Origin of the sequence: Arcobacter sp. AHV-9/2010 (assembly GCF_004116575.1) — a bacterium.
In the GTDB taxonomy this organism is placed as follows: domain Bacteria; phylum Campylobacterota; class Campylobacteria; order Campylobacterales; family Arcobacteraceae; genus Aliarcobacter; species Aliarcobacter skirrowii.
This window is the reverse complement of sequence record NZ_PDKH01000001.1, coordinates 518,146-575,816: the sequence shown is the minus strand read 5'-3', so window position 1 is coordinate 575,816 and position 57,671 is coordinate 518,146. Positions and strand designations below refer to the sequence as shown.

At 28.5% G+C, this 57,671-nt stretch carries 64 protein-coding genes (2 of these 64 only partly in view); 38 read left to right on the top strand and 26 right to left on the bottom strand.

The genetic code is table 11. The features are described from left to right. Positions 1-650: the 5' portion of an MlaE family ABC transporter permease gene (locus CRU94_RS03090; RefSeq protein ID WP_129105343.1), read on the bottom strand. It extends 460 nt beyond the left edge of the window; only the first 650 of its 1,110 coding nucleotides appear in the window; the start codon lies at positions 648-650; its stop codon lies beyond the left edge, outside the window. A 148-nt stretch (positions 651-798) separates the two neighbouring features. Between CRU94_RS03090 and luxS the strand changes: the two genes are divergently transcribed. Continuing rightward, positions 799-1,314: an S-ribosylhomocysteine lyase gene (gene luxS, locus CRU94_RS03085; RefSeq protein ID WP_129105342.1), complete on the top strand. Its 516-nt coding sequence runs from the start codon at positions 799-801 to the stop codon at positions 1,312-1,314. Between the two features lies 1 nt (position 1,315). Next, positions 1,316-2,062 carry a tRNA (5-methylaminomethyl-2-thiouridine)(34)-methyltransferase MnmD gene (locus CRU94_RS03080; RefSeq protein ID WP_129105341.1) on the top strand — a complete coding sequence of 249 codons (747 nt, stop codon included), beginning with the start codon at positions 1,316-1,318 and terminating at the stop codon, positions 2,060-2,062. Here CRU94_RS03080 and CRU94_RS03075 read toward each other — a convergent pair. Continuing rightward, positions 2,057-2,551, bottom strand: coding sequence for a hypothetical protein (locus CRU94_RS03075; protein ID WP_066160281.1), 495 nt, complete (start codon positions 2,549-2,551; stop codon positions 2,057-2,059). The genes CRU94_RS03080 and CRU94_RS03075 overlap by 6 nt on opposite strands. Positions 2,552-2,672: 121 nt before the next feature. On the opposite strand from CRU94_RS03075, the gene CRU94_RS03070 reads away from it, so the two are divergent. Then, positions 2,673-3,083 carry a DoxX family protein gene (locus tag CRU94_RS03070; RefSeq protein ID WP_129105340.1) on the top strand — a complete coding sequence of 137 codons (411 nt, stop codon included), beginning with the start codon at positions 2,673-2,675 and terminating at the stop codon, positions 3,081-3,083. Positions 3,084-3,114: 31 nt separating this feature from the next. Here the strand turns inward: CRU94_RS03070 and metH are convergent, their stop codons facing one another. Continuing rightward, positions 3,115-6,588, bottom strand: coding sequence for a methionine synthase (metH, locus tag CRU94_RS03065; protein ID WP_129105339.1), 3,474 nt, complete (start codon positions 6,586-6,588; stop codon positions 3,115-3,117). A 10-nt stretch (positions 6,589-6,598) separates the two neighbouring features. After that, complete coding sequence (locus CRU94_RS03060; RefSeq protein WP_129105338.1) at positions 6,599-7,177, bottom strand: hypothetical protein; 579 nt, start codon at positions 7,175-7,177, stop codon at positions 6,599-6,601. A gap of 129 nt (positions 7,178-7,306) precedes the next feature. On the opposite strand from CRU94_RS03060, the gene CRU94_RS03055 reads away from it, so the two are divergent. The 11 genes from CRU94_RS03055 to CRU94_RS03005 all read left to right on the top strand — a co-directional run bounded on the left by CRU94_RS03055 (position 7,307) and on the right by CRU94_RS03005 (position 14,881). Further along, a complete protein-coding gene (locus CRU94_RS03055; protein WP_129105337.1) occupies positions 7,307-8,227 on the top strand; it encodes a branched-chain amino acid transaminase in 921 nt (306 codons plus the stop codon). 42 nt (positions 8,228-8,269) lie between these two features. Further along, positions 8,270-9,340, top strand: a complete 1,071-nt coding sequence (locus CRU94_RS03050) for a prohibitin family protein (protein ID WP_129105336.1) — start codon at positions 8,270-8,272, stop codon at positions 9,338-9,340. Between the two features lie 18 nt (positions 9,341-9,358). Then, entirely contained in the window at positions 9,359-9,634 is a 276-nt protein-coding gene (locus CRU94_RS03045; protein WP_129105335.1) for a hypothetical protein, read from the top strand. Further along, entirely contained in the window at positions 9,634-10,314 is a 681-nt protein-coding gene (hisIE, locus tag CRU94_RS03040; protein WP_129105334.1) for a bifunctional phosphoribosyl-AMP cyclohydrolase/phosphoribosyl-ATP diphosphatase HisIE, read from the top strand. The genes CRU94_RS03045 and hisIE overlap by 1 nt, the downstream gene beginning before the upstream one ends. An 88-nt stretch (positions 10,315-10,402) precedes the next feature. Next, positions 10,403-10,660 (top strand): hypothetical protein, encoded by a 258-nt coding sequence (locus CRU94_RS03035; RefSeq protein WP_066160303.1) that lies wholly within the window; start codon positions 10,403-10,405, stop codon positions 10,658-10,660. A 25-nt stretch (positions 10,661-10,685) separates the two neighbouring features. Continuing rightward, complete coding sequence (locus CRU94_RS03030; protein ID WP_129105333.1) at positions 10,686-11,030, top strand: MerR family transcriptional regulator; 345 nt, start codon at positions 10,686-10,688, stop codon at positions 11,028-11,030. A gap of 179 nt (positions 11,031-11,209) precedes the next feature. Beyond that, positions 11,210-11,701 carry a diaminobutyrate acetyltransferase gene (ectA, locus tag CRU94_RS03025; protein ID WP_129105332.1) on the top strand — a complete coding sequence of 164 codons (492 nt, stop codon included), beginning with the start codon at positions 11,210-11,212 and terminating at the stop codon, positions 11,699-11,701. Beyond that, positions 11,698-12,978 (top strand): diaminobutyrate--2-oxoglutarate transaminase, encoded by a 1,281-nt coding sequence (gene ectB / locus CRU94_RS03020; protein WP_129105331.1) that lies wholly within the window; start codon positions 11,698-11,700, stop codon positions 12,976-12,978. Before ectA ends, ectB begins: the two co-directional genes overlap by 4 nt. Further along, positions 12,978-13,373: an ectoine synthase gene (locus CRU94_RS03015; protein ID WP_066160313.1), complete on the top strand. Its 396-nt coding sequence runs from the start codon at positions 12,978-12,980 to the stop codon at positions 13,371-13,373. The genes ectB and CRU94_RS03015 overlap by 1 nt, the downstream gene beginning before the upstream one ends. Before the next feature lie 19 nt (positions 13,374-13,392). Continuing rightward, complete coding sequence (locus tag CRU94_RS03010) at positions 13,393-14,280, top strand: phytanoyl-CoA dioxygenase family protein (RefSeq protein ID WP_258237370.1); 888 nt, start codon at positions 13,393-13,395, stop codon at positions 14,278-14,280. A 43-nt stretch (positions 14,281-14,323) separates the two neighbouring features. Continuing rightward, positions 14,324-14,881, top strand: a complete 558-nt coding sequence (locus CRU94_RS03005) for a hypothetical protein (protein WP_129105330.1) — start codon at positions 14,324-14,326, stop codon at positions 14,879-14,881. Positions 14,882-14,925: 44 nt separating this feature from the next. On the opposite strand, the gene CRU94_RS03000 is transcribed toward CRU94_RS03005, so the two are convergent. Next, entirely contained in the window at positions 14,926-16,092 is a 1,167-nt protein-coding gene (locus tag CRU94_RS03000; RefSeq protein WP_129105329.1) for an Mrp/NBP35 family ATP-binding protein, read from the bottom strand. A 140-nt stretch (positions 16,093-16,232) separates the two neighbouring features. Between CRU94_RS03000 and CRU94_RS02995 the strand changes: the two genes are divergently transcribed. The 5 genes from CRU94_RS02995 to CRU94_RS02975 all read left to right on the top strand — a co-directional run bounded on the left by CRU94_RS02995 (position 16,233) and on the right by CRU94_RS02975 (position 20,037). Next, positions 16,233-17,054: an HDOD domain-containing protein gene (locus CRU94_RS02995; protein ID WP_129105328.1), complete on the top strand. Its 822-nt coding sequence runs from the start codon at positions 16,233-16,235 to the stop codon at positions 17,052-17,054. A gap of 62 nt (positions 17,055-17,116) precedes the next feature. After that, on the top strand, positions 17,117-18,241 hold the full coding sequence (locus CRU94_RS02990; protein ID WP_129105327.1) for a bifunctional 2-C-methyl-D-erythritol 4-phosphate cytidylyltransferase/2-C-methyl-D-erythritol 2,4-cyclodiphosphate synthase: 1,125 nt from the start codon (positions 17,117-17,119) through the stop codon (positions 18,239-18,241). Further along, on the top strand, positions 18,238-19,128 hold the full coding sequence (locus CRU94_RS02985) for a response regulator transcription factor (RefSeq protein ID WP_129105326.1): 891 nt from the start codon (positions 18,238-18,240) through the stop codon (positions 19,126-19,128). The genes CRU94_RS02990 and CRU94_RS02985 overlap by 4 nt, the downstream gene beginning before the upstream one ends. Further along, the gene (locus CRU94_RS02980) at positions 19,128-19,604 is read left to right on the top strand and encodes a phosphatidylglycerophosphatase A family protein (protein WP_129105473.1); all 477 of its coding nucleotides are present in this window, start codon (positions 19,128-19,130) and stop codon (positions 19,602-19,604) included. Before CRU94_RS02985 ends, CRU94_RS02980 begins: the two co-directional genes overlap by 1 nt. Positions 19,605-19,692: 88 nt before the next feature. Next, positions 19,693-20,037, top strand: coding sequence for a hypothetical protein (locus CRU94_RS02975; RefSeq protein ID WP_129105325.1), 345 nt, complete (start codon positions 19,693-19,695; stop codon positions 20,035-20,037). Between the two features lie 55 nt (positions 20,038-20,092). On the opposite strand, the gene CRU94_RS02970 is transcribed toward CRU94_RS02975, so the two are convergent. The 5 genes from CRU94_RS02970 to CRU94_RS02950 are packed head-to-tail and all read right to left on the bottom strand — an operon-like array spanning position 20,093 to position 24,952. Further along, on the bottom strand, positions 20,093-21,187 hold the full coding sequence (locus CRU94_RS02970; RefSeq protein WP_129105324.1) for a carbamoyl phosphate synthase small subunit: 1,095 nt from the start codon (positions 21,185-21,187) through the stop codon (positions 20,093-20,095). Then, complete coding sequence (locus CRU94_RS02965) at positions 21,187-21,738, bottom strand: DUF507 family protein (protein WP_129105323.1); 552 nt, start codon at positions 21,736-21,738, stop codon at positions 21,187-21,189. Before CRU94_RS02965 ends, CRU94_RS02970 begins: the two co-directional genes overlap by 1 nt. A 2-nt stretch (positions 21,739-21,740) precedes the next feature. Further along, a complete protein-coding gene (locus tag CRU94_RS02960) occupies positions 21,741-22,991 on the bottom strand; it encodes an adenylosuccinate synthase (protein ID WP_129105322.1) in 1,251 nt (416 codons plus the stop codon). A gap of 2 nt (positions 22,992-22,993) precedes the next feature. Beyond that, the gene (locus CRU94_RS02955; protein WP_129105321.1) at positions 22,994-23,839 is read right to left on the bottom strand and encodes an ATP phosphoribosyltransferase regulatory subunit; all 846 of its coding nucleotides are present in this window, start codon (positions 23,837-23,839) and stop codon (positions 22,994-22,996) included. A 6-nt stretch (positions 23,840-23,845) separates the two neighbouring features. Continuing rightward, the gene (locus tag CRU94_RS02950; RefSeq protein ID WP_129105320.1) at positions 23,846-24,952 is read right to left on the bottom strand and encodes a pyridoxal-phosphate-dependent aminotransferase family protein; all 1,107 of its coding nucleotides are present in this window, start codon (positions 24,950-24,952) and stop codon (positions 23,846-23,848) included. Positions 24,953-25,126: 174 nt separating this feature from the next. On the opposite strand from CRU94_RS02950, the gene CRU94_RS02945 reads away from it, so the two are divergent. The 4 genes from CRU94_RS02945 (at position 25,127) to CRU94_RS02930 (ending at position 27,967) form a co-directional block, all read left to right on the top strand. After that, positions 25,127-25,582, top strand: a complete 456-nt coding sequence (locus CRU94_RS02945) for a MarR family winged helix-turn-helix transcriptional regulator (RefSeq protein ID WP_258237369.1) — start codon at positions 25,127-25,129, stop codon at positions 25,580-25,582. Between the two features lie 2 nt (positions 25,583-25,584). Next, positions 25,585-26,136 carry a YceI family protein gene (locus CRU94_RS02940; RefSeq protein WP_129105319.1) on the top strand — a complete coding sequence of 184 codons (552 nt, stop codon included), beginning with the start codon at positions 25,585-25,587 and terminating at the stop codon, positions 26,134-26,136. 63 nt (positions 26,137-26,199) lie between these two features. Beyond that, complete coding sequence (locus CRU94_RS02935) at positions 26,200-26,898, top strand: pirin family protein (RefSeq protein ID WP_129105318.1); 699 nt, start codon at positions 26,200-26,202, stop codon at positions 26,896-26,898. Between the two features lie 40 nt (positions 26,899-26,938). Continuing rightward, the gene (locus tag CRU94_RS02930; protein WP_129105317.1) at positions 26,939-27,967 is read left to right on the top strand and encodes a glyceraldehyde 3-phosphate dehydrogenase NAD-binding domain-containing protein; all 1,029 of its coding nucleotides are present in this window, start codon (positions 26,939-26,941) and stop codon (positions 27,965-27,967) included. Between the two features lie 33 nt (positions 27,968-28,000). Here CRU94_RS02930 and purM read toward each other — a convergent pair whose 3' ends face one another. Then, positions 28,001-28,996, bottom strand: a complete 996-nt coding sequence (gene purM, locus CRU94_RS02925; protein ID WP_129105316.1) for a phosphoribosylformylglycinamidine cyclo-ligase — start codon at positions 28,994-28,996, stop codon at positions 28,001-28,003. Between the two features lie 81 nt (positions 28,997-29,077). Between purM and coaE the strand changes: the two genes are divergently transcribed. The 4 genes from coaE to recJ all read left to right on the top strand — a co-directional run bounded on the left by coaE (position 29,078) and on the right by recJ (position 34,489). Further along, a complete protein-coding gene (gene coaE, locus CRU94_RS02920; RefSeq protein WP_129105315.1) occupies positions 29,078-29,659 on the top strand; it encodes a dephospho-CoA kinase in 582 nt (193 codons plus the stop codon). Positions 29,660-29,810: 151 nt separating this feature from the next. Continuing rightward, entirely contained in the window at positions 29,811-31,193 is a 1,383-nt protein-coding gene (gene ccoG / locus CRU94_RS02915) for a cytochrome c oxidase accessory protein CcoG (RefSeq protein ID WP_129105314.1), read from the top strand. A 114-nt stretch (positions 31,194-31,307) separates the two neighbouring features. Beyond that, entirely contained in the window at positions 31,308-32,924 is a 1,617-nt protein-coding gene (locus tag CRU94_RS02910) for a CTP synthase (protein WP_129105313.1), read from the top strand. Then, positions 32,924-34,489, top strand: coding sequence for a single-stranded-DNA-specific exonuclease RecJ (gene recJ, locus CRU94_RS02905; protein WP_129105312.1), 1,566 nt, complete (start codon positions 32,924-32,926; stop codon positions 34,487-34,489). The genes CRU94_RS02910 and recJ overlap by 1 nt, the downstream gene beginning before the upstream one ends. On the opposite strand, the gene CRU94_RS02900 is transcribed toward recJ, so the two are convergent. Further along, on the bottom strand, positions 34,484-35,065 hold the full coding sequence (locus CRU94_RS02900) for a FlgO family outer membrane protein (RefSeq protein ID WP_258237368.1): 582 nt from the start codon (positions 35,063-35,065) through the stop codon (positions 34,484-34,486). The two genes, recJ and CRU94_RS02900, sit on opposite strands and share 6 nt — an antisense overlap. A gap of 37 nt (positions 35,066-35,102) precedes the next feature. Next, the gene (locus CRU94_RS02895) at positions 35,103-35,744 is read right to left on the bottom strand and encodes a FlgO family outer membrane protein (RefSeq protein ID WP_129105311.1); all 642 of its coding nucleotides are present in this window, start codon (positions 35,742-35,744) and stop codon (positions 35,103-35,105) included. 120 nt (positions 35,745-35,864) lie between these two features. Here CRU94_RS02895 and CRU94_RS02890 point away from each other — a divergent pair, with 120 nt between their 5' ends. The 4 genes from CRU94_RS02890 (at position 35,865) to CRU94_RS02875 (ending at position 41,111) form a co-directional block, all read left to right on the top strand. Next, the gene (locus tag CRU94_RS02890; protein ID WP_129105310.1) at positions 35,865-36,407 is read left to right on the top strand and encodes a DJ-1 family glyoxalase III; all 543 of its coding nucleotides are present in this window, start codon (positions 35,865-35,867) and stop codon (positions 36,405-36,407) included. A 99-nt stretch (positions 36,408-36,506) separates the two neighbouring features. Beyond that, positions 36,507-40,070 carry a DNA polymerase III subunit alpha gene (gene dnaE / locus CRU94_RS02885; protein WP_129105309.1) on the top strand — a complete coding sequence of 1,188 codons (3,564 nt, stop codon included), beginning with the start codon at positions 36,507-36,509 and terminating at the stop codon, positions 40,068-40,070. Then, positions 40,045-40,830: a 5'/3'-nucleotidase SurE gene (surE, locus tag CRU94_RS02880; RefSeq protein ID WP_129105308.1), complete on the top strand. Its 786-nt coding sequence runs from the start codon at positions 40,045-40,047 to the stop codon at positions 40,828-40,830. Before dnaE ends, surE begins: the two co-directional genes overlap by 26 nt. 17 nt (positions 40,831-40,847) lie before the next feature. Then, positions 40,848-41,111, top strand: a complete 264-nt coding sequence (locus CRU94_RS02875) for a hypothetical protein (protein ID WP_129105307.1) — start codon at positions 40,848-40,850, stop codon at positions 41,109-41,111. 83 nt (positions 41,112-41,194) lie between these two features. Here the strand turns inward: CRU94_RS02875 and CRU94_RS02870 are convergent, their stop codons facing one another. Further along, entirely contained in the window at positions 41,195-41,719 is a 525-nt protein-coding gene (locus CRU94_RS02870; RefSeq protein ID WP_129105306.1) for a lipocalin family protein, read from the bottom strand. A gap of 149 nt (positions 41,720-41,868) precedes the next feature. Here CRU94_RS02870 and CRU94_RS02865 point away from each other — a divergent pair, with 149 nt between their 5' ends. Continuing rightward, a complete protein-coding gene (locus CRU94_RS02865; protein ID WP_258237367.1) occupies positions 41,869-41,994 on the top strand; it encodes a hypothetical protein in 126 nt (41 codons plus the stop codon). A 103-nt stretch (positions 41,995-42,097) separates the two neighbouring features. On the opposite strand, the gene CRU94_RS02860 is transcribed toward CRU94_RS02865, so the two are convergent. The 10 genes from CRU94_RS02860 to moaC all read right to left on the bottom strand — a co-directional run bounded on the left by CRU94_RS02860 (position 42,098) and on the right by moaC (position 51,308). After that, positions 42,098-43,483 (bottom strand): ABC1 kinase family protein, encoded by a 1,386-nt coding sequence (locus CRU94_RS02860; RefSeq protein WP_258237379.1) that lies wholly within the window; start codon positions 43,481-43,483, stop codon positions 42,098-42,100. Positions 43,484-43,653: 170 nt separating this feature from the next. Next, positions 43,654-43,917, bottom strand: coding sequence for a hypothetical protein (locus CRU94_RS02855; protein WP_129105305.1), 264 nt, complete (start codon positions 43,915-43,917; stop codon positions 43,654-43,656). A gap of 9 nt (positions 43,918-43,926) precedes the next feature. After that, on the bottom strand, positions 43,927-44,997 hold the full coding sequence (locus CRU94_RS02850) for an EAL domain-containing protein (protein ID WP_129105304.1): 1,071 nt from the start codon (positions 44,995-44,997) through the stop codon (positions 43,927-43,929). A 66-nt stretch (positions 44,998-45,063) separates the two neighbouring features. Then, the gene (locus tag CRU94_RS02845; protein WP_129105303.1) at positions 45,064-45,774 is read right to left on the bottom strand and encodes a LytR/AlgR family response regulator transcription factor; all 711 of its coding nucleotides are present in this window, start codon (positions 45,772-45,774) and stop codon (positions 45,064-45,066) included. Further along, entirely contained in the window at positions 45,771-46,769 is a 999-nt protein-coding gene (locus CRU94_RS02840) for a sensor histidine kinase (RefSeq protein WP_129105302.1), read from the bottom strand. Before CRU94_RS02840 ends, CRU94_RS02845 begins: the two co-directional genes overlap by 4 nt. Before the next feature lie 31 nt (positions 46,770-46,800). Next, positions 46,801-48,213 (bottom strand): phytoene desaturase family protein, encoded by a 1,413-nt coding sequence (locus CRU94_RS02835; protein WP_129105301.1) that lies wholly within the window; start codon positions 48,211-48,213, stop codon positions 46,801-46,803. Next, complete coding sequence (locus CRU94_RS02830; protein ID WP_129105300.1) at positions 48,200-49,552, bottom strand: cryptochrome/photolyase family protein; 1,353 nt, start codon at positions 49,550-49,552, stop codon at positions 48,200-48,202. The genes CRU94_RS02835 and CRU94_RS02830 overlap by 14 nt, the downstream gene beginning before the upstream one ends. Beyond that, positions 49,549-50,502, bottom strand: a complete 954-nt coding sequence (locus CRU94_RS02825) for a YbgA family protein (protein ID WP_129105299.1) — start codon at positions 50,500-50,502, stop codon at positions 49,549-49,551. Before CRU94_RS02825 ends, CRU94_RS02830 begins: the two co-directional genes overlap by 4 nt. Before the next feature lie 75 nt (positions 50,503-50,577). Beyond that, positions 50,578-50,841, bottom strand: a complete 264-nt coding sequence (locus tag CRU94_RS02820; RefSeq protein WP_129105298.1) for an HP0495 family protein — start codon at positions 50,839-50,841, stop codon at positions 50,578-50,580. Next, positions 50,838-51,308, bottom strand: coding sequence for a cyclic pyranopterin monophosphate synthase MoaC (moaC, locus tag CRU94_RS02815; protein ID WP_129105297.1), 471 nt, complete (start codon positions 51,306-51,308; stop codon positions 50,838-50,840). Before moaC ends, CRU94_RS02820 begins: the two co-directional genes overlap by 4 nt. 114 nt (positions 51,309-51,422) lie before the next feature. On the opposite strand from moaC, the gene rpsU reads away from it, so the two are divergent. Beyond that, complete coding sequence (rpsU, locus tag CRU94_RS02810) at positions 51,423-51,635, top strand: 30S ribosomal protein S21 (RefSeq protein WP_004511155.1); 213 nt, start codon at positions 51,423-51,425, stop codon at positions 51,633-51,635. Positions 51,636-51,742: 107 nt separating this feature from the next. On the opposite strand, the gene prfA is transcribed toward rpsU, so the two are convergent. Together prfA and rpsT are read right to left on the bottom strand one after the other, a co-directional pair. After that, a complete protein-coding gene (prfA, locus tag CRU94_RS02805; RefSeq protein ID WP_129105296.1) occupies positions 51,743-52,810 on the bottom strand; it encodes a peptide chain release factor 1 in 1,068 nt (355 codons plus the stop codon). Positions 52,811-52,813: 3 nt separating this feature from the next. Then, on the bottom strand, positions 52,814-53,074 hold the full coding sequence (gene rpsT / locus CRU94_RS02800) for a 30S ribosomal protein S20 (protein WP_129105295.1): 261 nt from the start codon (positions 53,072-53,074) through the stop codon (positions 52,814-52,816). Positions 53,075-53,156: 82 nt separating this feature from the next. Between rpsT and glmM the strand changes: the two genes are divergently transcribed. The 5 genes from glmM to CRU94_RS02775 all read left to right on the top strand — a co-directional run. Next, on the top strand, positions 53,157-54,491 hold the full coding sequence (glmM, locus tag CRU94_RS02795) for a phosphoglucosamine mutase (protein WP_129105294.1): 1,335 nt from the start codon (positions 53,157-53,159) through the stop codon (positions 54,489-54,491). Between the two features lies 1 nt (position 54,492). Continuing rightward, positions 54,493-54,963: a signal peptidase II gene (gene lspA / locus CRU94_RS02790; RefSeq protein ID WP_129105293.1), complete on the top strand. Its 471-nt coding sequence runs from the start codon at positions 54,493-54,495 to the stop codon at positions 54,961-54,963. 61 nt (positions 54,964-55,024) lie between these two features. Further along, positions 55,025-56,305 (top strand): 3-isopropylmalate dehydratase large subunit, encoded by a 1,281-nt coding sequence (gene leuC / locus CRU94_RS02785; RefSeq protein WP_129105292.1) that lies wholly within the window; start codon positions 55,025-55,027, stop codon positions 56,303-56,305. A 1-nt stretch (position 56,306) separates the two neighbouring features. Then, positions 56,307-56,900, top strand: a complete 594-nt coding sequence (gene mobA / locus CRU94_RS02780; protein ID WP_129105291.1) for a molybdenum cofactor guanylyltransferase MobA — start codon at positions 56,307-56,309, stop codon at positions 56,898-56,900. 85 nt (positions 56,901-56,985) lie between these two features. Next, positions 56,986-57,671, top strand: the beginning of a protein-coding gene (locus CRU94_RS02775; protein ID WP_129105290.1) for an NAD(P)/FAD-dependent oxidoreductase. 784 nt of this gene lie beyond the right edge of the window; only the first 686 of its 1,470 coding nucleotides appear in the window; the start codon lies at positions 56,986-56,988; the stop codon falls past the right edge of the window.

Below are 57,671 nucleotides of genomic sequence, written 5' to 3'. Positions count from 1 at the left end.
GCTATTACAATTGCAGTTATAAGAGGGGCTATTTCTCTTAACATTGTAATTGCTACCATCTCAACTATAAATATATTTGCTCCAAATTTTTCAAGCTGAACAGCTCCTTGATAAGCTATTACAACTCCAACCAAAAATGAGCTTACAACAACTATCAACAAAGCATCTACAGCAGATGTTTCAATATATTTTAAAGTAGCTTTAAATCTAATCTTTTTTGGATTTAAAATAGAGTAGATAAAGAAGTAGAAAACTTCTCCAATAAATATCAAAAATAGTTTAAAAGAGCTATATATCTCATAGCTTTTTTTACCAATATTTTCTATAGTATTGTCTTTTTTCTCTTTTTGTAAACCATCATTTTGATAATGTTTTTTATAGAATTTATATTTTGTCTCATATTTTTCAAAGTTTGAAAAAGAGATATTCTCTTCTTTGAAGTTTTTTAAAAAAGATATTAAATATATTATGCAAATACTATCAATATCTATTAAATTTTTAAAATCTATTTGAATATTTGAGTTTTTTGAGATATTTAAAGTCTCTAACTCTTTGATAATTTCATTTAAATTATCTTTACTCCAAGAGTTAAGTAGCTTAATATAAAAAGAGTTGTTTTGATTATTTTCTATTTTAAAATAGTTACTCATAAAACAATCCTTTTATTTTTTTAGTTTAAGATTCTATCTAAATTTGATTTTATATCAAATCTAAATTATGATTTAATAGCACTTTACATTTCTTTGGCTATAATTTTTTCCAAATTTTAAAAGAAATATATATTAAAAAGGATATAAAATGCCACTATTAGATAGTTTTAGAGTTGATCACACAATTATGCCAGCCCCTGCTGTGAGAGTTGCAAAAGTGATGCAAACACCAAAAGGAGATGCTATTACAGTTTTTGATTTAAGATTTTGTAAACCAAATGAAAAGATGCTAAGTGAAAAAGGTATTCATACTTTAGAACACCTTTTTGCTGGATTTATTAGAAACCACTTAAACTCTCCTACAGTTGAAATCATAGATGTTTCACCAATGGGTTGCAGAACTGGATTTTATATGAGTTTAATAGGAACTCCAAAAGAAGAAGAGGTAGCAACTGCTTGGAAAAAATCTATGGAAGATGTGCTTAAAGTTGAGAAACAAAGTGATATTCCAGAACTAAATATATATCAATGTGGAACTTGTGCTATGCACTCACTTCCTGAAGCAAAAGAGATTGCAAAAGATATTCTAGCTTCAAATATTGGAGTTATGTCAAATGAGAAACTATTTTTAAGCGAAGAGAAATTAGAGAGTTTAGGAAACTAATTTGCTAGAAGATAAACTGGTTACCACAAATGATGGTAGCCATACACTTTTCTCTTTAAAATATAATCAACACTTTCATAACACAGAAGATGGTGGATTTAGTGAAGCTTTGCATAAACATATAATTCCAGCATTTTCGCACTCTTATAATAAAAAAGAGTTAAATATTTTAGATATCTGTTTTGGTTTGGGTTACAATAGTTTTGCAACTATCTTTTATATTTTAGAAAACGAACTTGATATTAAAATAAATATCTACTCTCCTGAGCTTGATTTTGATTTAATACAATCTTTACAAAACTTCTCATATCCAAAAGAGTTTGAAAAGTTTAAAAATATTATAGATGAACTATCACTTAATCAAAAATATGAAGATGAGAAGATAAAAATAGAGATTTTTATAGGCGATGCAAGAGCGTATATAAAAACTTTTCAAAAAGGTTTTTTTGACATAGTTTATCAAGATGCTTTTTCAAGTGAGGTAAATAAAGAGCTTTGGACAAAAGAGTATTTTGAAGATATTTACAAAATTTCAAAAGAAGACTCTATTTTAACAACTTATGCAATCTCTACAAATATAAGATTATCTATGTATGAAGCTGGATTTTATATCTATGAAGCAAGACCAACAAAAAGAAAAATAACTCTTGCTTTTAAAAACAAAGAAGAGAAGATTGGAAAATATATTGATATGGAGTTGAAAAAAATTAGAAATAAAGATGCAAAATCTTTGAAAGATAGCTTATAAAGTAGCCAATCTTTCAAGAATATATTTTTGTAAATCTCTTTTTGAAACCTCTTCTCTCATAGCTTGTTCAAAAATCTTATTTACTTTTAGTTGATACTCGCTATATGAGAAAAATGGAAAATGAACACTCCATGCCTTTTTTAGACTCTGTTTTGTCATACTATTTTTAAGAAATGCCAAAAAGTAGTTAAATCCCATAAATATAAGTGCTGTTATAATCATTGCACCAATAATAGAGATATGTGGATCTATTTTTGCTAAGGGTTTATGAGTAAGAAGTGATATGGGAACTAACACTGCTAAAACCAAAGCAATATATACAAAATAGGCTCTTGTAAGTCTTAATCTAAAACCTAATCTTGTGCTATCTACTTCCATTCCATTGCTTTGTTGAGTTGAAGCTACTAACAAATCTTTTAAAAGTACAGGTTGTTTTGATTTTGAGTAAACAAAATTTAAAATCATACTTAAAATGTTTTTTTCTCTCATATTTTTTCCTAAAATTAATTTGATATTTTATCTTAGTTTATTGAAATGAAGCTTTATTAACTAACCTTAACATTATATTTTTATTGCTACAATCACAAAATTTTTTATATAAGGATATTTTATGAAATGTATCGAAAATAAACTATCGGTATTAAATGCTGATATAGGAAAATTAATCTTAAGAGTAACAATTGGTGGACTTATGCTATTTCATGGTTGGGCAAAAGTTGTAAATGGTATTGGTGGAATTAAAGCTATGGTTGCAAAAGCAGGTTTTCCTGAGTTTTTTGCTTATGGTGTTTATTTAGGTGAAATTTTATTTCCACTTATGATTGTTTTAGGAATTTTTGTAAGAACATCAGCTCTGTTTGTTGCTATTACTATGGTTATTGCAATATTTTTAGCTCATAGCAATGAAATTTTTGCTTTAGGAAGAACTGGTGCTCCAGTAATTGAATTAGCATTAATCTATCTTTTAGGGTCAATTGCAATTATGTTTATTGGGTCTGGAAAAATTAGTATTAAATCATAAATTGGTATAAACTGGGAATTTCCCAGTTTAATCAAACATTATAGTAGTTTGCCTCTTTGTTGTGAACAACTATTGCACAAGTAGTTTGCTCAGGGTGCATTTGGAATGTTTCACTAAGCTCTATTCCAAACTCTTCGGGATTTAACAGATCAAAAATATCTCTATTTTGTGATAACTCAGGACAAGCTGCATAACCTGGAGAGTATCTACAACCAACATATTGCTTCATTTGAACATCACTTAATTTATGCCCCTCTTTTGGAACAATATCCCAATCAAGTCTTATTTGTTTATGTAAAACTTCAGCCAATGCTTCAGCTAGTTCAACTCCAAGACCGTGAATTTGATAATATTTTGTAAACTCTCCACGATCATAAAACTCTCTTTCATAATCACTTATTTTAAGTCCTGCACTTGCAAGTGTAAATCCTACAACATCTAATCTATCATTTGCAAAAAAGTCAGCTATACATCTAAAAGGTTTTCTTTTTTGTCTTGGAAACTCCATCACTTTTATAGCTTCACTTAAAGGTGGAACATTTTTTGCCTCTTCAAGATTGTTGTAAATATATCTTTTATCAAAAATATATAGTTTATTGTCATGAGAAATACATGGATAATACTCATAAATAGCAATTGGTTCAAATATATTTTTTGAGATTAACTCATCTTTTAAAGAGTAATAAAGTGGTTCAACAACATCTTTTTCATACTTCATAAATGCTTCAGGTGTCTGTTTTCCTCTTTTATATCCCCATCTTTGTCTAAATAAAACTCTGTGATTTATCCAAGAGAATATCAGCTCTTTATCTAGCTCATCTCCAGTTTTTGCAACTTTGTTCCAATATGGAGGAACTACAAAATCCCTTTTTGGCATAGATATCTCTTCATAAGGAGGAATTATAACCTCCTCTTTTTCAACTCTATCGCTTGTATCAATTTTTTCAATTAAATCAGCAGCTAGTTTTGTATCAAGCTCTCCACCTTTTTCAATTCTTTGCATAGATACAACACCATCAAAAGCATCACGGCAATAAAAAATAGCTCCATCATAAATTGGTCTGCAATAATCATCAACAAAGTTTTTTGTTAAAGCAGCACCACCTAGCATAACTGGAATTTTAAGTCCTAGTTTTTGCATCTCTTCAAGATTCTCTTTCATTACAGCTGTACTTTTTACAAGTAATCCACTCATTCCAATAGCATCTGCGTTGTGCTCTTTTGCAGCTTCTAAAAATTGATTTAAATCAGCTTTTATCCCAATATTTACTACTTTAAATCCATTGTTACTTAAAATAATATCAACTAAATTCTTACCAACATCGTGAACATCGCCTTTAACTGTACCAATTACAACTGTAGTTTCAGTACTTTTCTCTTGTTTTGGAAGATATGGATTTAAAGCATCAACAGTGGCTTTCATAGTTTCAGCACTTTGAAGTACAAATGGAAGTTGCATTTGACCACTTCCAAATAGCTCTCCAATTATTTTCATTCCATCAATTAGCCACTCATTTACAATTAGTTCAGGAGCTATAGTATCTTTTAGCTCTAAAACTAAAGGAATCATTCTCTCTTTGTCACCATCTAGTAAGAGTTTTTTAACCTTTTCAATAGGTTCCATTTTTTGATACTCTTCATCACTTTGTTCATCTTGCGATTCAACATTTGAGAAGTGCTCTATAAATTTAAATAGTGGATCACCATCTTCTTGGTTGTTAAATATCAAATCATCACAAGCTTTTTTATCTTCAGGGCTTATTTTATTTAGTGGAATTATATGTTTAACATTTACAATAGCAGTCGTAAGTCCTGCTTTTACACAGTGATCAAGATATATTGAGTTTAGATAAATTCTTGCATTTTGAGATAAACCAAATGAGATATTTGAAAGTCCCAAAGTTGTTCCGACTTCGCTATGAAGAGCTTGAAACTCTCTTATAGCCTCCATAGTCTCAATTCCAGCAGTTCTATACTCATCATCACCTGAACCAATAGTAAATGTAAGCATATCAAAAACTAAATCAGCTGGGTCAAACCCGTGTCTATTTACACATAAATTGTAAATTCGTTCTGCAACTTCTAGTTTTCTCTGTTTTGTTTTTGCCATTCCAATCTCATCAATCACAAGGCAAACAAGTGCTGCTCCAAATCTTTTTGCTAATTTACAAACTTCATCAAACTTCTCTTCACCATCTTCAAGATTAACTGAGTTTATAATACATCTTCCACCAATTTGCTTTAAAGCAGCTTCTAGTGCTTTTATTTGAGTAGAGTCAGGCATTAGTGGAAGTGAAATTTTTTGAGAGTATAAAGATACAACTTTATCCATATCACCTGTTTCATCTCGACCTGCAAAACCAACACTCACATCAATTACATGAGCTCCTGCACGAACTTGTTGTTGAGCAACACTTAAAGTTCCTTCATAATCGTTTGCTTTTAAAAGTTCTCTAAAAGCTTTACTTCCAGTTGCATTACTTCTCTCACCAATTAAAAGTGGTGCTGGTTCTTGTTTTAGAGGAACAACATTAAATAAAGATGCCAGTGAAGCTTTTAAAAATCCATTTGGTTTTTTTGGAACAATACCTTTAACTGCATCACTCAAAGCTTTTATATGAGTAGGTGTAGTTCCACAACAACCACCCAAAAATGCAACTCCATTAATATTTAAAAACTCTTTTTGTAAAGCTGTAAACTCATCTGGACCCATTGGATAGAAAGTTTTTCCACCTTTGTTTTGAGGAAGTCCTGCATTTGCATGAACAGAGATTGGAAATTTTGATACTTCACTTAAAGCTTTTACATGTTTTTGAACTTGAATTGGTCCAGTTCCACAGTTAAAACCTAAAGATAAGATATTAAATGGTTTTAAAATCGCTGCAATTGTTAAAGCATCTGTTCCAATTAGCATTGTTCCATTTAACTCAATTGTAACTGAAACCATAATAGGAATTTGTGGTGCAACATCATTTAAAGCATGAAGTGCTGCTTTTATTTGAAGTGGATCTTGACAAGTTTCAAGTAAAAAAACATCAGTTCCACCATCAACTAAACCTCTAGCCATAGTCTTATAACCTTCATACATATTATCATAAGTAATATGTCCTAAAGATGGTAGCTTTGTTCCAGGTCCAATAGATGCTAAAACAAATTTTGGATCCTCTTTTGTGCTATATTTTTCACAAATCTTTTTAGCACCACTAGCTGCTAGTTTTGATAACTCATAACTTAAATGACCTATTTCATACTCATCTAAAACCCAAGGCATACTTCCAAATGTATTTGTGCTAATAAAATTTGCACCAGCAGTTGCGTAGTTTTCATAAATTGTCTCCAAAATATGAGGAGCAGTTAGATTTAAAAGCTCATTACACCCTTCTAAATCTTTGTTTTCATATTGCCAAAATTTACTCTCTATATCAACTGCTTGAAGCTGTGTTCCCATAGCTCCATCAATTATTAAAACTCTATTTTCTATTAAATCTTCTATTAATTTTTGCATTCACTCTCTTTTATAAATTTTTTGACTCAATTTCAAACTTCTTTCTACAATCTGTTTTAACATTATCAATTAAGACAATATAATATTTGCCCTCAAATATTGACATATAAAAAATCATTTGAGAAAGAGTAATTACCTCATAGCCATTTTTTAAAATATTATTTATAAATATTTTCTCTTTTTCATCTTTAACTTTATAGTTATCAAAATAGTTGACTCTATTTTTTAAGACAAAAACCCCATCTTCTTTCCATCCATAACGAGTATCTAAATCAAAACTACAATCAAACTCAACTACTTTGCTTGAAATATCAAAAATCTCTATAAATTTATCAACCTCTTCAAGGGTAAATTTATGTTCAGTAATTAAATTAAACTCTCTATCTAATCTAAATTCATAAAATCCAAAATCTTTATTTATGTAGTTGCTATTTAAACTCTCTAAATCATCATCTTTCATAAGATACAAAACTTTTGTAATCTCTTTTTTTAGTTCACTATTTGGTTCGTTAAAGAAAAGCATATCAAATTTTACAGAACAAGCTGTGAAAAAAATTGCAACAAAAATAAAAATTAAGTTTTTTATCATTATTCATCCAAATATTTTTTAAAGTTTAATATTACATTTTTTCTTCTTAGAACTTAGTTTATACAGATAGTTTTATCAACATTTTGATAGAATAATTGCTAAAAATTTAAGTGTAGGAAATAAATTAAGATGACTGAATCAAAATATATTTGGATGGATGGAGAGTTTACTCCTTGGCAAGATGCAAAAGTTCATGTACTAAGTCACACATTACACTATGGAAATGGTGCAATTGAAGGTACAAAAGCTTATAAAACTGTTGATGGAAGATGTGCTATTTTTAAATTAAATGAGCATACACAAAGACTTTTAAACTCTTCAAAAATGACATTAATGAGTGTTCCATTTACTCTTGAAGAGTTAAACAAAGCTCAAGTAGAGTTATTACAAAAAAATGAGTTAACAAATGGTGCATATATTAGACCACTTGTATATTTAGGTTATGGAGTTATGGGTCTTTATCACAAAGATGCTCCTGTAAAAGTATCTATTTCAGCTTGGGAGTGGGGTGCATATCTAGGAGAAGAGGGTCTTAAAAAAGGTGTTAGAGTAAAAATCTCTTCATTTACAAGAACTCCAAATACTTCAGGTATGGGAAAAGCAAAATCAGTTGCAAACTATATGAACTCTCAAATGGCAAAATATGAAGCAGTTGAGGCTGGATATGATGAAGCACTTTTAAGAGATGATCAAGGTTATATTGCAGAAGCATCAGGAGCATGTTTTTTCATTGTTAAAGATGGAAAACTTATATCTCCTCCAAATGATAACTCACTTGAATCTATTACTCAAGCAACAGCAATTGATTTAGCAAAAGATATGGGAATTGAGGTTGTTAGAAGAAGAATCACTAGAGAAGAGATTTATGTAGCTGATGAAGCTTTCTTTACAGGAACTGCAGCTGAAATAACTCCAATTAGAGAAGTTGATGCAAGAGTTATTGGAGCTGGATGTAGAGGTCCTATTACAGAAAAAATCCAATCTGCATATTTTGATGTAGTAACTGGAAAAAATCCAAAATATACAAAGTATTTAACATATATTAACTAATTTTAAATAGTATATTAGACTAAAAAAAATATAAGGAAGAGCATGCCAATAGATAATGACTATTTTAAAAACAGACAACAAGGTAATAAACCAAATGGTGGTGGGAATTTTCAAGCTCCATTTGAAACACCTGAGTTTTTCAAAAACTTTGGGAAAAAAGCAGGATTGCTATATCTTGTAATTATAATAATTGGTGCACTATTTTTGTTTAAACCATTTGTTATTATTGAATCAGGACAAGTTGGTATTAAAGCAACAACAGGAAAATATGATAAAGAGCCTTTAAATCCAGGATTTCATTTCTATATTCCAGTTATTCAAAAAGTTATTGTTGTTGATACAAAAGTTAGACTTTTAACATATATGAACACTCAAAGTATTGGTTCTTTTGATCAAAGTATCAAAAATAACCCTGCAATAAATGTTCTTGATTCAAGAGGTTTACCAATCTCTATTGAATTAACTGTTCAATACAATATCATTGCAAGTGGTGTTCCTGAAACAATTGCAACTTGGGGACCATCTTGGGAAGATAAAATTGTAAATCAAGTTGTTGGAGAGGTTTCAAGAAGTGTTCTTGGTGGATACAATGCTGAAGTTCTTCCTATGAAAAGAAATGAAGTTGCAGAAAGACTTGATAGATTAATAAAAGAGAAAGTTGCTGAAAGATCTAAGCAAGCAGTTGTAGTTGAATCTGTTCAATTAAAAGAGATAGTTCTTCCTGAAAAAATTAAAGAGCAAATTGAAAAAGTTCAAATAGCAAATCAAGAAGCAGAAAGAGTAAGATACGAAGTTCAAAGAGCTAAACAAGAGGCTGAAAAAAGAGCTGCACTTGCAAGTGGAGAGGCTGAAGCTAAAAGAATTGAAGCACAAGGTAGAGCTGATGCAGTTACAATTGAAGCACAAGCACAAGCTGCTGCTAATAAAGAGATTGCAAAATCACTTACACCACAGCTTTTACAAATGCAACAAATTGAAGTTCAAGGTAGATTCAATGATGCTTTAAGAGAGAACAAAGATGCAAAAATCTTTTTAACTCCTGGTGGTTCAACTCCAAATATCTGGGTTGATACAAAAGATAAAAATAGAGATACAGCTATAAATCAAAAATAATTTAAAGAAGAGAAGAGAATGAAAATAATTAAAACTATCCTATTTATAGGACTCTTTTCTCTTTTACTCTCAAATGACAAACCATTAAATCAAGATATAAAAATAGATTTAGAGCCAAAAATAGATTACACTCCCTCGCAAAGATATAATACAAACATTCCTCAAAAAATAGAATCTAAAGAGAAGACAAAAAACTCTTATGATGTAGGAGTTGATGTTGATGTTAATAAAAAAGAGAAGACATTAGAAAAATTAAAATTAGATGTAGAAGCAGTTTTTAAAGGAATAGATTGATGAAAATTTTAGAAAAAATAGATTGGGAAAAAATGGATGATTTAATTCCAGTTATTACACAAGATAGCTCTTCAAATGAAGTTTTGATGTTGGCTTATGTAGATAAAGAGGCACTTGAATTAACTTTAAAAACTGGTTTTGCACACTACTTTAGCAGAAGCAAACAAAGAGTTTGGAAAAAGGGTGAGAGCTCAAATCATACTCAAAAAATTGTAGATATTTTTCTTGATTGTGACAATGACACACTTTTGTTTAAAGTAATTCAAGAAGGAGTTGCTTGTCATACAGGAAGAAAATCTTGTTTTTTTACAAATATACAAAATGAGAAGATTGTTGAAGAGGTTTTGGTTGATACTTCAAAAACTTATGGTGTAATAGATAGTTTATATCACACTATTCAAGAGAGAAAAAACGAAGATACTACAAAATCCTACACAGCAAAACTTTTAAAAGGTGATACAAACTCTATGCTTAAAAAAATTGTTGAAGAAGCAGGAGAGTTTTGTTTTGCTATAAAAGATAAAAATAAAGATGAGGCTATATATGAAGCAGCCGATATTACATACCATGTTTTAGTTGCAATGGCTAGTTTAAATATAGATCCTGATAGAGTAAAACAAGAGCTAAAAAGAAGATTTTCTATCTCTGGAATAGAAGAAAAAAATTCTCGAAAAAAATAAAAATTATTAAATTTTCTTATACAACTAAGTTGCATTTAATAATTGCTTGTTATAATGCACGGACTTAATTTATGTAAAAGGAGTTAATATGACAAATAGTTGTCAACACTGCTCTAAAAAAATACCAATTTCAAAGGTTTTTTGCTCACCTATGTGCAAAGAGAACTTTTTCCAAAAAATAGCAATCTCTGTACCAAAACCTTTTGTAAAAAAATTATACTTTTTTTGTACAGAAGAAGAGAAAGAGTATGAAATCAAAACTTTTGCTAAAAGACATAATTGGCATGAAGAGTTAGTAATAGAAAAAGTAGAAGAGTTATTTCAAGAGTATTATAAGTGTGGATAAATCCACACTTCTTTTTAGATAAACCATGGCACTTTTAAATAATCAAAAAAATATCTTACCACTTAGCAGTATTTCAGAACTTCTAAATACAAAAACTAGAACTTTAAAAATGTATGAAGAGAAAAAACTTCTACCTTTGGAAAAAGATAAAGCTATCAAAAAACTATACTCAATAGATGATATCAAAATGATAGCATTTGTTCACTACCTAGCAACAATCAAAAAAATAAACTCAAATGGAATCTCTTATATTTTAGAGATATTAGAAGATAATATGGATTTAAAACATAAACAAGAATTTCTAAAGATTATTGAGAAAAAGCTTGAAACTCTATCAAGTTCTGATTCTGAAAAACTAGATAACTTCTAAATTTACCAAATTTCTAAAACAGCCTAAAAAACGGCATCTAAGCAAATAAATCACACAAAAATATTAAAAGCATTAAGCTACATCTTATTTTAAAATGGTATAAATTCTACTCATAGTTTGTAAATATTTTACATAAAACTTGTAAAAAATTTACATAATTTATACTAAAAAGGAGCATTATGGAATCCAGTTATACCATAAGGAAACCAGAAAAAAATGACGCTAAATATATATATGATTTAGTTAAAAAAAGCAAAGTCTTAGACTTAAACTCGCACTATTTATACCTTCTTCAATCAACTCACTTTAAAAATAGCTGTAGTGTTGCTCTATTTGAAAACCAGATTGTTGGTTTTGTTTCAGGATATTATTTACCAAATGAAAATGATACACTTTTTATTTGGCAAGTAGCTGTTGATGAAAATCATAGAGGAAAAAATCTAGCTTTAAAATTAATAGACAATATAGTTGCAAGAAAAAATATAAGATATCTAATCTCAACTGTATCACCTTCAAATATCTCATCGCAAAGAGTTTTTGAAAAGTTTGCAGAAAAATATGAAGCAAATATAGAAAAAAGCACACTATTTTTTATAGAAGATTTTATTAATTCACACGAAGAGGAAGTTCAATTTAAGATTGGACCAATAAATAAAGGAGAGAAAAAATGAGAATATTTGAAAAACTAGAGTCAGAAGTAAGAGGATATATAAGAAGTTTCCCAACAATTTTTAAAAAAGCAAAAGGGGCTATTTTAACAGATGAGCAAGGAGTTGAATATATTGATTTTTTTGCTGGAGCTGGAACTTTAAATTATGGGCACAACAATGAACATATAAGCAAAGCATTGATTGAATATTTACAAGAGGATGGAATAGTTCACGGGCTTGATATGGCAACAACTGCAAAAAAAGAGTTTTTACAATCTTTTGAAAACTTAATTTTAAAACCAAGAAATCTTGAATATAAACTTCAATTTACAGGACCAACAGGAACAAATGCCGTTGAAACTGCACTTAAACTAGCAAGGCTTGTAAAAGGAAGAAGTAATGTTGTTGCATTTACAAATGGTTACCATGGACTATCTCAAGGCTCACTTGCAGTTACAGGAAATAATGAGTATAGAGATGAGAGTTATATAAGTAGAACAAATGCTACTTTTATGCCATTTGATGGATATTTTGATGATATGAATACACTTACATATTTTAGAAAGTTTTTAGAAGACGGAAGTAGTGGAGTTGATTTGCCAGCTGCTGTTATACTTGAAACTATTCAAGGGGAAGGTGGAATAAATGTAGCTTCAAAAGAGTGGTTACAAGAGCTTGAAGCCATTTGTAGAGAGTTTGATATGTTGTTAATTGTTGATGATATTCAAGTTGGAAATGGAAGAAGTGGAGAGTTTTTCTCATTTGAATTTGCTGGAATAAATCCTGATATGGTAACCTTGTCAAAATCAATAGGTGGTGGTTTACCAATGGCACTTTTACTATTTAAACCACATTTAGACCAATGGAAACCAGGTGAACATACAGGAACTTTTAGAGGAAATAATTTAGCTTTTGTAGCTTCAAAAGTATCTCTTGATAACTACTGGCAAAATGATAATTTATCAAAAGCTGTAAAATATAAAGAGAAGATTTTAAAAGATAGTTTAACTCAAATTGCAAATAAGTACAAAGATATTTATGATATTGATGTAAGAGGTAGAGGTTTGGTTTATGGTTTTGAGATAAAAAATGATAAATCAATGGCAAGTGATATATCTAAAAATGCTTTTAAAGAGGGATTAATAGTAGAAACTTGTGGAAGCGAAAGTCAAGTTGTTAAATTTTTACCACCACTTTTAATTGAGGAAGATCTTTTAAAAGAGGGATTAAAAAGATTTGAAATAGCAGTTGATAAGTTAATAGAAGAGAGAAAAGAACACTTAAAAGGAGAGTATTAATGATAGTAAGAGATATAAAAAAAGATGTAATAGGAACTTCTAAAGAGGTTTTTGCAAAAGATGGTCAGTGGCTTAGTAGAAGAATGCTTTTAAAAGATGATGGCATGGGATTTTCATTTCATGAGACAATTATAAAAGCAAACACAAAAACACATATTCACTATCAAAACCATCTTGAAGCTGTTTATTGTGTGGCTGGAAATGGAAAAATAGAGGATTTAAAAACAGGAGTTGTTCATGAAATTTATGATGGCGTAATGTACGCTTTAAATAATCATGATGAACATAATTTATATGGTGGAAGTGAAGATATGAGGCTTATTTGTGTATTTAATCCACCAATTAAAGGAACTGAAAATCACGATGAAAACGGCGTTTATCCGCTTGTTGATTAATAAAAAGGGGGTTTAGTTAGTGCAAGATTTGTACCCAAGTAGATTGGAATTTGAGAATATTATAAGTAGAGTTGATCCTGTTGTATATTCTAAAAAGATGATAACAGAGCACTCTTTAAGTAAAGAGCAGCTGGATAGTTATGAGAAAAATGGTTTTATAATTTTTCCTAAGCTTTTCTCAAAAGAGGAGATTGAAGCTTTTAAAGATGAGTTAAAGAGTTTAGAATCAAATATCGAACTTAGAAAAAAAGATGAGTTTATTAGTGAACCTGATAGCAATGAATTAAGAACAATATTTAATCAACATCTCTATAGCAAACTATTTGATAAACTATCAAAAGATCCTAGAATTTTAGATAAAGTTAGACAAATTTTGGGAAGTGATGTTTATATTCATCATGGAAGAATAAATATAAAACATGCATATAAAGGGAAATCTTTTCCTTGGCATAGTGATTTTGAAACATGGCATTGTGAAGATGGATTACCAAGATGTAGATGTTTGTCAGCTTGGGTAATGTTAAGTGATAATACACAATTTAATGGACCTCTTTATTTGATAAAAGGTAGCCACAAAAAGTTTATCTCTTGTGCTGGAGAAACACCTCTTGATAACTATAAACAATCTTTAAAAAAACAAGAGTATGGTGTTCCTAGTTTAAAAGCAATACAAAACCTAACAACTCCAGATGATTTAGTTGCTGCTTTAGGAGAAGAGGGTACTATGGTGATTCATGATGGAAATATTTTACATGGAAGTAGTGATAATATCTCACCTTATGATAGAACAAATGTTTTTTATGTATTTAACAGTGTAGAGAATACTCCTTTAAAACCATTTAGAGCATCAAAACCAAGAGCAGATTTTTTGGCTTTAAAAGATTTTACTCCACTAAAAAGTAATTAATAGATTAAAAATAGTAAAATTGCAATCATCTTAGGAGTTTAAAATGTTAAGGTTTATATACATCTGTCTAGTTACTATAGTTTTGGTTTCATGTGGCACTAAATCAAATTTAATTCAAAGTGAATTTGCAAATGAAAAAAAGCAAAACACTTATGATAGTTGTGCAAATTTTTCATATATTAGTTTAAGTGACGATATAAAATATAAAAAGATATTTACAGAGTATATAAATCTTGATAGCTCTTGCAAGTGGAATGGAGTTGCTAGAGGATATTTTGTATCACTTTTTATGGATACAATTAAAGCAAAATCTTATAAGCTTGTTGAAAAAAAAGAGTTTAAAAATCTTGAAGTTATTACCTACTTAGTAAACGAAGAGTTTTATATAAATATTATAAATAAATACACAGTTTTTGAAGATAAATTAATGATTGATTATAGCGGTATTTACTCTACATATTTGATAAAACAATATGATGAGAGTTACGAAAATATATATTTAAATAAAACTAGATTAGATGTTGACTATTTTAATAGTTTAGTAAAATTTAACTTTTTTAAATCATACTTCTCAAAAGAGGGTTCAAGTATTGATAGATAATATTTTATAAAAGAGAAGATTAACTTCTCTTCTATCTAAAATTTTTAGTGGCAACCACATCCAGAGCCACAACCACCACTTTTTTTAGCTTCATGTTCAGCTTTTATTTTTTGTCCTTCACTTGAACATGCACTAACCCCTGCTGGCATAATAGGCTGAATAGCTTCATTTGAAACTTCACCTTGATTTTCAAGCATAGATATAAGTTTACTTGCAGCCATCATATATCTTTTTGCACTTATTGATTCAGGTTCAAAATAAACAATTGGTTTTCCACTATCCCCACCAACTCTAATAGCAGGTTCAATTGGAAGATGAGCTAAAACTTGAGTATTGTACTGTTTAGCTAACTCATCACATGTTCCTGTTCCAAAAATATCAGACTCTGTGTTACATGATGGGCAGATAAATCCACTCATATTTTCAACAATTCCAGCAACTGGAATATGAAGTTTTGAGAACATATCTAAAGATCTTCTACTATCATCAAGAGCTACATGTTGAGGAGTTGTTACATTTATACCAGCACTTACAGGCACGCTTTGAGCAAGAGTTAATTGTGCATCTCCTGTTCCTGGAGGCATATCAATAAATAATATATCTAACTCTTCCCATAAAATATCTCTTAAAAGCTGTTGGATTGCCTTCATAATCATAGCACCTCTCCAAATAACAGCCTCACCCTCTTTCATTAAAATTCCCATAGACATAACATCTACGCCATAAGCGTTTAATGGTTTTGCTTTATTTCCTATTACTTCAACCTCTTGTCCATTTACTCCCATCATTCTTGGAATATTTGGTCCATAAATATCAGCATCTAAAATACCAACTTTTTTACCTTGCATAGCAGCTGCAATTGCAAGATTTACAGTTGTTGTTGATTTTCCAACTCCACCTTTTCCTGAGCTAACCATTACAATATCTTTTATTTGTGGTGCAATATTTTGACCACTTACGCTATTGCTTCTTTGTTGCTCCTCTTTTTGTTTATTAAAAACTAAATTAATATTTAAATTTGGAAGAGCTTTTGGAATCTCTCTTCTTAACTCATCTTCAACCTCTTTTGCTGTTGAAGTAATATCTAATAGTATTGTGCAAGAGTTTGCATCTAATTTAATATCTTTTACAAATCCAAAATCAATAATTGATTTTGAAAAGCCTGGGTATTTTACATTTTCTAATGATTTTTTAATATCTTCTATACTCATTTTAAATCCTTTTTTAAAACTCTAGGCAAAATTATAGTTTAAATAGGATAATTTTTGTCTTAAATTATTTATAGATAAATTTTAAGATTATAAGTTACTATTTCATATAATTTTTTCCCAATTTCAAAGGATATAATAAAATGATTAAAAACTTTAACAAATATTTGCAAATAGATGAAAAATTACCAAAAACTATAGTAGATTTAGACAATTTTAGAAAATCCTCTTTTAAAAATCCCAAAGAGCTTTTTGAAATTATTTCAGAAGATAAGAATCTACAAAAAGAGTTATTAAAAATAGTAGAGTTTAATTTTTTTGATTTTAAAAATGATAAAAGAACGGTAATAAATCTTGTAAAAATTACAAATCTTGAGTTTATGACAGCATTATGTACAGCTTTATTAATATCTAATACTCTACCTAAAAACCTTTTTGCTTATACAATTAGAAGTGATGAGTTTTTGTATTCAAATACTTTAAGTATCTACTTTATAAATAAGTGGTTATCAAAATTTGATAATAGTTTAAAAAGTTCACTTTTAATACCAGCATTTTTAAAAAATATCTCAAAACCAATTATCTCAAAAGCTATTAGTGAGCATAAATTAGCAGAACAGTTTATTAGTGAGATAAATAGAAGTAGTGTAACAATAGGCGAAGAGAAGTTTACAGGATACAAAAGTTCAAGAGTATCTGCAAATATACTTAAACATTGGAAATTAAGTCCAAATATAATTTTACCAATTGCATTTTTTGAAGATTTGCAAAATGCTCCTGAAGCTTTTAAGATAAAATCTATGATTTTAAATGTTGTGGATAATATAACAAATCCAAAAGAGCCTTTAAATAGTTTAGATTTTGATAAAAGTCTAGTTATACTAAAAGAGTATGAATTTGATACAAAATTTTTCAAAGAGAGTTTCAATGAGATAAAAAGTAGCATTTTTCAGGTAATTAAATAGTTTATAAGAAAAAAAGAGCTAGAATCTGTAACTTTTTTACTCAAATTCAAAGGAACAGATAATTGGAAGATGTTACATTAGTGGTGTTGTGTGCAGGAAATTCTACTAGATTTGAAAATGTATGCAAGAAACAGTGGCTAAGAGTTGAAAATGAGCCTTTATGGTTAAATGTTACTTCAAGACTAAACTCATACTCAAATTTTAAAAAAACTATTGTTGTCTCACATGAAGATGAATTAAGATATATGCAAAATTTTAATGATGATTTTGTATATGTTAAAGGTGGAGAGACAAGACAAAACTCTATTAAAAATGCTTTGAATTTTGTAGATACAAAATATGTTATGATAAGCGATGTTGCAAGAGCTTGTATATCTAAAGATATGATAGATAGGATATTAGCTCTAAAAGATAAAGCAACTTGCGTAGTTCCTGTTTTAGGTGTTAGTGATACTGTTATTTATGAAAAAAATACAATAAATAGAGATGAGGTAAAGCTAATACAAACTCCACAACTATCACTTACAGATGTTTTAAAAAAAGCTTTAGATACAGATATTGAGTTTACAGATGAAAGTAGTGCTATTAAAAATAGTGGTTATGAAATCTCTTATGTAAAAGGTTGTGTTAAAGCAAAAAAACTAACATTTTTAGATGATTTAGATGAAATTCCTTGTCTAAAATCTCCATCAAAAAACTTCTTTACAGGCTTTGGTTTTGATTTGCATAGTTTTGAAGATAATAAACCAATGTTTTTAGGTGGAGTAGAGCTTCCATATAGTTATGGTTTTAAAGCTCACAGCGATGGTGATGTTTTAATTCACTCTTTAATTGATGCTTTACTAGGAGCTATTGGTGCTGGAGATATTGGAGAGTTTTTTCCAGATACAGATGAGAGATATAAAAATATTGATTCAAAAAAACTTTTAGAATATATTGTAAGATTTGTAAAAAATGTTGGATATGAGATTGTAAATGTAGATATAACAATAATTGCAGAGCAACCAAAAATAAATCCACATAAAATAGAGATAAAAAATAGCCTAAGTAAGCTTTTAAATCTTCCAAAGCAGTTTATAAATGTAAAAGCAACAACTTCTGAAAAAATAGGAAGTATAGGAAGAAAAGAGGGTGTTGTAGTTCAATGTGTAGCAAATGTAAAATATTATGAATGGGACAAAAGATGAATATATTAATAGTAGAGAATGAGAGTTATTTAGCACAAAAAATTGTATTAAGACTTCTTGATGATGGTCACAATTGTGATTATGTAGAGAGTGTTAATGTTGATAATCTTACAAAAGAGTATGATACTGTTTTGTTATCAACAACTCTTCCAAGTAGTGTTTGCAAAGCAATAATTAAAAAATACTCTAAAAATGCAATAATCTTACTTTTGGTTTCATATATTTCAGATGAAACGGTAACCGATTTAATAAAAGATGGTGCAAAAGATTATATTATGAAACCATTTTTAATGGATGAGTTAGTACGAAAAATTTATCACTACAAAGAGTGTAGAGCAACAAGAAAAGAGCTTGCAATTTTAAAAGAGTATTTTGAATTTTCAACAAGTGATATTGATACAAGTGAGCTTATTTTACCCCTATCTTTTCCTCTAATGATAGAGACAAACTATCAAAGATATGCAGATAAGGTTGCTTTTGAGATTGCAAAAAAAGTAAATATGAGTTTAACTTTTGATAGTTTTTTATCAAACTCTTGGCAAAGAAAATTGGCAAATTTAGATAATAGAACAATTTTATATATTACAGATTATCATCTATTAAAAAAAGGTTTAAAAGATCAGCTAAATAAACAAATCTCAGATAAAAATGTTTTAATCTGCTCTTTAGAGAGTTGTGATGAATATAATAATAAAAAAATAGTTTTTAATAATGAAAATAAAGCAAGTGACTCAAATATGATTATGTCTATAAATGATTATGTAAAGATGATAGTAAGCACTTATCAAAATAAATATCCAGATACAGAGTTATCTAAAAGATTGGGAATTTCAAGAAAATCTCTTTGGGAGAAGAGAAAAAAATTAGAGATAGAGAAGAAAAAATAATGAGTATGAGAAGATTTTTTTTAACAGTTGGCTATAGTGGTTTAAGTCCAAAAGCACCTGGAACAGTTGGAACATTTGTTTCACTTTTATTAGGTTTAATATTGCTTGAGTTTTTGCATGTTTCAACTCTGTTTTTATTATCAATACTTGTAACTATTGTTGCAATTAAAGAGATAAATAAATATGAAAAAGAGTCAGGAGTTCATGATAGCAGTGAGATTGTTATTGATGAGTTAGCTGGTATGTGGTTAGCACTATCTATTTGTGGAATAAATAGTGAAAATGCATATATTTTAGCACCACTTGCATTTATATATTTTAGAATATTTGATATATGGAAACCATCTATTATTGGAAGAATTGATAGAGATGTAAAGGGTGGTTTAGGAGTTATGGGAGATGATATTGTTGCTGGAGTTTTTGCAGGTATTTGTACAGCAGGAACTTGGCAACTGATTAATATGTTTATTTTATAAATTTAAGATATAAAATCTAAAATATTTGGTTAAAATTGCTCTTATTGTTGTAAAACAAGATAGTTATTAAAAAGGAAGGTTTGAGAAGATGTTAAAATTTGGTTCTTTAGTTTTAGTAGCAACAGCTTTTGTTTTTGTTGCTTGTAGTGGTGGTACACCAAAGTGTTCAGATGAGCTTACTAAAAATTTGGTTATTGATATTGCAAAAGATGAGTTAACTTCTCAAGGAATGAGTTATTTAATTCCACTTTTAAAATTTGAAGTAAATACAATAAGAACTACTAAATATGATAAAAATATTGATAGATATGAGTGCGCTGCAAATTTTATAATGACTGGTGAGAATGATACTAGTACATTGCCTATAACTTATACAGTTGAATCTACTGATAAAAAAGATGAGTTTTATGTAAATGTTTATTTTAAAAGATAATTTTATATAAAAACTATATTGAGCAAAGATTTTACTCTTAGCTCAATAGCTCTTACTATTTTACAAGTTTTGCAAACTCTTTGTATATTAAAGAGTTTGAAATTGGAGTAAATTCACTACTTAAAATATCTCTGTTTTTATATTTTAAAGCTACAGCACTATTATTAAAAAGTTTTAAATAGATAGCTTCTGCAATATTTTCAAAATCTTTTATAGAGTACTCAGTGTTAATTGCGTATATTTCAACATTCTTTACACCTTTTATAGGGTGGCTTCCAGATTTAATAGATTTTATTTTTTCAAGTTTTACACCACTTGCAAGAGCAAGTAAATAGTGTCCTAATCCAACAGCAAAAATTGGAATATTTGCATTTATTAGTTTTTCAATATTTTTAATCTCATCTTGATATATATTTGGATTTCCAGCACCACCACTTAAAACAACTCCACCAATTTGTTTATCTTGATATTTTTTGATTATCTCATCAGGGTTTGTATTATAAGGTACTACTTCAACTTCAAGCTCTGCTTCAACTAGCTCATTTAAGAGTGATTTTTTAACTCCAAAATCAATAACAACAACTTTTTTATCACTCATACTAGCTTTGTTATAATCTTGAAGTTCATCATTCCAAGCACCAGATTTGTGAACATATGACTCTTTTGTTGAACTATCTTTTATAAAATTAATCTCATCATATTTTTTAGCTTGGCTTAAAAGTTTTGCTAACTCATCTTTTGAAGATATTTTTGTAGATGCAATCATCATTAAACTACCTTCATCTCTTACAGTATGAGTTAAGAATCTTGTATCAATATCACAAATTCCAATTACATCTTGCTCAACTAAAAACTCTTTTAAGCTTCTATTGGCTCTATAATTTGAGTATTCATCATGGTAATTTCTTGCAATTACACCAACACAATGAGCTTTTAAGCTCTCCATATCCGCACTGTTTGTTCCAGAGTTTCCTACTTCAGCAGATGTAAAATTGATAAATAATCCAGCATTAGATGGGTCTGTTATTAACTCTTGGTGTCCAAAAGTTGTATTATTGTAAACCAGCTTACCAATAGCAGTTTTATCTGCACCAAATGATTTTGCTTCTAAAAAAACACCATTTTCTAAATATATATAAATTTTTTGCATTAGATTAATCCTCTTTTAATTAGCTCCTCTTCATAGAGTCTATGATATACCAAATCATACTCATCTGTTCCAGGAATCAATTTTCTTTTGTAGTTTTTAAGTTTACTTAAAACCTCACTATCCGCTCTTTCAAACCCTTTTATAAAGTCATCCATCGAACCAAATATCACATTTTTAACTTGGTTGTCTGAACATGTAAAATGAATATAATCCTCCTCCCATAAAAAATCAATAATTTTGTGAGCAATATCAGAAAATCTATCTTCGTTATCTAAAATTACACCAAAATCATTTGCAAGCCTTTTTTTAGTCATCCAAAAAAGTTGTCGTCTATCAGCATTTAAATACTCAATCTCTTCCTCTTGAGCATCTAAAATCTCTTCAACTCTCTCATTTAAAGCCATCTCTTTTTCTATATCTTCATCTAAAATTCTCTCAATTTGCTCTTCAATACTAGCTTTATTTTTTCTTACTTCTACAAATTCACAAGATACTAAATCTCTTGTAATTCTTTTGGCAACATACGCTGTATGATGTAATCTTAATCTCATTATTAGCCCCTTAAAATAGTATCGTCTCGTTCTGGTGAAGTTGAAATAATTCCAACTTTCACATTTGTTATCTCTTCAATTTTTTCTATATATTTTTTTGCATTTATTGGTAAATCTTCATATTTTCTAATTCCAACAACACTATCCCAACCATCAATCTCTTCATAAATAGCTTCAACGCTATCCATATTTGAAGGCATATAATCAATTCTTTCACCATTGTACATATAAGCTACACAAACTTTTATTTTATCAAAGCCATCTAAAACATCTAGCTTCATTAAAGCTAATTTATCACAACCATTTAATCTACTTGCATATCTAACAGCAACAGCATCAAACCAACCACATCTTCTTTTTCTACCAGTTACCGTTCCAAACTCTTTTCCAACTTCACCCATAGTTTTTCCATAATCTGTGAAATCTTCACTAGGAAATGGTCCATTTCCAACTCTTGTACAGTATGCTTTTACAATTCCTGTAATTTCACCTATATCTTTTGGATTTAAACCAAGTCCTGTACAAGCTCCTGCACTAACAGTACTTGAAGATGTTACATATGGATAAGTTCCATGGTCAATATCTAAAAGTGTTCCTTGAGCACCTTCAAGTAAAACTCTTTTATTATCTTCAAGAGCTTTCCAAACCATATTTGTAGTGTTTGTTATATATGGTGCTAAACTAGAGCTATAAGTTTCAAGCTCATTTAAAAGCTCTTTTTTCTCTGGAGTTTTAATCTCTAAAACATCAAAAATAGCTCTATTTTGTTCAAAATAATCTAAAATATCATCACAAAGTTTTGCTGGATTTAATAAATCCCCTGCTCTAAATCCATTTCTACTTACTTTTTCAGCATAAGTTGGTCCAATTCCTTTTCCAGTTGTTCCAATAGCTTTATCGCCTTTTAGTCTCTCTTTTGCTTGATCAATTAAAGCATGAAAAGGTAAATTTAAATGAGCTTTATCAGAGATATATAATCTTCCTTCTAAGTTATCAAATTGGCTCATCTCTTTTAAAATGTTAAGTGGAGATACAACAACTCCATTTCCAATAATATTTATAGCTTTTTTATTTAAAATTCCTGAAGGAATAAGTTGAAGCGCATATCTAACCCCATCAACCCAAATTGTATGTCCTGCATTGTGTCCACCTTGGCTTCTACAAACCATATCATACTTTTGTGCAAGCATATCAACAATTTTACCCTTTCCTTCATCTCCCCATTGAATTCCAACAATAACATCTGCCTTCATAACTATCCTTCTATCATTTTTAATAAATTATCTGTGTATAGTGCAAAACCTAATGAGCTAATTCCATCAGCTTCATACATTCCACCTCTACATAAAACAAAATTTTTCTCTATTACTCTGTAATAAATATCATTATAATATTTTAAGCTTCCATAATATAATGGAGCTATTATTATGTTTGAGTAATCTACCTCTAAAGATTTTTTTAAAAGTTTTTGTAACTCATCTTTTAAAATATCTGGAACTAATTTTATAACCTCTTCTAAACTTTTTATATCCTGAACTCTTAAAAGTTTATCAAGCCAAGAGATTTTTAGCTCTAATAGTTTAGAGATATCACCATTTTTAAGAAGTTCAATATCAATATTTAACTCTTTTGCTAAAATTCGTGGAATTTTTATATTTGATATTTGTAAAATTGGCTCTATATTTAAAGCTTTTAAAATATTAGCTGTTAAATTTAGAATATCACCTATATTATCATGTTCTATCCACTCACAACCTATTTGATAATCCTCACAACTAGGATATGAAAAAACAGGTTGGATATAGAACCATTTTTTTTGTTTTGTAGTTCTTCCTAATCTTTTTGTAATAATTCTTACAACATCCAAAGTAGAGTCAGCTCTTAAAGAGACTTGTTCATTCTCTTCGTCTGAAAATTTGATTAGTTTTTTTTCATCTGTTATTGATTGATGCTGTGAATATGAAAAATTTGGTGTTAGAATCTCTTCAAAACCATTCTCTTCCAAAATATCACAAACTCTATTTTCTAAAACTCTTTTTGCTTTTGCTGTTTTACCAAAATAAAGTCTACTACCTTTTGGAATTTCGTGTTCAAAAATCATAATTGATTAATTTCCTTTATAAAATGTCTGCGCAAAAACTCTGTTTGCAGTTCCATCAAATGCTCTAATTTTTAACTCATCCATAACTAACTCAATAGCATTTACAGCCCACGATGCTTCAAAATCTTCAACTAATCCCATGTGATTAATTCTAAATATTTTTCCACTCAAGTGATCTTGTCCACCTGCAATATCAACATTGTATTTTGTTTTTAAAAGTTTTCTAATCTCATTTGATTGTTCTGTATAAACTGTAGTCATAGCATTTGCAGGATTTTTTGGATAAATTTCAAATCCTATTGCTTTTAAAGCTTCTTGAGTCGCTTTTGCTCTTAAAGCTGTTTGTTTATAAAGATTTTCAAAACCTATCTCTTTGAATTTCTCTAAAATTGCTTGTAATCCAATAATCAAAGTTGTAGCAGCTGTCCAAGCAGTTGTATTTTTTCTTTGATTTTTTAACTCTGTTGCCAAATTAAAGTAGTAACCAGCTGGTTTTTCTTCAATTTTTGCAACTGCTTTATTTGATAATCCAATCATTGCAAGACCAGGAGGAAGCATAAATGCTTTTTGGCTTCCCGTAATAAGTGCATCAATATTTGTTACATCTATTTTTTCAACACCTAAAGCTGTAATTCCATCAGCTACAACCATGATTTCTGGATTTATTTTTTTAACTTCTTTTGCTATTTTTTCAACAGGATGTCTCAATCCTCCAGCACTCTCACAAACTTGAATAAATATTGCATCAATACTTGAATCATTTTTAATAGCATTTACAACATCATCAACGCTTACAGGAGTATTCCACTCATTTTTCAACTCACAATAATCAATATTGAAAGCTTTACATATTTTTCCAAATCTCTCTCCAAATTTTCCAGAGTTGATTGTTAATGCTTTTTTTCTAGTTAGGTTTGTAATACAAGCCTCCATAGCACCTGTTCCACTTGATGCCAACATTAAAACTTCACTCATATTGTAAATTTCTAATAGAAGATTTCTAGTTTTTTCAAAAATTTCTTCAAACTCTTTTGTTCTATGATGAATTGTAATATCACTCATAGCTTTTCTTGCAAATTCTGGTACGGGAGTTGGACCTGGAGTTAATAACATATTCTTTATCCTTATAAAATATAAAATTCAATTAAAGCTGTAAATTATAGTCAAAATTAGATTATTTTTTGGTTAAAAGAGAAAACAAAAAAAAGAGCTTGACATTATTACTAATTAGTAATATAATTTTGCCAAGCTATTTTTTATAGTCAATTATTTATTTAAAGGTTTAAAGTGTCAAATATAAAACCATACAGTGCAAGAGTTCAAAAATCAATGAAAACTGTTGTTAGATTAGATAGGGTTTTTAATAGAATAAATAATATTACGGAAAACCATTTAAGCAAATACAATCTAACATTTAATCAATTTAAAGTATTGGAAGTTTTGTACCATTTAGGTGATTTAAATATTGGTTCAATTACAAAACTTACATCAAGTACACCAGGAAATACAACAGTTGTTGTAAGAAACCTAAAAAGAGATGGATTTATAGAATCAAAAAGAGATGAAAAAGATGCAAGAGCTTCAATATTGTCAATTACAAAAAAAGGTAAAGAGTCAATAGAAGAGGTTTTTCCAAAGCACTCTGAAAATCTTGATGATTTTATGAAAATATTAAGTGATGAGGAATTAAATACTCTATACGATTTATTAGATAAGTTATATAAAACAAATAAAAAGGATTAGTTATGAAAAATTTAAAATTAGGATTGTTGTCAGTTCTCTTATGTTCATCTTTGTTTGCAGGTGATTATATCGTGGACTCTTCTCACTCAAATGCAGGATTTAGTATAAAACATATGATGGTTTCAAATGTTGTTGGAAAATTCAACGATTTTTCTGGAACATTTGTTTATGATGAGAAGAGTAATAGTTTAGTTTCACTAAAGGGTGAATTAAAAGTTGCATCAATTGATACTGCAAATTCAAAAAGAGATGGTCATCTAAAAGGTGATGATTTTTTTGATTCAAAAAAATATCCAAAGATTACTTTTAAGACAACAAAAGTTGAAAAAGATAGAGTTTTTGGAGATATAACAATAAAAGGTGTTACAAAAAATATTGAATTGGAACTTGAAAATGGTGGAGCTTTTGGTACAAAATCTGGATTTTCACTAAAAGGTCTTATAAAAAGAAGTGATTTTGGAATTACTTGGAATAAAGTTTTAGAAGCTGGAGCTGTTGCTGTTGGAGATGAAGTTAAGTTGATAATTGATATTGAAGGAGATTTGATTAAATAAATATTTAAGCAAATTTTAAATTATCTCAATAAGAAGTTTTATTTTTGATGAAAGAGGTATAAAATGTTAAAAAAATTACCAAAAGAGAACATGGGAAAATCAGATCTTGGTTGGCTAGAGAGTCGTTTTCACTTTAGTTTTGCAGAGTATAGAAATCCAAAAAATGTACATTTTGGAGTTTTAAGAGTTTTAAATGATGATATTGTAAAACCTAAAACTGGTTTTGAGATGCATCCTCATGAGAATATGGAGATTATTTCATATATTGTTGATGGAGAGATTACTCACAAAGACTCAATGGGAAATAGCGAAACTTTAAAAAGAGGAGAAGTTCAATATTTAAGTGCTGGAGATGGAATATATCATAGTGAAAAAAATGAAGGAACTATAAATTTAAGACTTCTTCAAATTTGGATTTTTCCACCACAAAAAGGACTTCCAAGACTTTATGGTTCGCATAGATATAAATTTGAAGATAGAGATAATAAGTTATTAAATATAGTCTCTTCTCAAGAGGGAAATAGTTCTATAAAAATCTATCAAGATATAAATATTTATGTAAGTGAACTTGATATTAACAAAACTTTGGAGTATAGAATAGAGCAAAATAGACAAATATATTTTGTACAAGTAGAGGGAAAATCTACTTTAAATAATATAGAACTTGATTTTGGTGATGCTTGTGAAGTTACAAATGAGTCAAAAATAGAGATAAAAGCTTTAGAAAAATCACATATTTTATTTATAGAAATGAAAAAATAATATATATTTAACTATACTTTGTAAAAAATAAAAGATAGATATGAAGAGCAAAATTTTAATAAATGGTATTGGAAGAATCGGAAAAGCTGTTTTAAAACAACTTTTAGATGATGAAGAGTTTGAGATTATTTCAATAAATGAGATAAATCCATCAGTTGAAAATATAGTTTACTCTATAAACTATGATTCAACTTATGGAAAACTTGATGATAAATTTAAAGTTATAGAAAACAATTTTATACAAAATAAAAAATCAAAGATTAAGATTACAAATTTTAAAGATATATCTAAATTAGATTTAAGCAATATTGATATTTTGATTGATTCAAGTGGTCAAAAAGTAGATATAAGTGAGTTGAAATCTTTGAAAGTAGATAAAATAATTTTAACTCACCCTGAAAAACTAGCAGATATAAATTTAGTTTTGGGTGTAAATGAAGAAAAATTTGATATTAAAAATCATAAAATAATATCTACAAGCTCATGTAATGCAACAGCACTGTTGCCTGCTTTAAAGCTAATAGATGATAAAAAAGAGATTCTTTGTGGGGATATTGTAACCATTCATCCGCTTTTAAATCATCAAAGAGTTTTAGATGGAAGTTTTGTTCAAAGTGCAACAAGAGATGTTGATTTAAATTTTGAATTTGGAAGAAGCTCAACTCAAAATATAATTCCAAGTCAAACAACTACAATAAAAGCTTGCTCTTATGTTTTAGAAAAATTTAATTCAAATTTGATAAGCTCAAACTCACTTAGAGTTCCAACAGATACAGTAGGAGCTATAAATGTAACACTTTTTACAAAAGAGATTTCAAGCAAAGATGAAATATCAAATCTTTTTTTAGAGTTTGAAAAAAATCAAAAATTTCCAATTGTTTTAAACAATTTTGAAGCACTCGTTTCAAGTGATTTTAAAAAAGAGAAGTTTACAACAATAGTTGACCATAGATTTTTGGATGTTAAAAATAATATGATAAAACTGCTGCTTTGGTATGATAATGAGTGGGGATATGCCTCTAAAGTTGTTGAGATTTTGAAATATATAAAGATAAAAAAAGCTAGATAAAAAATCTAGCTTTTAATATGAAAAAAGAGTTTTTTATATAAACTCTACTTCTCTTTTTCCCTCTTTTAACTCACCAATTACATAACCATCAGTTGCAGCTAAAATAGCATCTACATTTGAAGGATTTACTACAAGTATCATTCCAACACCCATATTAAATGTTCTATACATCTCTTGCTGCTCTACATGTTTACCCATAAACTCAAATATTGGTAATACTTTGATTTTACTTCTATCTACAACTGCTGTTAAATTTTCTGGTAAAACTCTAGGTAAATTTTCAGTTATTCCACCACCTGTAATATGTGCTAAAGCATTTATCTTATCTTTATTTGCTTTGAACTCTTTTACATAAATTCTTGTTGGCTCAAGTAATACATCTTTTAATTTTTTTCCTAAAAAATCATCTTCTAGGCTCATTCCTAATTTTTCTAAAAGAAGTTTTCGAACCAATGAAAATCCATTTGAGTGAACTCCAGAACTAGGAAGTGCAATTAAAACATCTCCAGCTTTTACTTTTGAAACACGATCAAGCTCATCTTTTTCAGCAATTCCAACACAAAAACCAGCTAAATCGAAATCACCCTCTTTGTACATTCCAGGCATTTCAGCTGTCTCTCCACCAATTAATGCACACTCACTTCTAATACAACCTTCAGCAATTCCTTTTACAACTTGAGTTGCTTCATCAACTTCAAGTTTTGCAGTTGCATAATAATCAAGGAAAAATAGTGGCTCTCCAAAATTACAAAGCAAATCATTTGTACACATAGCAACCAAATCAATACCTACTGTATCAAATTTTTTTGCATCAATTGCAAGTTTTAATTTTGTTCCAACACCATCTGTTCCAGCTAAAATAACAGGTTTTTTGTAACCACTTGGAAGTTCAAAAGCACCAGCAAAAGAGCCAATTCCTCCAAGAACTCCAGGAATCATTGTAGATTTTACATAAGGTTTGATATTCTCTACAAACTGATTTCCTGCATCAATATCAACTCCTGCATCTTTGTAACTTACCATTGCCATAATCTATCCTTCGCTTTATTGCTCTTAAAATTTTTTTTGGTATTATAACCAAAAATCATTAAATCTTAAGGAGTATCAAAAATGAGCAATTTTAAAAATGCTATTGCATTAACAGGAGGAATAGCAACAGGCAAAAGTACAGTTTGTAATCTTTTAAAACTACATGGTTTTTTTATTATAGATGCAGACAAAATTGCTCATAGACTTTTGGATGAAAATTATCAAGAGATTGAAAATATGTTTGGTAGCAAATATGTTGAAAATAAAAAAGTTTTAAGAAAAGAGCTTGGAAAAATAATATTTTCAAATGAAGAAAATAAGTTAAAACTAGAAGCTTTGCTTCATCCTTTAATCAAAGAGGAGATTTTAAAAGAGGCAAAAATTTGTGAAGAGCAAAATAAAGCATATTTTGTAGATATTCCACTATTTTTTGAAAAGATGAATTACCCAATTTCTAAAGTGCTTGTTGTTTATACTCCAAAAGATATACAAATTCAAAGATTGCAAAAAAGAGATAATATAGATGAAAAAGAGGCTATTTTAAAAATATCAAATCAAATGGATATAGAAGATAAAAAAAGAAAAGCCAATTTTGTAATAGATAACTCAAAAGATTTAAAACATTTACAAGAAGAAGTTGAAAGAGTGTTGGCGCAAATTTAAATATAAATCTTATTTTTATTCTATAAATGATAAAATTTTCTATAAAGTTTTTATAGACCAAATTTATAATAAAATCTTATTTAAAATTTAAAAATATTATAAGTTTGTTTTATATTAAACTTTAATACTTCACGAAAAAAAGGTTGCAAAAATGAGTGAAAAAAATGAAAATTTAAAACAGATGCCTTATAGAAAAAAAAGATATATTGCTTATATTATAGCTTCTGTTGTATCTTTATCTTTGCCATTTATTCAAATAAATGGAAATCAAATCTTTCTACTATCTTTTGATAAAAAACAGCTTCATCTTTTAGGAACAGCTTTTGATATGCAAGAGTTATATTTAATGCCGTTTTTATTAATGTTGTTATTTATAGGAATTTTTGCAGTTACTGCAATTGGAGGAAGAGCTTGGTGTGGGTGGGCATGTCCTCAAACAATTTTTAGGGTAATTTATAGAGATTTAATTGAATCAACACTTTTAAAACTTAGAAGAATAAAAAATAAACAAAAAGATATTGATTTAAGTAAAAATTCAAACAGAGTTAAAAAAGCTGTTGGTGTAGTTTTATGGTCTATTTTAGCTTTAGTTGCTGCTTCAAACTTTATGTGGTATTTTGTTCCTCCACAAGACTTTTTTGCTTATATTCAAAATCCATTAGAGCATATGTTTTTAATTGGGTTTGTTTTGGCAATTGCAGGATTTTTAATCTATGATGTAATCATTTTAAAAGAGGATTTTTGTGTATATATCTGTCCATACTCAAGAGTTCAATCTGTTTTATATGATAATAATACTCTTCATGCAATATACTCAAATCAAAGAGGTGGAGCTATTTATAATGATAAAAAAGAGAAAACAATATTTAATATAAAAGATTTTAAAGATCCAAATAGCGAGTGTACAGCTTGTGAAGCTTGTGTAACTGTTTGTCCAACTCATATTGATATTAGAAAAGGTTTACAGCTTGAGTGTATAAACTGTTTAGAGTGTGTTGATGCATGTACTACTGTTATGGGAAAACTTGGAAAACCATCTTTAGTTCAATGGTCAAGCACAAATACTATTGTTGAAAATAAACCAACAAAAGTGTTTAGAAAAACAACAATTATGTATATGGTAGCTTTAACTTTAGTTTTAGTTCTACTATTTGCTATGAGTAGAGAGAAAGAGTATATGCTTTTAAATGTAAATAAAGATACTGAACTTTATAAAATTAAAGAGGATAATATAGTAGCAAATAACTATACTCTTCTATTTCAAAATACAGAATCTGTTCCTCTTACATATAACATAGAGATAGTTGATAATCCTGGTATAGAGATTAAAAGATTTACTCCATTTACTTTAAGTCCTAAAAAAATGGCTAAAAAAGTTGTTATTCTTGAAACAGATAAACTTTTAGTAGATGATAAAACAAAAGATACTCCTATAAGCATAACAATTAAAGCTTATGCGCAAGAGAATCCTGAAAAAGTTGTAGTATTTAGAAAAGCAACTTTCTTCTTCCCAAGATCAGATAAACTTAAATAGAAAGATAGCAAGTTAATCTTGCTATCCTCTATTTTAAATAACTTCTTATCAATGTTTAGGTAAAATCACAGCTTATATATTTTTCAAACTTATTAAATTTAACGGAGTATTTTTATGACAAAATTCATTTTTGTAACGGGTGGTGTTTTAAGTTCTTTAGGAAAAGGAATAACTTCTGCATCCATTGCTGCAATTTTAAAACAGTCTGGTTTTAAGGTAAGTATGTTAAAAATTGACCCGTACTTAAATGTGGATCCTGGAACTATGAGCCCATTAGAGCATGGAGAAGTTTTTGTTACTGCTGATGGAGCTGAAACTGACCTTGATTTAGGAAATTATGAGAGATTTATTGATAGAACTTTAACAAAAAAGAATAGTTTTACAACAGGTCAGGTTTATCAAAGTGTAATTAAAAGAGAGAGAGAAGGTGGATATTTAGGTAAAACTATCCAAGTTATTCCTCATGTTGTTGATGAGATAAAAAGTAGAATTTTTGATGCTGCTGAAGGAAATGAGTTTTTAATTATTGAAATTGGTGGAACAGTTGGTGATATAGAGAGTCTTCCATTTTTAGAGGCTATTAGATCAATAAGACATGAACTTCCAAAATCAAATACAATGAATATACATGTTAGTTTAGTTCCTTATATTAAAGCAGCTGGTGAGCTTAAAACAAAACCAACTCAACACTCAGTTCAAGAGCTAAGAAGAATTGGAATTACTCCTCATATGTTAGTTTGTAGAACAGAAAGAGAGTTACCAAAAGCATTAAAAGATAAATTAGCTCTTTCGTGTGATATTGATAGAAATGCAGTTATTGAAGCTGGAGATGCTCAATCTATTTATCAAATGCCACTACATTTTATAAAAGATGGGATTTTAAACCCTCTTCAAGAGCATTTTAATATTAAAATAAAACCAAATATGGAAAAATGGGATACTTTAGTTAAAAATATTTTAGTTCCTCAAGATGAGGTTAATATTGCTTTAGTTGGTAAATATCTTGATTTAAAAGAGTCATATAAATCTTTGGTTGAGTCACTAATTCACGCAGGAGCTCACTTAAATACAAAAATCAATATTCATTGGTGTGATAGTGAAAGAATTGAGGATTTAGGTGTTTATGAAGTTATTGGAAATGTTGATGCAATTTTAGTTGCTGGTGGATTTGGAGCAAGAGGTGTTGAAGGTAAATTAAAAGCTATTCAATATGCAAGAGAGAATAATATTGTGTTTTTGGGAATTTGTCTTGGAATGCAACTAGCAATTGTTGAATTTGGAAGAAATGTTTTAGGGTTTGAAGATGCAAACTCTATTGAATTTGATGAAAATACAACAAATCCAATGATATATTTAATTGATGAGTTTATAGATCAAAGTGGGCATAAACAACTAAGAACTAGCAAATCACCAATGGGTGGAACTATGAGATTAGGTGAGTATCCATTTACTCCATTAAAAGGTTCGAAGCTACAAAAAGCCTATGGAGACAAAGAGCAATATTTTGAAAGACATAGACATAGATATGAAGCAAATCCAAAATATAAAGAGGCTTTAGAAAAAGCTGGAATGATTGTAAGTGGAGAGTCAAATGGACTTATTGAAGTGGTTGAACTAAAAGATCATCCTTGGTTTGTTGGAGTACAGTTCCATCCAGAGTTTACATCTCACTTAGAGACACCAAATCCAATTATTTTAGAGTTTGTAAAACAGGCGAATAAACCAAAATAATGTCGAAAATTACAAAGCAGAAGCTTTTTGAAATCTTAAATGCAAGACATTTGAATAATCCATATTCAAAGCTTGCATCAATACCATCTCCAAACAATTTTAAAGATATAGATATTGCATCAAAACGAGTTAAAGAGGCTATAGAAAACAAGGAAAAAATAACTATAGTTGGTGACTATGATGTTGATGGAGTTGTCTCAACTACAATTATGCTAGAGTTTTTTGATTTTATTGATGTAAAAGTTGATTATATAATTCCAAATAGATTTGAGCATGGATATGGTTTATCTCCTAAAATTGCACATATGATTGATAGTGGTTTAGTAATTACAGTTGATAATGGAATAAGTGCTTATGAAGCCTCTATAATTTTAAGAGATAAAAATATTGATTTAATCATAACAGATCATCATACTGTTGGAGATAAACTACCAATTGCTCTTGCAATTATTAATCCAAAACAAAAAGATTGTAATTTTGAGTTTAAAGAGATTTGTGGAGCTCAAGTCGCTTGGTATTTTTGTGCTGCAATAAAAAAGCAGATGAATTTAAATATTGATATGTCAAGTTTTTTGGATCTTCTATCTTTAGCAATAATTGCAGATATTATGCCAATGACAACTCTTAATTATACTATGGTAAAACAGGGTTTAAAGAAGATGAAACTCTCTTCAAGAGAGGCTTTTAAACTATTAAATCAAACTTTATCAAAGGATATTTTAGCATCTGATGATGTTGGATTTATGATAGCACCAAAGATAAATAGTGCTGGAAGAATGGATGATGCATCGATTGCTTTAGAGTTTTTATTATCAAAATCACAAAATAGTGCTTATGAGAGTTTAGCTTTATTGGATGAGCTAAATAATTATAGAAAAGCACTACAAGAAGAGATTACTTTAAAAGCACAAAGTCAAATTAAAAATGAAGATAGAGCTATTATTGTTTGGGGTGAAAATTGGCATGAAGGAGTAATAGGAATTGTTGCTTCAAAACTGTCAAATAAATATAAAAAACCAGCTTTTATATTTTCAATAAAAGATAATCTTGCAAAAGGTAGTGCTAGAGCAAACTCTTCAATAAATCTTTATGATTTAATCTCAAATGCAAAAGATATTTTAAATGGTTTTGGTGGTCATAAAAATGCAGCTGGATTATCTTTGGATGTTTTAAAACTTGAAGAGTTCAAAGATATTATAAATAAGAGTTTAGATAACCTTGAAGATAATCTTCACGATGAGCTTCAAACTTTGGGTGAATTAGATGTTCAAAGTGTTGATTTAGAGTTTTTAGATATTATTGAGAGTTTTGAACCTTATGGATTAGATAATGAAAGACCAGTTTTTAAAGTTTCAAATGCAAGTTTAATTAAATATGAACTAATTGGAAGAGATAAAAATCATTTAAAATTACTATTAAATAGTGATGGATATTTATTTGAAGGAATTAAATTTAACGAAAAGAGTATAGATTTAAAAGAGAGTTTAGATTTGATTTTGTCAATATCAAAAAATGAGTTTAGAGGAGTTGTTAAGCCTCAATTTCTAATTCAAGAGATACTATAAAACCAAAGGTCTTCTAGTATTCTCTCTTAAGAACTTCTCTTTATCAAGCTCTTTTTGATTTTCTGGATTAAGAAATCCCTCAAGATTTAAAATTTCATCATCAATTTGTGTTCTCTCAAATGCACTACCTACAATATTTCCACTTCTAAGCTCTATTAATTTTATAAAAATATTTAAAGTTTTACTTGTAATTGAGTAAGAACCAACAAGTGCATATCTTGAACCAACTTCATCTGATAATATCTTTTTATGCTCTCTTGTTAAAACATTTAAGCCACTTTTACCAAACTCAAACTCTTTTGTAAGTTCAACTTCTCTAGTAATAATATTTTTTGAAGCTAGTGTATCTTTTAACATATTTGATAGCAAAAAACCAAGTTCTGAACGATTTTTTAAATTATCAACATTTACAAAATCTGACACTAAAACAACATCATCTAAATAGATATGTCTATTTAAATTTAAAGATGGTTTATCAACCATATTTGTAATCATTAAGTGAAAATTTGTAGCTTTTGTAATTGGGTTTTTGTATGAACAAGATACAAGAAAAAAAGAAAAAAAAGCTAGAGCCAAAATTAGCCCTAGCTTTTTTAAAAATAGTTGAGGCATCTTATCTATTCTCATCAACTATTTTAATTGTTCTTAAAGGTGGACAATCACCAAATATTACACAATCATTTGCGTAGTTGTGATTATATGTAGCTCTTGCACTTGATATTACTTTTCCTGTAATATTATCAATAATTCTTGAATTTAGAATTATTTTTCCTAACTGTCTTGAGTATGTTCCAACAACAACATAGTTGCTAGGAATTTCACTTTTTAAGCTTTTTCTCTCTCTTGATAGAAAATATTCACCCTTATCGTTTACAGATACTGCTAATTGTCCCCTAAACTCTGTAACGCTAAAGCCTTTATTTGAAAGCTCATCAATCATACTCTCCCCTATAACTCTTCCAAACTCTGAAGTTTGTTTAAACTTATCAAGTTGTACAAAAGAAGTTACAATAATTGATTTGTTTGTATCAACTTTTCTATTAGTTACCATCTGAGTAGCCAAAGAAGCTATAGTTGCTTCAAGAGTGTTTTGCATTACAACTTTGTTTTGTTTAAAGTTTGCAATATTCATACCATCACTCATAGATCTAACTCTATCATACTCAGATTTAGTATCTTGATTTTTATGGCTACACCCTGCGAATACAGAAATAACTGCCAAAAGAATTGAAAATCTTAAAAACTTTTTAGACATATGCTATCCTCTTTATAAATTCTTAAGATTTTATTTAAAATATACTTACAACAACTTTATATAAGCTACTATAAACAATTTTATATATAATATTTTAGAAAATTAAAAAAAGGAGTTTTTATGTCAAAAATTTTAGTAGCAATTTCAAATGGTTTTGAAGAGGTAGAAGCTGTTAGCATAATTGATATTTGCCGTCGTGCGGGAATTGAAGTTGTAACTGCTGGAGTTGAAGGTAAAAATTTAGTTGGTGCTCACAATATTAAAATAGAGATGGATAAAAAAATAACTGAAGTAGATTCAAGTGATTTTGATATGATAGTTCTTCCAGGTGGTCTTCCAAATGCTTTTACTTTGGCTGAAGATAAAGATGTTCAAAGACTTTTAAAAGAGTTTGAAGAAAAAAATAAAAAAATAGGAGCTATTTGTGCAGCACCATATGCACTTCACAAAGCTGGAGTTTTAAACCAAAACTATACTTGCTATCCTAGTTTTGAAAAAAAGATAAAAGATGATGGTTATCATGATGATAAAAATGTGGTTACTGATAATAATGTAATAACTTCAAGAGGACCAGCAACTGCTATTGATTTTGCTTTAGAGATTGTAAAAACTTTAAAAGGCGATGATATTTATTTGCAAGTTAAAACAGGACTTTTAGCATAATTTTGTAAGCCATTTAAAGGCTTACAAAACTTTAATTACTTCAACAACAAATTTTAGATAAAATCTTTGCTTAAAAATAAAATAGAAGATTTATAAAATATGTCAAAAATACCACAATTTACACATTTACATCTGCATACAGAGTATTCACTACTTGATGGTGCAAACAAAATAAAACCACTAGCTAAAAAGATTAAAGAGCTTGGAATGACAAGCGTTGCTATGACTGACCATGGAAATATGTTTGGAACAATAGATTTTTACAATGCCATGAGAGCTGAGGGAATAAAGCCAATAATTGGAATGGAGGCTTATATTCACAATAGTGAAGATTTGAGTGATAAGACAAATAGACAAAGATTTCACTTATGCCTTTATGCAAAAGATGAAGAGGGATACAAAAATCTTATGTATCTTAGTTCAAAAGCATATATGGAAGGTTTTTATTACTATCCAAGAATAAATAAACAGCTTTTAAAAGAGCATAGCAAAGGTCTTGTTTGTAGTGCTGCTTGTCTTCAAGGAGAGGTTAACTGGCATCTGAATACTCAAAATGATAGAAATGTAAAAAATGGTTCAAAGGGTTATGAAGAGGCAAAAAAAGTAGCACTTGAATATAAAGAGATATTTGGAGATGATTTTTATTTAGAGATTATGAGACATGGAATTAGTGATCAACTTTTTGTTGATGATCAAATTTTAAGAATCTCTGCTGAGACTGGAATAAAAGTAGTTGCAACAAATGACACTCACTATTTAGAGCAAAAAGATGCTGATGCCCACGAAGCATTTATGTGTATTGCTATGAATAAACTTTATGATGATCCAAATAGATTAAGACATAGTGTTCATGAGTTTTATTTAAAATCTCCAGAGCAAATTTATAAGCTCTATGCTGATATTCCTGAAGCCATTGAAGCAACTCAAGAGATTGCTAATAAATGTAATCTTACAATAAAACTAGGAAATCCAACTCCTCCAAACTTTAAATTTACAAGAGATAAATTAAAAAATCTAAATATAGAGATACCAGAACCACAAAATGAGTATTCACTAGAAAATGATAAGGTTTTGTTTGCTTATGAGTGTAGAGTTGGACTTGAAGATAGATTAAAACTTGTACCTTTTGAAAAACACGAAGAATATAGGGCTAGATTAGAAACAGAGATAAATATTATAAATAATATGAAGTTTCCTGGATATATGTTAATTGTTTGGGATTTTGTGAAAGTTGCAAAAGATATGAAAATTCCAGTAGGACCTGGTAGAGGATCGGCTGCTGGAAGTTTAGTTGCATATAGTTTAAAAATTACAGATATTGACCCAATTCCTTATGGGCTACTTTTTGAGAGATTCTTAAATCCAGAGAGGGTTTCAATGCCCGATATTGATATGGATTTTTGTCAAAGCCGTCGTGGTGAAATTATTGATTATGTAGTTCAACAATATGGAAGGGCCAATGTTGCACAAATTATCACTTTTGGTAAGCTTTTAGCAAAAGGGGTGATTAGAGATGTTGCAAGAGTTTTAGATATGCCTTACGCAAAAGCTGATGCTATGGCAAAACTAATTCCTGATGAGTTAGGAATAAATTTATCGTCATCTTGGGAGAAAGAGCCAAAAATAAAAGAGCTATGCGAAGCAGATCCTCAAGCTGCAAGGGTTTGGGAGTATGCCCTAGCTCTTGAAGGATTAAATAGAAATGCAGGAACTCATGCTGCTGGAGTTGTTATCTCAAATGAGCCACTTTGGAATAAAACACCACTATTTAAACCAAGTGGACTTGATACAATAGCCACTCAATACAATGGAAAATATATTGAAGATGTTGATTTAATTAAATTTGACTTTCTTGGACTTAAAACTTTAACTGTAATTGATGAGGCTATAAAATTAATAGAACAAAGACATCAAAAAACGATAGATTTTAAAACTATAGATGTAAATGACAAAGGTGTTTATGATCTAATCCAAACAGGAGATACGCTAGGACTATTTCAAATAGAATCCGATGGTATGCAAGATTTATGTAAAAGATTAAAACCATCAAATTTTGAGGATATTGTTGCCGTTTTAGCACTTTATAGACCAGGACCTATGGAGTCTGGAATGCTTGATGATTTTATTGAAAGAAAACATGGAAGGGCAAAAATTGATTACTTCCATGATGAGCTTGAAGAGGTTTTAAAACCAATACTTGAAAACACTTATGGAGTAATTGTTTATCAAGAGCAGGTTATGCAAATTGTTCAAAGTGTTGGAGGCTTTTCGCTTGGAGGTGCCGATTTAGTAAGACGAGCAATGGGTAAAAAAATTAAAGAGGAGATGGATAAGCTAAAAGGTCAATTTGCTGATGGAGCCCAAGAAAAAGGATTTACAAGAGCTTATGCAGAAGAGCTTTTTGATTTAATTGTTAAGTTTGCTGGATATGGATTTAATAAATCTCACTCAGCAGCCTATGCTTTAGTTACTTTTTATACTTCATATTTAAAGTGTTATTATCCAGCTGAGTTTATGGCAGCTTTATTAACACTTGAAAAAGATAATACAGATAAGGTTGTAAGATATGTTGATGAGGTAAAAAGATTAAATCTTGATCTATTTGCTCCTGATATAAACAAATCAGATCTTGTATTTTCAGCTACTAAAATAGATGGTAAAGAGGTTGTTATGTTTGGAATGGGTGCTATTAAAGGCGCTGGAGATGTAGCAATTAACTCTATTTTAAAAGCAAGAGAAGAGGGTGATTTTAAAGATTTAGCAGATTTTATTTCAAGAATTGACTCAAGTAAGGTAAATAAAAGAGTAATTGAATCATTAGCAAAAGCTGGAGTTTTTGATAGTTTTGGTTACTCAAGAAATGCAATTTTAAGTCAAATAGAGAAAATTTTAGATGCAACAAATAAAGCATCAAGCGCAAAAAAGATGGCTTTTGGATCACTATTTGGTGATAGTAGCGAACTTACAACAATAGATATAGAGCTTGATAGACTTCCTGAATATTCACAAAAAGAGATATTGGAACTTGAAAAAGCTAGTTTAGGTTTCTATGTTTCAGGGCATCCTCTTGATGAGTACAAAGATAAAATTGATAAGATTAACTATACTTTATCTTCACAAATTGATGATTTAGCAGATGGTAGCCAGATTTTAATAGTTGGAAAAATAGAGGAAATTGTTGAAAAAATCTCAAAAAAAGGTAGTAAATTTGGAATTGTATCAATTTTAGATTTTCATGGAACAGTTGAATTTATGCTATTTGAAGATAAATTAAAAGAGCTAAAAGAGAGTTTTGATTTAAATGAACCAATAGCTTTTAAGGTTCGAATCTCAAAAACAGAGCAATTTACAAGAATGAATGTTTTAAAAATAGAGACAATTTATGAAGCACAAAAAGAGAAGGTTAAAATTAAACAAAAAGAGCAGCCAGTTTTACCTTTAACTATTGCAGTTCCTCTTAGTGATGATGAGTCTATTATGCACAAACTATTTGATATGGTAGTAAATAATCAAGGAAAAAGAGAGCTAAAGCTTTTGGTAAAATCAAAATTGGCAGATATTGAATTAGAGAGCGGCATAAAGGTAAATGATAATTTAGAAAAAGAGATTATAAAAATAAAAGGAGTTTATGTAGTAGATGTTGAAAATTCTTCTAACAAATGATGATGGATATGATGCAGTTGGTTTAAAAGTTTTAATAAAAGCTTTATCGCCTATTGCAAAAATTATGGTGGTGGCACCTGCAAAAAATAAATCAGCATGTGGTCACTCTTTAACTTTGGATAGACCATTAAGATTAGTTAGTCTTGATGATGAGTTTTATAAAATAGATGATGCAACTCCAACAGATTGTATATATCTATCTTTGGGAAATCTATTTAAAAATGGTTATAGACCAGATTTAGTAATAAGTGGTATAAATATTGGCTCAAATATGGGAGAAGATATTACTTATAGTGGAACTTGTAGTGCTGCTATGGAGGCTGTAATACATGGTGTTCCAGCAATTGCTATATCTCAAGTTTGTAAAGATATGTCTAGAAGCATAATTGCTGATGAAAGTTTTGAATTAGCTTGCAGTGTTGTTGTAGATCTTGTAAAAAAGATATCAAATAAAGAGTTTCCACTAGATGAAAGAAAGTTTTTAAATGTTAATATTCCACCACTAAAAGCTAATGAGTGTAAAGGAATAAAAATTACAAAAGCTGGATATAGAGAGTATGGAAATGATGCTCATAGACACACAAATCCAAGAGGAGAAGAGTATTATTGGATTGGACTTCATCCTCTCATTTGGAGAGCAAGTCCTGATAGCTCTTGTGATTTTGAAGCGATAAAAGATGGTTATGTATCTATTACACCTGTTATGCTTGATATGACTTCTCATAAAGATATAGAAAATTTAAAAAAATGGATAAATTAAAAAAGGAAAACAAAATTATGAATTTTGAAAATTCAATAAATAAACATATAAAAAAACTTGTAGGAACTCTAAAGAGTGAAGAGGAGCTTCAAGAGGTTTTAAAAAGAAAGTTTACAAAAAAAGAGTATAAAATATTTGTTGCTTTTGAAGAGGGTAAAACTATTGATGAGATAAAATCTCTTGTTAAAGAGGATGATAGCGAAAAAATAGAGAAAGCTTATCAAACAACAATTAAAAAATTAAATCAAGAGCTATTTAAAAAAGAGCTTGTTGAGTTTTAATTAAAGTTATTTCCAATTTTGGAAATAACTCTTTTTCTATTTTTGTTAAACTCAACTGCTTTTTGTTTATCAAAATAGATAAACTACTCCTGAATTGTGTAGATAAGTTTTGTTTTATCAAATCCCATATTTGTAATTTTTTCTAGTAAGATATTTAAAGTCTTTTTATCCATAGATTTTTCTCTTGATAAAATCCATAAATACTCTTTTGAAGGAGTTCCAACAATTGCATATTTATAATTTTCATCTAAATCCAAAATCCAATAATCTCCATAAAATGGTCTAAAAAAACTAACCTTTAACTTACTATTTGTCTCATCAACACTGTAAGCAACAGCTTTAGCATCTTTAAACTCATTTGTAGTTATTTTTGTACAACTATTTACAACTTGAATCTTATTATCATCTCTTAAAGAGTAGTTTGCTTTTACATTTTTACAATCTTTTTGAAACTTATGCTCATATCTAGCAATCTCATACCAATCTCCAAGATATTTTTGTAAATCTACTTTTTGTACAGTTTTTAAGTCTGTTGGCTCTTTTGTTGCACAAGATACAAAAAATAGTGAAACTATTAAAAATAGCACAATATTTAAATATTTTTTCATATAAACCCCTTTTTATTCTAAATAATTTGAAATAGATTATATATCAATAAATATTTTATTTGTATAATTTTAATGTTAATTCATAGATAAACAAACAGTAAAAAGCTACAAATATACAATTAAAATAAATAAAATCAACTTATGAAAAAATGGAAATTTTAGCAAATAGTGCGAAATATAATCTATCTTGTAGTTCAAATGATATTCCAAGAGCTGTTTTTAGCCTAAGAGAACTAGCAGACATCACAATTAATTTTACAAAAGAAATTATATAGAGGGACTATTTTTAAGTTCAGGTATTGTAAAAAATGAAGAAAAATTTAACTCAAATTGTGCCACTTTTATATAGAACTTATATGAGTGAGTTTAAAAATTAATCTATTTAATAAACCAAACTCTTAAAAATCCAAAAGAGACTAAAATCAAAGCGATATTTTTTAGATTTTCATCATAAAAAATCAAAAATATCCCAAATAAAATAAATGATAGAGATTTTAAGTGTGAGCTAAAATACTCTTTTAAATCTTTTTTTATAAACTCTAGTTGCTCTTTATTTACTTGTACTTCAAGCTCACCTTTTGAACCTTTTGCAACTAGTTGTTTTAGATTTTTTATAAATTTTGGAAATGATTCTAGCTCATCTAAAACAATTTGAGAAATTGTAGTTTTAACTCCTAAAGCTTTTGGAAGATTATCTTTTAAAATTGGTAAAATATCTTTTACACCATTAAAATTTTCTATATAAGTTGTGCCTAATCCTTCAATTATTGCACTAACTCTTAAAATATAAACAGCATCGCTTGGAAGTTTAAAAGGTAAATCTCTAGTGCTTTCTAAAACTTCAAATGCTAATTTTTGCATAGATTCACTAGATAAATTATCGTTTGAAAAAATTTCAAACATCTTTTGACTAAACTCAACCATCAAAGCTTCAGGTGCTTCATAACTAATAGTTCCAAGTTTTTTGTTTGCTCTTACAAAAGTTTCAAAATCACCTCTATTTGCACCATCAATTAGCTCAATTATCGCAACTCTTGATTCATTTGGTATATTTTTTACCATTCCAAAATCAAGTAAGATTAACTCTCCATTTGTGTTTACAAGCAAGTTTCCAGGGTGTGGGTCGGCATGAAAATATCCATTTATTAGCATCTGCTCTGTGTAGAAGTTTACAAGTTTTGAGATAATTTGTTTAAAATCGATATCATATTTCTCTAAAGATTTTTTATCATCAAATCTAAAACCATCCATAAAACTCATAACAATAGCACTTTGAGAACAAAACTCTTCATAAGGTTTTGGAAATAAAACACCACTATCTTTATATGTAGTAGAAAACTTTTTTAAATTTTCAAGCTCTATTGATAGATTTGTCTCATCTTTTATCATACTTGAAAACTCATTTATAACAGCATCAATTGAGTTTTTTGTGTAATATGAAAAAAGTGGTCTAAAAAGTTTATTGAAGAAGTTTAATATTTTTATATCAACTCTTACTTGTTTTTCAATATTTTTTCTTCTAAGTTTTACAGCAACTTTTGTATCATCGCTCAAATGGGCAATATGAACTTGACCAATAGAAGCACTTGCAATTGGCTCATTTTCAAACTTTTTAAAACACTCTTGCTTGAAAGACTCTTTAAAAACATCTTCAAAATCAGCTTTAGACATTTTTGGAAGCTTGTCATGAAGCTCTTTTAACTCATCTAAATACTCTTTTGAAAAAAAGTCAGATCTAGTTGCTAAAACTTGTGCAAGTTTTATAAAACTAGCTCCTAAATAAAATATTGCCTCTTTTAGTTTCTTTGGATTTAAAGCTTTAAGACCCAAAAAACTATCCCTTTTTTTAATAAGTAAAAAAAGAGATAGTAAGAATCTAAATATTAAATAGACTCTAAAAGGTGAAAAAAGTTTAAGATAGATATAAAAAGTTTTTATTTTAAATCCTCTTTTAACTTCTCTAAATCAGCTTTTGTAGCAACTCCTAGTTCGTCTAAAACCTCTTTAAACATATCTTTTATCTTAGATTTAATTCTCTCATCTTCATCTTTTCCTTTTTGTTCTAAAGACTCCAAAAAACTCTTTGCATCGCTAGTTTTAATTTTTCCTTTTTCCTCAAGAGTTTTTAACTCCTCTTCAACTTTTTCTTTTAAAAGCAACGCTCCACCAAGTCCTGTAAATAAAATCTCTTTTAACATAAAAACTCCTTAAAATTTAATTTTTCTAATTGGCTCCGAAGATGGCTTTGCAAAGTAGTAACCTTGAGCCAATGAAGCACCGTTGTCTTTTAAGTATAAATACTCCTCTTTCGTCTCAATACCTTCTGCTAAAACAATAATATCGTTATCTTTTGCAATATTTACAATAGCTTTAAAAACAGATTGATTTGCTTTGTTTTTATCAATATCTTTTATTATTTCTCTATCAACTTTTACAATATCAGGTAGAAGCTGAACAATCATATTCAAAGATGAGTATCCACTTCCAACATCATCTAAAGCTACCATAAAACCTTTTGATTTATAAAAATTTAAAATATTTTTCAAGTGTTCAATATCTTCTATATTTTCACTCTCAACAACTTCAAATATAATATTTTTTGGATCAAACTCTAAAGATTTTGCCCATTTTACAGTAGATTGTAAACAGTGATTTGGATCATAAATTGCTGTTGGAATAAAGTTTATAAAAACTTTTGCTCTAATATTTTTAATAGCAGCAGTTTTTAGTGAACTCTCTCTACAAGCTCTATCTAAGTAAAAAAGCATATCACCATCTTTTGCCCAAGTAAAAAGCTTATCTGGATAAACTAGTGTTCCATCTTCATTTACCCCTCTAGCAAGAGTTTCATAACCATAAATTGTATTGCTTTGTACATCTAAAATTGGTTGAAAATGTGCTGTTAATCCACCTTTTGAGAGTAAAGATGATAACTCTTGAGCTGAGATTTGATTTTTAAACTTCTCTAAACTCTTAACTTCTCTAATCTTTGAGAAGTTAAACTCTTCATTTTCTTTTAAACTTAAAAGATAAATAGACTCTCTTTCATGTTTTTTAAAAATATCTTTTGAAAGAAGATTACCTAAAAAAGTAAAAAGTGAAGATGTTTGAATGATAATAGTCAAGCTATCCTCTTTTTTATAATTTATCTCTTCATCTTCCAAATATTTTATAAATTTTTTTGATAACTCTAAAACTTCAAAAGCAATAATAAGTTTTGAACTACTATCATTTAAAATTGGTAGAGTTTGACACTTTATACAAGAACCTGTTGGCATTATTACTCCTTTATTTTTTAAATTTTAGTAAGTTTTTTAATATTTTGGTACTATTTTTGTGACTCTTTATACACTTTTTTTATCCAAATACTCTCTAAACTCTTTTGCCCCATCTTTTGAGCTAACAATAAACTCATCAATTCCATTAAAATATATCTCAAGCTTTGATTGCTCAACACTCTTTATAGATTTTATCTTATCAACATTTACAATATATGAACGGTGAACTCTGAAAAAGTTTTTATCTATTAATATCTCTTCTAAATCCCCAATCTTCTTTTTTGCATAAACAAAATTCTCTTTAGTTCGTATAATAATCTCATCTAAATCAGCTTTTATATAAAAAATATCATCCATCTCAACTAAGTAGATTTTATCTGAGATTTTTCCTAATATCTTTTTTGAACTATCTTTTTTTTCATCTCTATACAAAGATATTTTTTCCAATATTTTTTTTAGCTCAATATCTTCAATAGGTTTTAACAAATATCCCATTCCACCTTTTTTAAAAGCATCCAAAGCATACTCTTCATAAGCAGTTTGAAACACTATAAAAGTTTTTGGCTCAATATTAAGTATTAGCTCAGCTAATTCCAAACCACTAAAATTTGGCATAGAGATATCCAAAAAAGCAGCATCAAATTTTGTTTTTGAAATCTCTTTAATTGCTTCTAAAGGGTCGCTAAATTCAACTATATCAAAAATATTGTTATCATTTAAGACTCTTTTTAATCTAGCAAGTGCCAAACTCTCATCATCTACTATTAATACTTTCAATTTTTATCCTTTTTTAAAATAATAGAAAAAGCCATATTCTCATCTTTTATAGAAGTTTCAAGCTCTCCTATATTTAATAGTCTTAATCTATTTTGTAGGTTTGATAGACCTGTTTTAAACTTTATGTTTAAGCTTTTTTTACCATCATTTAAAACCGTTATAGAATTTTTGTCAAATTTAATATAAATATTCAACTCTTTTCCCAAATATCCATGTTTTATACTATTTTCAACTAAAAGTTGGATTGAAAATTTTGGTATTTTTTCTAGTTGCAAATTTGAGTAATCATCTATGTGTAAAACAATTTTATTATCAAATCTTATATTTTCAATATTTACATAAGTTTTAACCATTAAAATCTCATTTTCAAGTGTAACTAAACTCTCTTTATTTATGGCATTTCTTAAAAATTTTGACAGCTGTAAAACTGCATTTTCGGCTTTTTGCTTATCACTATAAATTAGTTGTGAAACTGAGTTTAGAGCATTAAATAAAAAATGTGGATTTAACTCATTTTCTAAAGATTTAAGCTTAGACTCCAAAATCTCTTTTTCTATTTGACTATTTTTATTTTTCAAAGATACAAATTGATGCAAAATCAAAGCTATTAAAAGAGTTAAAAATCCAACAACAACTGAAATATTAAACCAAAAAGTGCTTATTAAAACTATAACTTCAAATTTTGTATCAATAAAGATGAAATATGGAACTAAAAACCCTAAAAATCCAGATAAAAATGAGAAAGAAAGACTAATTACATACCAATATTTTTTATCTATTTTTGGAAGAAAATATCTATTTGAAAGAGTTATTAAAATCATTGCAAAAATAGCTATAAAAAAAGCTGTGCTAATACTAAACACAATTGTTGAAATTGTTTGTAAATTTTCATTTAAAAAATAGAAAATCAAAGATTGAAAAAAACCAAAGAGTATTCCAATTATTAAAATATTTATCCAATCTTTTGGCAATATTTTGAGTTCATTTTTTAGCATTTCAAACCTTTTATTATTTGTTATATCTTATCTAAATTAAGTTTTGGTTTAAAACCTTAACTCCTAGGGCAACTCCTGGCCATCCTTGTCCTGCAAAAACAGAATCGCCAATATTATATAAATTTTTAAAAGGTGTAGTTGAACTTGGAATTTTAAAAATATTTTTAAGATTTAAAGGTGTTGCTCCACAATTAAATCTATTTATATATCTTTTAAAAGTTTTACTAGTTGCACTAAACTCTAGTTTAATATCCTCTTTTTTAATATCTGAAATATTTTTTAATAACTCATCAATTATAAATTTTGTTGTAATCTCTTTTTGATTTTCATACTCATCTTTTTTTAAACTATCCCAAAAAAGAGCCTTTGTATGAGATGAAATTGTCACAGAATAACCATTTTTTGAAAGTTTTTCATCATCTTTATGGCTAAAAGATACAAAAAAACTATTTGATACACAATTTGGAATGGTATCTTTTAAAATAATTTGATAGTGATTTAAAAACTCTTTTTGTGAATCGATTTTTAGATAAATCACAAAAGCACTTTGATCATAAAACTCAAATTTACTATAATATTTTTTAATATCATCATCTAAAAAGATATTGCTACACTCAAAAACAGGAGCATTTAAAACAACTTTTGAAGCTAAATACTCATCTTTTGAAGAGAATAATCTATAAAAATCTCTCTCCTTTTTTATATATTTTATCTCTTCACTTTTTTTTACATCTATATCCTTTAGCATATCATCAAACAGTTTTCCCATTCCACCATTTGCATAAAAAATCTTATGAAAAGGGTATGATAAAGCAATTGCAAAAGATAGAAGTGGAATATCTTTTGAATTTGATTGAAGAGTTATTTGAAGTTGAGCATCTATAAAATCTTGATACTCTTTTGAAATATCGCCTAAAACCTCTTTTATAAAACTTTTTGCACTTTTAAACATCAAAAATTTATACTCTTTAAAAAGAGTTTCAACTGTTTTTAGAGTTTTCAAGTAAGAGTTTAAACTATATTTTGCAAAATATATATCTTTTAATCTCCAAAATCTCTCATCAATATCTTTTAGGGTTTGCCAAAAATATCTATTGTTTTTATTGTAAAAAACAGTATCTAAACTATCTATAAACTCTTCAAAATCTGTTTTTCTATCAATTACTTTTCCATTTATAATAGTTCTATATGCATATGAACTTTGTATTAAATCAGGCACAAAATTTGCACTATCAAACATATCTTTTAAAATATGATTATCTTCATATCCTACAAAAGTTGTAGCACCACTATTAAAATAGTTTCCAAATCTTTTAAATGTAGATGCAGTTCCTCCTAGATTTTTATCTTTTTCAAATAGAACTAAATTTTTATCTTTATTTAAAATAGATATTAAACTTCCACCAATTCCACTTCCAATAACAGCTAAATCAATTTTTTTCACTATTTGCCCTTTTAAACTCCAAAATAGCTCTATTTCTTGAAAAATCAATTGTTACAATTTGTTTTGGATAGTTTAAAAAAATATCATCTTGAAGAGCATTTTCACTATGTATTTTTTTTGGTTCTACATCTTTTAACTCTTTTAAAACACTTTTTATAAATAAGGCTTCACTATCAAATTTTTTTGATTGTAAATATGGATTAAAAACTCTAAAATAAGGCACTGCATCAACTCCTGTACTAGCAGCCCACTGCCAAGAACCTATGTTTGAACTTGCTTCATAATCAAGAAATTTAAGAGCAAAATACTCTTCACCTTTTCTCCAATCTATTAAAAGATTTTTTACCAAATATGAAGCCACAATCATTCTTAAACGGTTGTGCATAAGCCCTGTTTGATTTAAATATCTCATACTAGCATCAATTATAGGAACTCCAGTATTCCCTTCGCACCACTTTTTAAAATCCTCTTCATTTTTATTCCAAGTTACTTTTATACCATTTAGATTTTCAAATTGTGATTTTGGAAAATGATACAATATATAGTTGTAAAACTCTCTCCAAATAAGCTCTCTTATAAAAAAATCTATCTCTTTTTTTGGTGCTTGTAGTTTTTTAATTTTATTAAAAACCATTTTAGCAGATACAACTCCAAATCTTAAATGTACACTTAAATTTGAACCAGCCTCAAGATGAAAAAAATCTCTATTTTCTTGATAATTTCCTATTTTTTTTGAAAAATTATATATTAACTCATCCAGACTTTTATATAAAAAATTAGGTAAATTCTGTTTTTGAAATCCTAAATCCTCTAAACTAGGAAAAAAATCATAATCAAAATTGGCTTTTTTTATCTCTTTTGAAACTTCAAACTCTTCTATATGATTTGATTGATGAAGTGGTTCTAAATAGTTGTAAAAAGGGGTAAAAACTTTATATGGAGTTTTGTCACTTTTTAAAATATCTTTTGGATTAATTAAATATGAGTCCAAAAATCTTCTAAGAGGTATTATTTTTTCAACTTCTTCATCTCTTTTTTTTGCATAAAAATCAAAATCAACAGATGTTAAAATCTCATCAAACTTATACTCTTTTAATTTTGTAAATACATTTTTTGGAGTATCAAAAAATATTGCTAAATCAAGTCCAATACTCTTTAAACTCTCTTTTAAATCAATTACACTTTTATAGATAAATGTAACTCTTTTATCATCTTTTGGAAGATTTTGTAAAATATTTTTATCAAAAATAAATATTGGTAAGACTTCACCTTTTGCATTTGCTAATATTTCACTATCAACTACTCTTAAATCTCTTCTAAACCATAAAATCTGCTTCACTTATATGCCTTTAAATCACTTCTAAGAGCTAATTTTGATGGATATGGATTTAAGAATTTTTGCCCTTTTAAATAAGCTATATCAAATCTATTTATATAGATATTAAAAATTTTAATTACACCAATAAGTGGAATAACTCTATTTTTAAAATCATACATAGCTTCTAAAATATCAACTTTTTCCTCTTTTGTTATATGTTTTTTAAAGTATCCAAAAATATGAAGCAAAATATTATAAGTTTTATTTAGAGTTGATTTTATAGCTATCGCTTTTAAAAACTCTGCTTCATAATCATTATAAAGCTCTTCGATAGTTTTTTTCTGATTATTTGCTACTATTTTTCCTAAGATTTTATATGAGTTTTGAGATTTTGAGTAGATTAAATATTTGTAAGATGTGTGAAACTCTATTAAGTTTGATATTTTTTTCTCTTTTTTTAGTAAATTTTTTAAATCACTATATGCGTAAACTTGCATTAAGAAGTTCTCTCTAAGCCAAGCATCATTTAATCTTCCCTCTTCTTCAATTGGAAGATTTGGCAATATTTTTTTTAATTCTTTAGCAAAAATCCCAACTCCATTTTTAATTGATGGTGCATTTAAAGGTTGATAAACCTTAACTCTCTCCATTCCACAAGATGGAGATGCCGATTTTAAAACAAATCCACACAACTCATCACTACTAGCTTTTAAAGCCATTTTTTGACAAGCTTCTTCTAAAATATTTGTAACATCTTTTGGCTCTTTTGTAGATGTAAATATTTTAACTTCACCATCAATTGATACTTGTCTAATAGCATCTCTAGGAGAGTTCCAAATAGAGTTCTCAGGACAATAAGGCAAAAGAGTAAAATGCTCTTTTAAACTACTAAATACAAACTCATCTTTTGCACCATGACCATCATATCTGCACATATTTCCCAACAAACAAGAAGAAACTCCCAAAATCATAATAAAGCCTTTTTTATTTTATCTTATAATATAAAAAGGCTTTTTTGTAGAGTTATTTTATCAGTTGGTATATTTTTATAAAACCATTTTTATATCACTATGCTCACCAAGAAGTCTAAAAAGTTCAACTCTATCATCTTCATTATGAACAATAAGCTCTAAATTGTAGCTTTTAAATTTACCTTTTGCGCTAGTTTTTGATGTTTTAATAGTATGAGCTCTCTCTAAAACTATCTCTTTTACACACTTTTTAATATTACAACTTTCTAAAACAACAAGTTTATACTCCCAAGTGCATGGATAATTTAGTTCCAATTTTTTATTACTTAAATCTATCATCTTACAAAATCTCCACTTTTACCACCGCTTTTTCTCTCAAGCTGAATATCTGAAATTACCATTGATTTATCAATAGCTTTTACCATATCATAAATTGTCAAAAGACCAACACTAACACCTGTTAATGCCTCCATTTCAACTCCAGTTTGCCCATTTAGTTTTGCAGTTACAAATAGTTTGAAGCTATGTTCACTTTCAAACTCTTCAATATCACAATTTATTCCTGTTAATAAAAGAGGGTGACACATAGGTATTAAATCACTTGTTTTTTTTGTTGCCATAATAGCTGCAACAACTGCTGTTTGAAGAACAGGTCCTTTTTTTACAATATTATTTTTAATTGCGTCAAATGCCTCTTTGCTCATAGTTATTTTTCCACTTGCAACTGCAACTCTTTTTGTATCATTTTTATCAGAAACATCTACCATTTTTGGTCTATTATTCTCATCAATATGTGTTAAATTCAAAATATATTCCTTTTATTTAAAACAATTATTTTATATCAAGATAGGTTAAATAGATATTAAGATTTATTTAAATATAATCTAAGCTCAAATTTAAAAAGAAAGAGGGTGATTTTAGTGCCAGGCATTAAAGTTAAAGATAACGAATCGTTTGACGAAGCGTATAGAAGATTTAAAAAGCAATGCGACAGAAACCTAATCGTAACTGAAACTAGAGCAAGAAGATATTTCGAGCCTATGACAGAGATTAGAAAGAAACAAAAAATTTCTGCTAGAAAGAAAATGCTTAAAAAATTATATATGCTAAGAAGATACGAATCAAGATTGTAAGATTTGTTATTTCCAATAAAAAAGCCCAGCTCCTAGGAGTTGGGCTTTTTTTATGCTTAAAAAATAAAAGCTATCTCTACTCTAAACTAGAGTGAAATAGCTTAAATTTATAAACCGTTTGCTTCAATTAGTCTTGATTGATGATCAGCAATAAGAGGATCAATCACTTCATCAAACAAACCATCTTGCAAAATGTAATCAAGTCTATAAAGAGTTAAGTTGATTCTATGATCAGTTAATCTATTTTGTGGGAAATTATAAGTTCTAATTCTTCCACTTCTGTCACCAGTTCCAACTTGCTCTTTTCTATTAGCACCCTCTGCTTCCATCTTTTTTTCCATCTCAATTTCATAAAGCTTTGCTTTAAGAACCTTCATGGCTCTCTCTTTATTTTTATGTTGAGACTTTTGGTCTTGGTTTGTTACAACAATACCAGATGGAATATGAGTAATTCTTACAGCAGAATCTGTAGTATTAACAGATTGACCACCGTTTCCACTAGCTCTCATTACATCGATCTTTAAATCACTCTCACTTATCTCAACTTCAACATCATCAACTTCTGGCATAACAGCAACTGTTATAGCAGATGTGTGAACTCTTCCTTGAGACTCTGTTGCTGGAACTCTTTGAACTCTGTGAGTTCCACCTTCAAATTTTAGTTTTGAGTAAACATGATCACCTTTTACTAAGATTACAATCTCTTTGTAACCACCAGCTTCACTATCGCTTGAGCTCATAATTTCAACTTTCCAATTATTGTTTTCAGCATATCTTAAATAGCCTCTAAACAAATCAGCAACAAAAAGTGCAGCTTCATCTCCACCTGTTCCTGCTCTTAACTCCAAATAGATATTTCTATCATCATTTGGATCTTTTGGAATCATTAAAACTTTTATCTCATCTTCTAAAACTGGTTTTTTTAGCTCAAGCTCTTTTAACTCTTCTTTTGCCAAATCTCCAAGTTCATTATCATCAAGCATTAATCTATTCTCTTCAATATCTTCAAGAACTTTTATGTACTCTTTTGCTTTTTCTACAATTGGTTCAATACTTGATTGCTCTTTTGATAAAGATGTCATTCTTTTAATATCGCTAGTTATATCAGGACTCATTAAAGATTGAGTTATCTCATCAAATCTAGCAATAAATGGTTGGAGTTTGTCTTTTAGCATAAATTATATAGCATTTACTTTTAATTGAAGTCTACTTACTTTTCTAGCAGCTGTACCTTTTGCTAAAATACCTTTAGAAACGCAGTGGTGAATATATTTGTTTGCAACTTTCATAGCTTCAACAGCTTTTTCTTTGTCTGCACTCTCTACTGCACTTAAAACATCTTTAGTGATATTTTTGATTCTTGTTTTGTAAAATCTGTTTCTTATAGTTTTTACTAATGTTTGTCTAGCTCTCTTCTCAGAAGATTTATGATTTGCCATTTTTTTAACCTCTTTGTAAATTTTTAAAGGATAGAATACTACCCAAAATAACTTAAATTGAGTTTAATTTTAGGAAGATTTAATGAAACTATTTGGAACAGACGGAGTTAGAGGAAAAGCTGGAGAGTTTTTAGATGTAATTACTGTTATAAAACTTGCACAAGCCGCTGGGATTCACTTTAGAAAGCACTCAACTACAAATAAGATACTTGTAGGAAAAGATACTAGAAGAAGTGGTTATATGATTGAAAATGCACTTGTAAGTGGTCTTACATCAGTTGGATATGATGTTATTCAAATTGGACCTATGCCAACTCCTGCAATTGCTTATTTAACAGAGAGTATGAGATGTGATGCTGGAATTATGATAAGTGCATCTCACAACCCATTTGAAGATAATGGTATAAAATTTTTTGATAATCATGGAGATAAACTAAGTGTTGAAGCAGAAAAATCTATTGAAGAGATTTTTAATAACTGTGAGCAATTACAATCAAATCAAGCAACTGGAAAAGATATTGGTTCTTCTAAAAGAATAGATGATGTTATTGGAAGATACATTGTTTCAATTAAGAGCTCTTTTCCTAAAGATTTAACACTAAAAGGTCTTAGAATTGTTCTTGATTGTGCAAATGGTGCTGCATATAAAGTTGCTCCTACAATTTTAGAAGAGCTTGGTGCTGATGTAATTACAATTAATAATAAACCAAATGGATTTAATATAAATGATAATTGTGGAGCTATGCATCCTGAAAATGTTGCAAAATTAGTTCAAGAGTATAGAGCTGATATTGGACTTGCACTTGATGGAGATGCAGATAGACTTGTTGTTGTTGATGAAAAAGGTGAAATTGTTGATGGCGATAAATTAATAGGTGCTTTAAGTGTATATTTAAAAAATGAGAAACTTTTAAAAGGTGACTCTTGTGTTGCAACTGTTATGTCAAATAAAGCTTTAGAGGACTATTTAAATCAAAACCAAATTAAACTTTTAAGAAGTGATGTTGGAGATAAATATGTACTTGAAGTTATGAAAGAGAATAGTTTAAATTTTGGTGGAGAACAAAGTGGACATATAATCTTTTCAGATGCAGCAAAAACAGGAGATGGATTAGCCTCTGCACTTCAAGTTTTAGCTTTAATAATTAAATCTAAGAAAAAAGCTAGTGAAATTTTAAATCCATTTTCTCTCTATCCTCAGATTTTAGTAAATCTAAAAGTAAATGAGAAAATTCCACTTAAAAATATTAAAGGTTTAGAAGAGATTTTAAAACCAATAAGAGAAAAAGGAATTAGAGATTTAATAAGATACTCTGGAACAGAGAATAAAATTAGACTTTTGCTTGAAGGTAAAAATAAAAAAGATGTTGAGAACTCAATGAATCTTTTAGTTGAGTTTTTTAAAAAAGAGCTATAAAATGAGAAAAGAGATAAAAATAGCTCTTACTATTTTCATAACAGTTTTTATAATTGATCAAATTGTTAAGTTTGGTTTTGCAAATTTTGGATGGGATGCAAATGGAAGCGTGATGAGTTTAAAGTTAGCATATAACTATGGTGTTGCTTTTTCTATGTTCTCTTTTTTAGATACATATTTAAAATATATTCAACTTATTATAGTTTTGATTGGATTTATATATTTATTAAAAAATAGAGATATTTTTTATAAATATTACATAGCAATTGCTCTATTAGCAGCTGGAGGGTTATCAAATATTTTAGATAGATTTACTTATGGTGCTGTTGTTGACTATTTTTACTGGCACTATGGTTTTGAGTTTGCAATTTTTAATTTTGCTGATGTAATGATTAACTTATCTGTTGCAATTATAATTTATATGCAAATTGCTGAAAGTAGAAGAGATAAAAAGCTAAAAGAAAAAGCTTAAACAAATTTAGTTATAATCGATGCTAAATTTTTTAAAAAATAAAAATTAATTAGGATAAAAAATGGGTCAAACAATTACAGAGAAGATATTTAGTGAACATGTAGGTAAAAAAGTTTTTGCTGGAGAGATTGTAAGAAGTCCAATTGATATGGTAATTGGAAATGATATTACAACTCCAATTTCAATAAAAGCTTTTGAAGATGGTGGTTTTGAAAAATTAGCAAATCCAGATGGATTTGCAATAGTTTTAGACCACTTTATTCCTGCAAAAGATATTGCAAGTGCAAATCAAGCAAAAATTTCAAGAGATTTTGCTTATAAACACAATCTTAAAAACTTTTTTGATGAAAAAGATATGGGAATTGAGCATGCGCTTTTACCTGAAAAAGGTTTAGTAATTCCAGGTGATGTTATTATTGGAGCAGATTCACATACATGTACGCATGGTGCTTTAGGAGCATTTAGTACGGGAATGGGAAGTACAGATATCTCTTTTGGAATGATTACAGGTGGAAACTGGTTTAAAGTTCCTGAATCAATCAAAGTTGTATTTAAAGGAAAACCAGCACCATTTGTAACAGGGAAAGATTTAATCTTAGAGATTATTAGAATTTTAGGTGTTGATGGAGCTTTATATAAAGCTTTAGAGTTCACAGGTGATACAATCAAATATTTAAGTATGGATGATAGATTCTCTTTATGTAATATGGCTATTGAAGCAGGGGCTAAAAATGGAATTGTTGCATATGATGATATTACAAAAGAGTTTTTAGATACAGTTTCTAAAAATAACAATGGATTAAGAGCTGAACCAAAAATCCACTATAGCGATGAGGATGCAACTTACTGTCAAGTAATAGAGATTGATGTTGAAAAACTTGAACCAGTAATTGCATATCCATTTTTACCATCAAATGGACACAGTGTTTCTCAAGCAGTAAGTGATAATATAAGAGTTGATCAAGTATTTATTGGAAGCTGTACAAATGGAAGATTAAGTGATTTTAAAGTTGCTGCTGAAATCTTAAAAGATAAAAAAGTTGCAAGACATGTAAGACTTATTTTAACTCCAGGAACACAAAAAATATTAAGAGATGCTACAAAACTAGGTTATATTGACACTTTAGTTGATGCAGGAGCAGTTGTTTCAAATCCAACTTGTGGTGCATGTTTAGGTGGATATATGGGAATTTTAGGAGATGGTGAAGTATGTATTTCAACAACAAATAGAAACTTTGTTGGAAGAATGGGTTCAAGAAGCTCAAAAATTTATTTAGCAAATAGTGCTGTTGCAGCTGCAAGTGCAATTAGCGGATATATTACAGATCCTAGAAGCTTATAATATGAATATAAAGCCATTTGAAATAGCTTGTGTTATTTTAAGTGGAGGAAAAAGCTCAAGAATGGGAGAGGATAAATCTCTTCTTCCATTTTCTTCTTCAAGCTCTTTAATAGAGTTCCAATATGAAAGATTAAAACCATATTTTAAAGATATTTATATCTCTTCAAAAATAGATAAATTTGATTTTTTAGATGATAAAACAAAACTAATAATAGATAAAAATCAAACTATCTACTCTCCAATTCTAGCGTTACAAACTATATTTGAAACTTTAGATGATGAAAAAGTTTTTATAATAACAGTTGATACCCCATTTGTAAAAATAGAAACAATAGAAAAACTAATAAACTCTTCAAATAATTTTGAAATAACCATTGCACAAACACTAGAAAAAACTCACAATCTTTGTGGAGTATTTTCAAATAATTTAAATGAAACTATTGAAAAAATGATAAAAGATGATATCCATAAAATAAACTATTTAGTAAAAAAATCAAAATATCAAATTATAAATTTTGATGATGAAAATGAGTTTATAAATATAAATAATAAAAATGAGTATGAAAAAGCTTTAAATTATAATTTAATCAAATAAATAAGATTAAAAATAACTTATAATTAGTAAGTAATTTATTATAATTTATTGGATATCATCATTATATTTTTTAAGGGAGAGTTAAATGAGAAATAAAGAGTTTGAAAAAGCATTTGAAGTAATAGATAGTGAGTTAAAAAAAGCTGGAATTTCAAGAAGAGAGGCGTTTAAGCTAGCAGGTCTTGGTGGAGCAGCATTTTTAGCTGGAGGAACAGAAGCTAGTGCCGCAACTGTTGTAAATGCTAGTGAAGCAAAAGGAAAAATTGTAATTGTTGGTGGAGGATTAGCTGGTATTTCTACTGCTGCTAGATTAGCAAATAGTTTAACAGATCCTGATATTACTGTAATTGAACCAAATTCTAAATCTGTATCATATCAAGCTGGAACTACACTTTTGGCATCAGGAGTTTATGATTCAAAAGATCATTTAACTTATGAAACTAAAGATTTTTTCCCAAAAGGTGTAAAACTTATTTCTGATATTGCGGTGGATTTTAATCCAGATTCAAATGAACTTACTCTGTCTTCAGGTGAAGTTGTAAAATATGATTTTTTAGTTGTTGCTGCTGGAGTTAAACTTGATTTTGCTGCAATAAAAGGTTTAGAAGATATTGGAGAAGCTTATACAAATGGTGATGCTTCTAAAATATTAAATGTTTTTAACAATAATTCAATAACTTCAGTTTACAATATTCAAACTGCTGAAAATATGTGGAAAGAGACACAAAAATTTATTCAAAGAGCAAAAAATGGTGAGAAGCTAAAAGCAGT

Coding starts and splice junctions, on each gene's coding strand:
- luxS (WP_129105342.1), top strand. CDS start 799: ATGCCACTATTAGATAGTTTTAGAGTTGATCACACAATTATGCCAGCC.
- CRU94_RS03075 (WP_066160281.1), bottom strand. CDS start 2,551: ATGAGAGAAAAAAACATTTTAAGTATGATTTTAAATTTTGTTTACTCA.
- CRU94_RS03070 (WP_129105340.1), top strand. CDS start 2,673: ATGAAATGTATCGAAAATAAACTATCGGTATTAAATGCTGATATAGGA.
- metH (WP_129105339.1), bottom strand. CDS start 6,588: ATGCAAAAATTAATAGAAGATTTAATAGAAAATAGAGTTTTAATAATT.
- CRU94_RS03060 (WP_129105338.1), bottom strand. CDS start 7,177: ATGATAAAAAACTTAATTTTTATTTTTGTTGCAATTTTTTTCACAGCT.
- CRU94_RS03055 (WP_129105337.1), top strand. CDS start 7,307: ATGACTGAATCAAAATATATTTGGATGGATGGAGAGTTTACTCCTTGG.
- CRU94_RS03050 (WP_129105336.1), top strand. CDS start 8,270: ATGCCAATAGATAATGACTATTTTAAAAACAGACAACAAGGTAATAAA.
- CRU94_RS03045 (WP_129105335.1), top strand. CDS start 9,359: ATGAAAATAATTAAAACTATCCTATTTATAGGACTCTTTTCTCTTTTA.
- hisIE (WP_129105334.1), top strand. CDS start 9,634: ATGAAAATTTTAGAAAAAATAGATTGGGAAAAAATGGATGATTTAATT.
- CRU94_RS03035 (WP_066160303.1), top strand. CDS start 10,403: ATGACAAATAGTTGTCAACACTGCTCTAAAAAAATACCAATTTCAAAG.
- CRU94_RS03030 (WP_129105333.1), top strand. CDS start 10,686: ATGGCACTTTTAAATAATCAAAAAAATATCTTACCACTTAGCAGTATT.
- ectA (WP_129105332.1), top strand. CDS start 11,210: ATGGAATCCAGTTATACCATAAGGAAACCAGAAAAAAATGACGCTAAA.
- ectB (WP_129105331.1), top strand. CDS start 11,698: ATGAGAATATTTGAAAAACTAGAGTCAGAAGTAAGAGGATATATAAGA.
- CRU94_RS03015 (WP_066160313.1), top strand. CDS start 12,978: ATGATAGTAAGAGATATAAAAAAAGATGTAATAGGAACTTCTAAAGAG.
- CRU94_RS03005 (WP_129105330.1), top strand. CDS start 14,324: ATGTTAAGGTTTATATACATCTGTCTAGTTACTATAGTTTTGGTTTCA.
- CRU94_RS03000 (WP_129105329.1), bottom strand. CDS start 16,092: ATGAGTATAGAAGATATTAAAAAATCATTAGAAAATGTAAAATACCCA.
- CRU94_RS02995 (WP_129105328.1), top strand. CDS start 16,233: ATGATTAAAAACTTTAACAAATATTTGCAAATAGATGAAAAATTACCA.
- CRU94_RS02985 (WP_129105326.1), top strand. CDS start 18,238: ATGAATATATTAATAGTAGAGAATGAGAGTTATTTAGCACAAAAAATT.
- CRU94_RS02980 (WP_129105473.1), top strand. CDS start 19,128: ATGAGTATGAGAAGATTTTTTTTAACAGTTGGCTATAGTGGTTTAAGT.
- CRU94_RS02975 (WP_129105325.1), top strand. CDS start 19,693: ATGTTAAAATTTGGTTCTTTAGTTTTAGTAGCAACAGCTTTTGTTTTT.
- CRU94_RS02970 (WP_129105324.1), bottom strand. CDS start 21,187: ATGCAAAAAATTTATATATATTTAGAAAATGGTGTTTTTTTAGAAGCA.
- CRU94_RS02965 (WP_129105323.1), bottom strand. CDS start 21,738: ATGAGATTAAGATTACATCATACAGCGTATGTTGCCAAAAGAATTACA.
- CRU94_RS02960 (WP_129105322.1), bottom strand. CDS start 22,991: ATGAAGGCAGATGTTATTGTTGGAATTCAATGGGGAGATGAAGGAAAG.
- CRU94_RS02955 (WP_129105321.1), bottom strand. CDS start 23,839: ATGATTTTTGAACACGAAATTCCAAAAGGTAGTAGACTTTATTTTGGT.
- CRU94_RS02950 (WP_129105320.1), bottom strand. CDS start 24,952: ATGTTATTAACTCCAGGTCCAACTCCCGTACCAGAATTTGCAAGAAAA.
- CRU94_RS02940 (WP_129105319.1), top strand. CDS start 25,585: ATGAAAAATTTAAAATTAGGATTGTTGTCAGTTCTCTTATGTTCATCT.
- CRU94_RS02935 (WP_129105318.1), top strand. CDS start 26,200: ATGTTAAAAAAATTACCAAAAGAGAACATGGGAAAATCAGATCTTGGT.
- CRU94_RS02930 (WP_129105317.1), top strand. CDS start 26,939: ATGAAGAGCAAAATTTTAATAAATGGTATTGGAAGAATCGGAAAAGCT.
- purM (WP_129105316.1), bottom strand. CDS start 28,996: ATGGCAATGGTAAGTTACAAAGATGCAGGAGTTGATATTGATGCAGGA.
- coaE (WP_129105315.1), top strand. CDS start 29,078: ATGAGCAATTTTAAAAATGCTATTGCATTAACAGGAGGAATAGCAACA.
- ccoG (WP_129105314.1), top strand. CDS start 29,811: ATGAGTGAAAAAAATGAAAATTTAAAACAGATGCCTTATAGAAAAAAA.
- CRU94_RS02910 (WP_129105313.1), top strand. CDS start 31,308: ATGACAAAATTCATTTTTGTAACGGGTGGTGTTTTAAGTTCTTTAGGA.
- recJ (WP_129105312.1), top strand. CDS start 32,924: ATGTCGAAAATTACAAAGCAGAAGCTTTTTGAAATCTTAAATGCAAGA.
- CRU94_RS02895 (WP_129105311.1), bottom strand. CDS start 35,744: ATGTCTAAAAAGTTTTTAAGATTTTCAATTCTTTTGGCAGTTATTTCT.
- CRU94_RS02890 (WP_129105310.1), top strand. CDS start 35,865: ATGTCAAAAATTTTAGTAGCAATTTCAAATGGTTTTGAAGAGGTAGAA.
- dnaE (WP_129105309.1), top strand. CDS start 36,507: ATGTCAAAAATACCACAATTTACACATTTACATCTGCATACAGAGTAT.
- surE (WP_129105308.1), top strand. CDS start 40,045: ATGTTGAAAATTCTTCTAACAAATGATGATGGATATGATGCAGTTGGT.
- CRU94_RS02875 (WP_129105307.1), top strand. CDS start 40,848: ATGAATTTTGAAAATTCAATAAATAAACATATAAAAAAACTTGTAGGA.
- CRU94_RS02870 (WP_129105306.1), bottom strand. CDS start 41,719: ATGAAAAAATATTTAAATATTGTGCTATTTTTAATAGTTTCACTATTT.
- CRU94_RS02865 (WP_258237367.1), top strand. CDS start 41,869: ATGGAAATTTTAGCAAATAGTGCGAAATATAATCTATCTTGTAGTTCA.
- CRU94_RS02855 (WP_129105305.1), bottom strand. CDS start 43,917: ATGTTAAAAGAGATTTTATTTACAGGACTTGGTGGAGCGTTGCTTTTA.
- CRU94_RS02850 (WP_129105304.1), bottom strand. CDS start 44,997: ATGCCAACAGGTTCTTGTATAAAGTGTCAAACTCTACCAATTTTAAAT.
- CRU94_RS02840 (WP_129105302.1), bottom strand. CDS start 46,769: ATGCTAAAAAATGAACTCAAAATATTGCCAAAAGATTGGATAAATATT.
- CRU94_RS02825 (WP_129105299.1), bottom strand. CDS start 50,502: ATGATTTTGGGAGTTTCTTCTTGTTTGTTGGGAAATATGTGCAGATAT.
- CRU94_RS02820 (WP_129105298.1), bottom strand. CDS start 50,841: ATGATAGATTTAAGTAATAAAAAATTGGAACTAAATTATCCATGCACT.
- prfA (WP_129105296.1), bottom strand. CDS start 52,810: ATGCTAAAAGACAAACTCCAACCATTTATTGCTAGATTTGATGAGATA.
- rpsT (WP_129105295.1), bottom strand. CDS start 53,074: ATGGCAAATCATAAATCTTCTGAGAAGAGAGCTAGACAAACATTAGTA.
- glmM (WP_129105294.1), top strand. CDS start 53,157: ATGAAACTATTTGGAACAGACGGAGTTAGAGGAAAAGCTGGAGAGTTT.
- lspA (WP_129105293.1), top strand. CDS start 54,493: ATGAGAAAAGAGATAAAAATAGCTCTTACTATTTTCATAACAGTTTTT.
- leuC (WP_129105292.1), top strand. CDS start 55,025: ATGGGTCAAACAATTACAGAGAAGATATTTAGTGAACATGTAGGTAAA.
- mobA (WP_129105291.1), top strand. CDS start 56,307: ATGAATATAAAGCCATTTGAAATAGCTTGTGTTATTTTAAGTGGAGGA.